55 protein-coding genes and 3 pseudogenes (1 of these 58 cut by a window edge) are annotated in these 55330 nt (G+C 71.1%); 36 read left to right on the top strand and 22 right to left on the bottom strand.

Annotated elements, in window-relative coordinates:
• Position 1, bottom strand: a 1-nt sliver of a protein-coding gene (locus ACFWBY_RS12415) for an ADP-ribosyltransferase domain-containing protein (protein WP_385342049.1). Its footprint begins 2372 nt before the window's first position; only 1 of the gene's 2373 nt is visible here; only part of the start codon is in view: it crosses the left edge, with 1 base visible at position 1; its stop codon lies off the left edge, out of view.
• A gap of 264 nt (positions 2–265) precedes the next feature.
• On the opposite strand from ACFWBY_RS12415, the gene ACFWBY_RS12410 reads away from it, so the two are divergent.
• Complete coding sequence (locus ACFWBY_RS12410; protein ID WP_385342051.1) at positions 266–1399, top strand: serine hydrolase domain-containing protein; 1134 nt, start codon at positions 266–268, stop codon at positions 1397–1399.
• Positions 1400–1442: 43 nt separating this feature from the next.
• Here ACFWBY_RS12410 and ACFWBY_RS12405 read toward each other — a convergent pair whose 3' ends face one another.
• Complete coding sequence (locus ACFWBY_RS12405) at positions 1443–3044, bottom strand: alpha/beta hydrolase (protein WP_385342053.1); 1602 nt, start codon at positions 3042–3044, stop codon at positions 1443–1445.
• A gap of 224 nt (positions 3045–3268) precedes the next feature.
• On the opposite strand from ACFWBY_RS12405, the gene ACFWBY_RS12400 reads away from it, so the two are divergent.
• The 4 genes from ACFWBY_RS12400 to ACFWBY_RS12385 all read left to right on the top strand — a co-directional run bounded on the left by ACFWBY_RS12400 (position 3269) and on the right by ACFWBY_RS12385 (position 6053).
• Positions 3269–4006, top strand: a complete 738-nt coding sequence (locus ACFWBY_RS12400) for a hypothetical protein (protein WP_385342055.1) — start codon at positions 3269–3271, stop codon at positions 4004–4006.
• A gap of 56 nt (positions 4007–4062) precedes the next feature.
• On the top strand, positions 4063–4344 hold the full coding sequence (locus tag ACFWBY_RS12395) for a hypothetical protein (RefSeq protein ID WP_385342057.1): 282 nt from the start codon (positions 4063–4065) through the stop codon (positions 4342–4344).
• Positions 4345–4749: 405 nt separating this feature from the next.
• On the top strand, positions 4750–5433 hold the full coding sequence (locus tag ACFWBY_RS12390) for a DUF4232 domain-containing protein (RefSeq protein ID WP_385342059.1): 684 nt from the start codon (positions 4750–4752) through the stop codon (positions 5431–5433).
• Between the two features lie 71 nt (positions 5434–5504).
• Positions 5505–6053, top strand: coding sequence for a GNAT family N-acetyltransferase (locus ACFWBY_RS12385; protein ID WP_385342061.1), 549 nt, complete (start codon positions 5505–5507; stop codon positions 6051–6053).
• 21 nt (positions 6054–6074) lie between these two features.
• Here the strand turns inward: ACFWBY_RS12385 and ACFWBY_RS12380 are convergent, their stop codons facing one another.
• Positions 6075–6218, bottom strand: a complete 144-nt coding sequence (locus ACFWBY_RS12380; protein ID WP_385342089.1) for a hypothetical protein — start codon at positions 6216–6218, stop codon at positions 6075–6077.
• A gap of 273 nt (positions 6219–6491) precedes the next feature.
• On the opposite strand from ACFWBY_RS12380, the gene ACFWBY_RS12375 reads away from it, so the two are divergent.
• From ACFWBY_RS12375 to ACFWBY_RS12355, 5 genes are all read left to right on the top strand, one after another.
• The gene (locus tag ACFWBY_RS12375; RefSeq protein WP_385342063.1) at positions 6492–7055 is read left to right on the top strand and encodes a DUF5133 domain-containing protein; all 564 of its coding nucleotides are present in this window, start codon (positions 6492–6494) and stop codon (positions 7053–7055) included.
• Positions 7056–7248: 193 nt separating this feature from the next.
• Positions 7249–7482 (top strand): hypothetical protein, encoded by a 234-nt coding sequence (locus ACFWBY_RS12370; RefSeq protein WP_385342065.1) that lies wholly within the window; start codon positions 7249–7251, stop codon positions 7480–7482.
• Entirely contained in the window at positions 7472–7729 is a 258-nt protein-coding gene (locus ACFWBY_RS12365) for a hypothetical protein (RefSeq protein ID WP_385342067.1), read from the top strand. Before ACFWBY_RS12370 ends, ACFWBY_RS12365 begins: the two co-directional genes overlap by 11 nt.
• A gap of 168 nt (positions 7730–7897) precedes the next feature.
• A complete protein-coding gene (locus ACFWBY_RS12360) occupies positions 7898–8545 on the top strand; it encodes an Hsp20/alpha crystallin family protein (protein WP_385342069.1) in 648 nt (215 codons plus the stop codon).
• Between the two features lie 224 nt (positions 8546–8769).
• The gene (locus ACFWBY_RS12355) at positions 8770–9555 is read left to right on the top strand and encodes an AMP-binding protein (RefSeq protein WP_385342071.1); all 786 of its coding nucleotides are present in this window, start codon (positions 8770–8772) and stop codon (positions 9553–9555) included.
• Positions 9556–9658: 103 nt separating this feature from the next.
• On the opposite strand, the gene ACFWBY_RS12350 is transcribed toward ACFWBY_RS12355, so the two are convergent.
• The 4 genes and pseudogenes from ACFWBY_RS12350 to ACFWBY_RS12335 all read right to left on the bottom strand — a co-directional run.
• Positions 9659–10099 carry a pyridoxamine 5'-phosphate oxidase family protein gene (locus ACFWBY_RS12350; protein ID WP_385342073.1) on the bottom strand — a complete coding sequence of 147 codons (441 nt, stop codon included), beginning with the start codon at positions 10097–10099 and terminating at the stop codon, positions 9659–9661.
• A 47-nt stretch (positions 10100–10146) separates the two neighbouring features.
• Entirely contained in the window at positions 10147–11643 is a 1497-nt protein-coding gene (locus tag ACFWBY_RS12345) for an MFS transporter (protein ID WP_385342075.1), read from the bottom strand.
• Between the two features lie 131 nt (positions 11644–11774).
• Positions 11775–12260: a MarR family winged helix-turn-helix transcriptional regulator gene (locus tag ACFWBY_RS12340; protein WP_385342077.1), complete on the bottom strand. Its 486-nt coding sequence runs from the start codon at positions 12258–12260 to the stop codon at positions 11775–11777.
• A gap of 480 nt (positions 12261–12740) precedes the next feature.
• A pseudogene (locus ACFWBY_RS12335) lies at positions 12741–12951 on the bottom strand (transposase); the annotation flags it as partial.
• A gap of 411 nt (positions 12952–13362) precedes the next feature.
• Here ACFWBY_RS12335 and ACFWBY_RS12330 point away from each other — a divergent pair.
• Together ACFWBY_RS12330 and ACFWBY_RS12325 are read left to right on the top strand one after the other, a co-directional pair.
• A complete protein-coding gene (locus ACFWBY_RS12330) occupies positions 13363–14307 on the top strand; it encodes a C40 family peptidase (protein ID WP_385342079.1) in 945 nt (314 codons plus the stop codon).
• A gap of 131 nt (positions 14308–14438) precedes the next feature.
• A complete protein-coding gene (locus tag ACFWBY_RS12325) occupies positions 14439–14822 on the top strand; it encodes a hypothetical protein (protein WP_385342081.1) in 384 nt (127 codons plus the stop codon).
• A 775-nt stretch (positions 14823–15597) separates the two neighbouring features.
• Here ACFWBY_RS12325 and ACFWBY_RS12320 read toward each other — a convergent pair.
• Together ACFWBY_RS12320 and ACFWBY_RS12315 are read right to left on the bottom strand one after the other, a co-directional pair.
• Complete coding sequence (locus ACFWBY_RS12320; protein WP_385342083.1) at positions 15598–16218, bottom strand: hypothetical protein; 621 nt, start codon at positions 16216–16218, stop codon at positions 15598–15600.
• 323 nt (positions 16219–16541) lie between these two features.
• Positions 16542–17339, bottom strand: coding sequence for an alpha/beta fold hydrolase (locus ACFWBY_RS12315; protein ID WP_385342087.1), 798 nt, complete (start codon positions 17337–17339; stop codon positions 16542–16544).
• A 98-nt stretch (positions 17340–17437) separates the two neighbouring features.
• Between ACFWBY_RS12315 and ACFWBY_RS12310 the strand changes: the two genes are divergently transcribed.
• The 3 genes from ACFWBY_RS12310 to ACFWBY_RS12300 all read left to right on the top strand — a co-directional run bounded on the left by ACFWBY_RS12310 (position 17438) and on the right by ACFWBY_RS12300 (position 19821).
• On the top strand, positions 17438–17884 hold the full coding sequence (locus tag ACFWBY_RS12310; protein WP_385342085.1) for a MarR family winged helix-turn-helix transcriptional regulator: 447 nt from the start codon (positions 17438–17440) through the stop codon (positions 17882–17884).
• Positions 17885–18334: 450 nt separating this feature from the next.
• The gene (locus ACFWBY_RS12305) at positions 18335–18808 is read left to right on the top strand and encodes a lamin tail domain-containing protein (protein ID WP_385334894.1); all 474 of its coding nucleotides are present in this window, start codon (positions 18335–18337) and stop codon (positions 18806–18808) included.
• Between the two features lie 356 nt (positions 18809–19164).
• Positions 19165–19821, top strand: coding sequence for a DUF5701 family protein (locus ACFWBY_RS12300; protein ID WP_385334892.1), 657 nt, complete (start codon positions 19165–19167; stop codon positions 19819–19821).
• Between the two features lie 209 nt (positions 19822–20030).
• Here ACFWBY_RS12300 and ACFWBY_RS12295 read toward each other — a convergent pair whose 3' ends face one another.
• Together ACFWBY_RS12295 and ACFWBY_RS12290 are read right to left on the bottom strand one after the other, a co-directional pair.
• Positions 20031–20747 carry a DUF4232 domain-containing protein gene (locus ACFWBY_RS12295; RefSeq protein WP_385334890.1) on the bottom strand — a complete coding sequence of 239 codons (717 nt, stop codon included), beginning with the start codon at positions 20745–20747 and terminating at the stop codon, positions 20031–20033.
• 129 nt (positions 20748–20876) lie between these two features.
• Positions 20877–21890: an alcohol dehydrogenase catalytic domain-containing protein gene (locus ACFWBY_RS12290; RefSeq protein ID WP_385334888.1), complete on the bottom strand. Its 1014-nt coding sequence runs from the start codon at positions 21888–21890 to the stop codon at positions 20877–20879.
• Between the two features lie 26 nt (positions 21891–21916).
• Between ACFWBY_RS12290 and ACFWBY_RS12285 the strand changes: the two genes are divergently transcribed.
• The 10 genes from ACFWBY_RS12285 (at position 21917) to ACFWBY_RS12240 (ending at position 29814) form a co-directional block, all read left to right on the top strand.
• Entirely contained in the window at positions 21917–22504 is a 588-nt protein-coding gene (locus tag ACFWBY_RS12285) for a DUF2975 domain-containing protein (protein ID WP_385334886.1), read from the top strand.
• Positions 22504–22737, top strand: coding sequence for a helix-turn-helix domain-containing protein (locus tag ACFWBY_RS12280; RefSeq protein ID WP_385334884.1), 234 nt, complete (start codon positions 22504–22506; stop codon positions 22735–22737). Before ACFWBY_RS12285 ends, ACFWBY_RS12280 begins: the two co-directional genes overlap by 1 nt.
• 204 nt (positions 22738–22941) lie before the next feature.
• Positions 22942–23757 (top strand): CAP domain-containing protein, encoded by an 816-nt coding sequence (locus ACFWBY_RS12275; RefSeq protein ID WP_385334882.1) that lies wholly within the window; start codon positions 22942–22944, stop codon positions 23755–23757.
• A 177-nt stretch (positions 23758–23934) separates the two neighbouring features.
• On the top strand, positions 23935–24498 hold the full coding sequence (locus ACFWBY_RS12270; RefSeq protein ID WP_385334880.1) for a hypothetical protein: 564 nt from the start codon (positions 23935–23937) through the stop codon (positions 24496–24498).
• A 378-nt stretch (positions 24499–24876) separates the two neighbouring features.
• On the top strand, positions 24877–25635 hold the full coding sequence (locus ACFWBY_RS12265) for a thioredoxin family protein (RefSeq protein WP_385334878.1): 759 nt from the start codon (positions 24877–24879) through the stop codon (positions 25633–25635).
• Positions 25632–26252: a TlpA disulfide reductase family protein gene (locus tag ACFWBY_RS12260; protein ID WP_385334876.1), complete on the top strand. Its 621-nt coding sequence runs from the start codon at positions 25632–25634 to the stop codon at positions 26250–26252. The genes ACFWBY_RS12265 and ACFWBY_RS12260 overlap by 4 nt, the downstream gene beginning before the upstream one ends.
• Positions 26249–27049 (top strand): cytochrome c biogenesis CcdA family protein, encoded by an 801-nt coding sequence (locus tag ACFWBY_RS12255; RefSeq protein ID WP_385334874.1) that lies wholly within the window; start codon positions 26249–26251, stop codon positions 27047–27049. The genes ACFWBY_RS12260 and ACFWBY_RS12255 overlap by 4 nt, the downstream gene beginning before the upstream one ends.
• 46 nt (positions 27050–27095) lie before the next feature.
• Positions 27096–27656, top strand: coding sequence for a hypothetical protein (locus ACFWBY_RS12250; RefSeq protein WP_385334872.1), 561 nt, complete (start codon positions 27096–27098; stop codon positions 27654–27656).
• 26 nt (positions 27657–27682) lie between these two features.
• Positions 27683–28414, top strand: coding sequence for a response regulator transcription factor (locus ACFWBY_RS12245; RefSeq protein WP_385334870.1), 732 nt, complete (start codon positions 27683–27685; stop codon positions 28412–28414).
• On the top strand, positions 28411–29814 hold the full coding sequence (locus ACFWBY_RS12240) for an ATP-binding protein (RefSeq protein ID WP_385334868.1): 1404 nt from the start codon (positions 28411–28413) through the stop codon (positions 29812–29814). The genes ACFWBY_RS12245 and ACFWBY_RS12240 overlap by 4 nt, the downstream gene beginning before the upstream one ends.
• Positions 29815–29850: 36 nt before the next feature.
• Here the strand turns inward: ACFWBY_RS12240 and rph are convergent, their stop codons facing one another.
• The 8 genes from rph to ACFWBY_RS12200 form a co-directional block, all read right to left on the bottom strand.
• Entirely contained in the window at positions 29851–32454 is a 2604-nt protein-coding gene (gene rph / locus ACFWBY_RS12235; RefSeq protein WP_385334866.1) for a rifamycin-inactivating phosphotransferase, read from the bottom strand.
• A gap of 304 nt (positions 32455–32758) precedes the next feature.
• A complete protein-coding gene (locus ACFWBY_RS12230) occupies positions 32759–33334 on the bottom strand; it encodes a hypothetical protein (protein ID WP_385334864.1) in 576 nt (191 codons plus the stop codon).
• Positions 33335–33466: 132 nt separating this feature from the next.
• On the bottom strand, positions 33467–34270 hold the full coding sequence (locus tag ACFWBY_RS12225; RefSeq protein WP_385334862.1) for an SGNH/GDSL hydrolase family protein: 804 nt from the start codon (positions 34268–34270) through the stop codon (positions 33467–33469).
• A gap of 477 nt (positions 34271–34747) precedes the next feature.
• A complete protein-coding gene (locus ACFWBY_RS12220) occupies positions 34748–35437 on the bottom strand; it encodes a hypothetical protein (protein ID WP_385334860.1) in 690 nt (229 codons plus the stop codon).
• Positions 35438–35527: 90 nt separating this feature from the next.
• Positions 35528–36490, bottom strand: a complete 963-nt coding sequence (locus ACFWBY_RS12215; RefSeq protein ID WP_385334858.1) for a 2-hydroxyacid dehydrogenase — start codon at positions 36488–36490, stop codon at positions 35528–35530.
• A 102-nt stretch (positions 36491–36592) separates the two neighbouring features.
• Positions 36593–38995 (bottom strand): SpoIIE family protein phosphatase, encoded by a 2403-nt coding sequence (locus ACFWBY_RS12210; RefSeq protein WP_385334856.1) that lies wholly within the window; start codon positions 38993–38995, stop codon positions 36593–36595.
• Positions 38996–39197: 202 nt separating this feature from the next.
• The gene (locus ACFWBY_RS12205) at positions 39198–39467 is read right to left on the bottom strand and encodes a hypothetical protein (protein ID WP_385334854.1); all 270 of its coding nucleotides are present in this window, start codon (positions 39465–39467) and stop codon (positions 39198–39200) included.
• Between the two features lie 283 nt (positions 39468–39750).
• Positions 39751–40683, bottom strand: a complete 933-nt coding sequence (locus tag ACFWBY_RS12200) for a LysR family transcriptional regulator (protein WP_385334852.1) — start codon at positions 40681–40683, stop codon at positions 39751–39753.
• A 98-nt stretch (positions 40684–40781) separates the two neighbouring features.
• Here ACFWBY_RS12200 and ACFWBY_RS12195 point away from each other — a divergent pair, with 98 nt between their 5' ends.
• From ACFWBY_RS12195 to ACFWBY_RS12155, 9 genes and pseudogenes are all read left to right on the top strand, one after another.
• On the top strand, positions 40782–42059 hold the full coding sequence (locus ACFWBY_RS12195) for an MFS transporter (RefSeq protein WP_385334850.1): 1278 nt from the start codon (positions 40782–40784) through the stop codon (positions 42057–42059).
• 237 nt (positions 42060–42296) lie between these two features.
• A complete protein-coding gene (locus ACFWBY_RS12190) occupies positions 42297–43907 on the top strand; it encodes a phospholipase D-like domain-containing protein (protein WP_385334848.1) in 1611 nt (536 codons plus the stop codon).
• A 234-nt stretch (positions 43908–44141) separates the two neighbouring features.
• Complete coding sequence (locus tag ACFWBY_RS12185) at positions 44142–44597, top strand: hypothetical protein (protein ID WP_385334846.1); 456 nt, start codon at positions 44142–44144, stop codon at positions 44595–44597.
• 144 nt (positions 44598–44741) lie between these two features.
• Positions 44742–45533: a DUF2785 domain-containing protein gene (locus ACFWBY_RS12180; protein ID WP_385334844.1), complete on the top strand. Its 792-nt coding sequence runs from the start codon at positions 44742–44744 to the stop codon at positions 45531–45533.
• Positions 45530–45948: pseudogene (locus ACFWBY_RS12175) on the top strand (hypothetical protein). Before ACFWBY_RS12180 ends, ACFWBY_RS12175 begins: the two are co-directional and overlap by 4 nt.
• Positions 45945–46214 (top strand): annotated as a pseudogene (locus ACFWBY_RS12170) (MarR family winged helix-turn-helix transcriptional regulator); the annotation flags it as partial. The pseudogenes ACFWBY_RS12175 and ACFWBY_RS12170, both read left to right, overlap by 4 nt.
• A 132-nt stretch (positions 46215–46346) precedes the next feature.
• Entirely contained in the window at positions 46347–47153 is an 807-nt protein-coding gene (locus ACFWBY_RS12165) for an MBL fold metallo-hydrolase (protein ID WP_385335006.1), read from the top strand.
• Complete coding sequence (locus tag ACFWBY_RS12160) at positions 47153–47584, top strand: nuclear transport factor 2 family protein (protein ID WP_385334842.1); 432 nt, start codon at positions 47153–47155, stop codon at positions 47582–47584. Before ACFWBY_RS12165 ends, ACFWBY_RS12160 begins: the two co-directional genes overlap by 1 nt.
• A gap of 196 nt (positions 47585–47780) precedes the next feature.
• On the top strand, positions 47781–49250 hold the full coding sequence (locus ACFWBY_RS12155; RefSeq protein WP_385334840.1) for an MFS transporter: 1470 nt from the start codon (positions 47781–47783) through the stop codon (positions 49248–49250).
• A gap of 99 nt (positions 49251–49349) precedes the next feature.
• Here the strand turns inward: ACFWBY_RS12155 and ACFWBY_RS12150 are convergent, their stop codons facing one another.
• Together ACFWBY_RS12150 and ACFWBY_RS12145 are read right to left on the bottom strand one after the other, a co-directional pair.
• The gene (locus ACFWBY_RS12150; RefSeq protein WP_385345070.1) at positions 49350–50486 is read right to left on the bottom strand and encodes an amidohydrolase family protein; all 1137 of its coding nucleotides are present in this window, start codon (positions 50484–50486) and stop codon (positions 49350–49352) included.
• Positions 50487–50512: 26 nt separating this feature from the next.
• Entirely contained in the window at positions 50513–51817 is a 1305-nt protein-coding gene (locus ACFWBY_RS12145) for a cytochrome P450 (protein ID WP_385345073.1), read from the bottom strand.
• 184 nt (positions 51818–52001) lie between these two features.
• On the opposite strand from ACFWBY_RS12145, the gene ACFWBY_RS12140 reads away from it, so the two are divergent.
• Positions 52002–52586, top strand: a complete 585-nt coding sequence (locus ACFWBY_RS12140) for a hypothetical protein (RefSeq protein ID WP_385345076.1) — start codon at positions 52002–52004, stop codon at positions 52584–52586.
• A gap of 45 nt (positions 52587–52631) precedes the next feature.
• Here the strand turns inward: ACFWBY_RS12140 and ACFWBY_RS12135 are convergent, their stop codons facing one another.
• A complete protein-coding gene (locus ACFWBY_RS12135; RefSeq protein ID WP_385345079.1) occupies positions 52632–53597 on the bottom strand; it encodes an endonuclease/exonuclease/phosphatase family protein in 966 nt (321 codons plus the stop codon).
• 791 nt (positions 53598–54388) lie between these two features.
• Between ACFWBY_RS12135 and ACFWBY_RS12130 the strand changes: the two genes are divergently transcribed.
• A complete protein-coding gene (locus ACFWBY_RS12130; RefSeq protein ID WP_385345082.1) occupies positions 54389–55219 on the top strand; it encodes a 2OG-Fe dioxygenase family protein in 831 nt (276 codons plus the stop codon).
• The last annotated feature ends 111 nt before the right edge of the window (positions 55220–55330 follow it).

Raw genomic sequence — 55330 nt, 5'->3', positions numbered from 1 at the left:
TCGTCCTCCTGTCGGGAAGCGGCCCTTGCAACACCCCCGAACCTAGCCGCCACCACTGACAACGCCGCTCCGCGAAGCGGGCGATGACCAGCCGTCATGGCTCCGAGGACGCGTGCGGCCACCGCCGGCCACCCGGCCGGCGCCTCGCCGCAGTCGTTGATCTACGGTGTCGCTCGGGCACATCCTGAGGACGCTCGTGCCCTTGCCGGGACGGGCGCGCAGATCTTTGACGGCCTGTGCCGTCCTCACAGACGAAGGACACACCATGCCCGCAGCCGTGCGCGTCGAACACTCCAGCCGGGACTGGGAGGCGGTCATCGCGCGCTTCCAGGAACTCATCGACACGCGCCGCGAGCCCGGCGGCTCACTGGCGCTCTGGCGCCACGGGACGCCCTCCCTCGTCGTGCACGGCGGCAGCGCCGATCCCGGACAACTGGTTCCCTGGAGCGCGGACACCCTCGTCCAGGTCTTCTCCACCGGAAAGCCGCTGGTCGCGCTTGCCGCCCTCCGGGCCGTAGCCGACGGCTACATCGGGCTCGACGACCCCGTCACCGCACGCTGGCCCGCCTACCGCGACGTACCTGACCATCCCACGACCCTGCGCATGATCCTCAGCCACCGTTCCGGCAAGCACACCTTCTCACCCGCCGCGGCCGGACTCGACCCCCGCGACCACGCCGCACTCGTGCACGACCTCGAAACCATGGAACCGCTGACCGTGCCGGGCCAGGACATCGCGGAGCACGCCTCCACCTACGGCCACCTCGTCGACGGAGTCCTCGCCGCGGCCGGCGCCCCCTCGGTCCGCGAACGCACGGAAGCCCTGTCCCGCGTACTCGGCGCACGCCTCAGATTCGGCGTCCACCCGCACGAACTCCCCCTGGTCGCCGTGCCCGAACCCATGGGCACCGTATGGACCGACCCCTACCTCGCACACGAAGTGGGCCGCGCCGCTCTGCTGCGCCCCGCCGGCCTCCTCGATACCGAGACCCTGCACAGCCCGTCATGGCACGTGACTCCGTTCGGCGCGGTCGGCCTCATCACCGACGCCACCTCACTCGCGAGCCTCTACGACGACCTCAGCCGACCCGACGGTCACATCGCACGGCTCCTGGGCGCGGAACTGCGGTCCGAACTCTTCAACACCGCCGCCTCCGGCACCGACGGCTTCCTGCGCGATCACGTCCGCTGGTCCCTCGGATTCCAGATCGACGAAAGCGGCGACATCGGCATGGGAGGCATCGGGGGCAGCTGCGCCTGGCATTCGCCCGCCCACGACTACTCGCTCGCCTACGTCACCCGCGGCCTGCACGATCACGACCGCGTCACCTACCTGGCCGACGCGGTCGAGAGCACACTCCGCGCGGAGCGCCGGCCAGACGCGAAGGAGACGCCCTGAGCCACGAGGTCCATCCGCTTCCGGACGTTCGGCGGCTTCTCCCTCAGCCGGCCTGCTTGGAGCAGGTCTGGTCGGTGGCGGGCAGCTTGCCGGTGGCCAGGTACCGGTTGACCTTGTTGTCGACGCAGGCGTTCTCGTAGAGGCCGTAGACCGCGTGCCGGTTGGCGCCCTCGAGGGTGAGCAGCTTGGAGCTCGGCAGCAGGCCGTGCAGGGCAACGGCCCCCGTGTGCGTGGTGCGCGGGTCTCCGGTGGCGGACACGATCAGCACCTTGGCGTCGCGCTTCACCTCGGTGGGCTCCTCGCGGGGCCGGTCCCAGAAGGCGCACGGGCCGATGTTGTTCACCAGCGGGCCGAGGCGGGGGTACGCGGCACGGCTTCGCTGGATGTCGCGCCAGTAGACCTCGGGGTCGCGCGGGGCGGCTGCGTCCCCGCAGATGACCGCGGACTGCACGCTGCCGTGGTGCGACTGCTCGCCGGTCGTCGCGAGGCGCAGGATCCCGGAGAACTGCGGCGACAGCCGGGTCGGCTGTCCCGCCGCCGCCCGGTTCAGTACGGACACCTGCTCACCGAGGGCCGCCCGGGACGAGTCGGTGTCGCTGTCGAGTCCGGCAACGAGGACGAACGGGATCAGGCTGTCGTCGAGGTGGAAGGTGTCCGGGCCGGTGCCGACGGTGAGCGGGCGGCGCGCGGATTCCTCGATGAGGCGGTCGATCGTGGCGACGACCTGGTCGCGGGTACGGCCGAGGCCGTAGGTGTCGTCGCGGACGGCGGCCCACGCGGCCCAGTCGGCGAGCGCCTGCTCGTTCTCCCCGACGGCCTCCTGGAGCATCCGGGGGCCGAACTTGCGCGGATCGATGGCGCCGTCCAGGACCATGCGGTCGGTGCGGCCCGGGAACATCTGGGTGTAGACGGTGCCCAGGTAAGTGCCGTACGAGTAGCCGAAGTAGGAGATCTTCCGCTCGCCGAGCGCGCCGCGGATGACGTCCATGTCGCGGGCCGTGTTGCGGGTGCTGACGTGCGGGAGCACGGCGGCGTCGGTGGCACGGCACTTGGCGGCAAGGTCCTTCTGGAGGACGACCTGGCGCTCGAAGGCCGCCCGGTCGAGACCGGCCGAGGAGAGACTGGTGCCGACGGGCCAGCCGCAGTCCAGCGGGGTGCTGCGGCCGACGAAGCGCGGGTCGAAACCGACGATGTCGTACCGCGGTCCCGTCTCCTTCATCCAGGCGTGGAACTCCGGCGGGGATTCGAGGGCGGTGCCGCCGGGACCTCCGTTGTTGAGCAGGATCGAACCGATGCGGTGGCGGGTGTCGGTGGCTTTGAGCCGGGAAATCGCGACGGTGATCGTACGTCCCCGGGGGGCGGTGTAGTCGAGCGGCACGGTGACGTCCGCGCACTGCACGCCGCCCGCGTCCAGACCACGGCCCATGGTGTCGTCCGGGCCTTTGACGCAGCTGCCCCAGCCCAGTCGCTGGTCGTAGTAACGGTCGAGTCCGGAGGCGGACTTCGGCGCGCCGGGGACCGCAGTGGCCGTGGCGGGGGCGACCCCGAGGCAGACGGCGAGGGCGAGGCCCACGGCGGAGGCGCGGCGCACGGCCGAGGCGCGGCGCACGGCGGAGGCGCGGCGCACAGCCGAGGCGGCGGTCATCACGATGCCTCCTCGGGGCGGTGGGTGCGGGGCGTTGCGGTCGCGGGTGCCAGTCGTATGTGTCTCACCCGTCAGACGCTAGGTGCAACGGCCGACCCGCTCACTACAGTTGACCCCCCAGCCCCGAGGGGGTCACCCCCACCCACGTCCGCCGCTGCCTGGTCAGAGCGACCAACTCGCGAACACGCCCCCCGTCGTCCTGGCGCGCCGGTACCCTGGGACGCATGTCGGCGTGGGAGCAGTGGGACGAGGTCGTAGCCGCGGAGCTCGTGCGCCGCGCTGCTTCCCCTGTGGTCGCCGAAGCGGCGCTGCTCGGCGGTTCGTACTCCGACGACCGGTTCGTCCAGGCCTTTGACCATGCGCTCCACCAAGGTGAGCGGGTCGAGGTCGTCGAAGCGAAGACGCGCGTAGGAGTGGTGTGGTCCCACCACTCCTTCCTTAACCACATCATGGATGTGGCTCGCAAGTTCGGCGGTGTGGAGCCGCGCTGCGACCGCTCCTCTGTGGCCCGGCTCTTGGGCGAGGCCTTGGGAGTGGTCCCCTCCGTGGACAGGGTCCGCGAACTGCGCCGACGGTACGGGAACACCCCGCTGGTGAGGGAGCCCGACCCTCCGCAGGTCTTCGGTGCGTACGTCTGCGCGGCGGGGTTGCGGAGTCCGGTGGTGGATGCCCCTTCGTTCGCCGCCCTCTGCCAGTCGCTCGGGGGAGCTGCGGTCATCGCCCGCTCCTACGCCGACCGGCTGGCGGTTCTCGCAGGCATGTTGGAGGTGTGGCGGGCCGACCTCCTCGTCGTCATCCAGCGGTGGTTGTCGCCAGTGGCGTACGCGTACGTCGACCACGCGCCGCCGCTGGCGTGTTCGCCCTGCGGTGTGATCCGGATGGCCTCACCCGAGGTCCCCCGAGGACCTGAACTGGCTCTCCAGCTCGATGCCCCTCACCCTTCCTGGGCGCCGGCTGCCTGATCTCCGGATCGGGCGCGCGGCGCCCGTCCATCGACACGGAGATCAAGTTGAAGAGCATGATCGAGACGGCCCTGTCCCTGGCCGTCGAGAACCCGACCCCTACGGCTGTGCTGATCGGTGTCGTCCTGGTGGTCGTCGGCCCGCCGGTCGCCCAGCGGCTGGGCGGACTGGTCCGGGACTACTGGTCCCCGAAGATCGCCGGCTGGCGCCGGTGGGCCGGCCACGTGTGCCAGCGGATGGGCAACCGCCTGTCCGGTACGGGCGATCCGGCGTCCACCGCTCCGGCGTCCACGGAGCCGCCTGCGTCCGAGGAGGTCCGGCGCTTCGAGCGGGTCTAGGCAGGCTGACTACCCGGGCGTCCGGGCGGGGCTCCCGGTCCTACCGGGCCCCGCCCGGACAGCGGCAGTAGCCCGGGCGAGCGGACGAGTACGTCCTCTCGGGTCGCTCGCGGCACTGGTGTAGAACCGACTCGGTGATCCCCTGAGCAGCCAGGACGCCGTCGTCTGACGGAAGCGTGGCCTCCCTGCACTCAATCGGCAACAGGCTTGTGAGGGAGGCCGGATGAAGGCGACCGGTATCGCAGACTGGCTATGGCGCCCATATCCGGGACCACGGTACCGATCTGATCCATTCGCGCCGATTGCTCGCAGGCGCGACGCGGTCAACGTCCTGACATCCGACATCCGACATCCGACATCCGAGAGCCGATAGCGGCCGTATATGGCCGATGACGGGGGAACACCATGAAAGCTGCTGTCCGTAAGAGCCGTAGAGGCTGGGAGGCCTGCGCCTTCGGGGTCGTGACGGTCGCCGCGCTGCTCGCGTCCACGGCGTGCTCGCCGAACCCGGGCGACGGTACGAACGACAACGCGACCTCGGACCAGTCGGGCACCACCAGCCCGACGAGTCCGGCGCCTCCCGGGAGCGGAACGCCTCCGGCGAAGCCGGCCCCCGGTACGAGCAGGACCGACGGCAACGGCAGCGCCGCCGCCTGCACCCAGGCCGACGTTTCGCTCGCCGCCACGAGCCAGGACGAGAAGGGCAGGAGCGTCAGACACATCCTCCTCACCGTCACCAACACCAGCGACAAGGAGTGCAGCGTCTACCGCTACCCCCTGGTACAACTCGATGACGCCAATGCCTCGGTCACCGAGATCAAGGACAGCGCCAACCCCGATGAACCCCTGACCACCCTTGCGCCGGGCCGGCAGGCATACGCCGCAATGATCCTCAACGGCCCGATGGACGAGGCCCAGGCGAAGGCGATGACCGTCGCACTCCAGGGCCCCGAGGCCGGCCGCAACGCGACCATGCCGATCAACGTCGCTTTGCCCGGGGTCGACACGCTGTACTACAACGACTTCGCCCGCGTCACCCACTGGACGACCGCTTCCGGCTACGCCCTGCGCTTCGTCATGTCGTCCTGACCGACCCCGATCGCGAGAACGTCTCTCCGGCCGACAGTGTGGCCCTTCGGTAGGGGTTCTAGCATGAAGCCATGACAAATACGCCGTCACGGGTCGAACTGTGTCCGCTCACGCTCGCCGACCAGGATGAGTTCTGCTCGCTCGTGCGGGCCAGTGCCGAGCTCCATTCGCCGTGGATGCAACTGCCCACGACCGCGGAGGAGTTCCAGGACTGGATGCGCCGCTTTGACGACGGCACCAACCGGGGCTACTTGATCCGCGTCCGGGGGACCGGTGCGGCTGCCGGCACGGTCAACATCAACTCGATGATCCGGGGCCGTTACCAGGGCGCGTCCCTGGGCTACGCGGCGTTCGCCCCGTCCGCGGGGCGGGGTTACATGACGGAGGGGCTCACCGCCATCCTGAAGCACGCCTTCGACGACCTTCGGCTCCACCGTCTGGAGGCGAACGTCCAGTCGGCGAACAAGGGGTCCTTGGCTTTGGTCCAGCGCCTGGGCTTCCGCTACGAAGGCCTCTCGCCGGCCTATCTCTTCATCGACGGGGCCTGGCGCGACCACGAACGTTGGGCGATCACCGCACCATCTCCCTGGACGCCCGATCCGTCCCTTCCCGAGGTTTAGCCGTGACCGGAACGGCAGTGGTCACAGGCTCGTCAGGATCTGCGGAGAGAGGTTTTTGATCAGGGTGTTGGTCCACCGCATCTGGCGGAGGGTCCGCGGGTGACAGGAGGAGGTCACCTCCAGGAGCCGGGTGTCCTTGGTCGCCCGTGCGGCTTGGGCGAGCATCTCCCGTGGAGTTCCGCTCCTCCGCCCTGACGGCATCGCCCGCCGAGCGCGGGTAAGAGCCGACCGGCCCGGCCCCACCCGCTCAGGGCAGGCCCGGCCCCCCCCGCTCGGGCCGGGCGGGCGCCACCGGTAAGGACAGGGGCGGCACCAGGACGTCAAGGAGGCGCATCCAGAACCGCCGGATCGGAGGATTCACAATCCCTGTTTCGGTGGAGGCGCCTTTGGAGGTGCTAGACAGCGGCTCCAGCGACAGCGAGCAAAAGGAGCGCACGCGTGAACGAGACGCCCGCGCCGGGCCACCGCGCCGAGCGGACGGCGACCGGAACGGCCCCGGCCGGGCTGGACGACCTGGCTGCCCGTTCCGCCTTCTCGCGGGCGACCGGCGTGGTGATGGCGCTGGTGCCCTGCACGGCCGACACCGCCCGCCGGATCCTCACGAACGCGGCCCACGCCGCGGCGGCCACCACCCGGGACCTCGCCGAGAACCTGATCGCCACCCACGCCCACGCCCCGGCCGACCCGCGGCTCGAAGCCCTCCTGCGCACCGAGATCAACCGAGCCCAGAACCCGTCCGCCACCACCCCCCTGGGGCTGCGCCCGCCACCCCAGGTCCTGCGCAAGCACCTCAATCACCTCCGTGCCGCCCGACGCCGCACACTCGCAGCACCGCACGACGCGGCCCAACGCGCGGAACTCGACGACGCCGCCTACACCCTGTGCGTACTCATGGGACAGCGCAACGCACCCGCCGCGCTCCTAGCCGCCGAGGAACAACTCACAGCACACCGCCTACCACCGGTCGGCCCCACCGGCCCGCCGCAGCTGCCGACCCGCTGACCAGGCCGTTGACGTCGTTGGCCTGAACCGTCCCGCTCCGCCGCCGCACCCGACGGATCACCGACCTCCGGCGGGGCGCCGTCCGCGTCCGCGGCTGATTGCCTGGACGCGGGTCTTCGTCCGTATCGGCCTCCATCGACCCCGCGCGGCGATACCGTGGATGCACACGCCAGAGACAGCCCAGGAGCCCCGGATGAGCCAGCCGGTCACCGCGCCCGTGCCCGATCGACAGCCCCTCGACGAGCACGCCGCCGCGTCCGCCCTCGCCTATGCGGCAGAGCAGCGCGCGAAGGTCGACGTCCTCGCCTCGGTGCTCGAGGACATCGCCGCGAACGGTTATCCAGTGCCGGAGACCGGTGTGCCGTGGGAGACCGCCCGCGACACCCACCTCGCCCGCCTCGCGGACGAGCAGCCCCGTGTCGCCTGACCACGCCGCACGCCGCTCGCGCGCCGTCATGGTGGAGCCCGCGCTCACCCAGCTGACCAAGCTCACAGCGAGCGAAACCCACCGCCTGGACCGCGCGATCGTCGCCATCAGCGTCAACCCCGAGCTCGGCACCGAAGTCCCCGGCACCCTGCTGCGCGACTACGCGGACGAGATCGACGGGGTACGGGTCATCTACTACGTGACCGCCCTGCGGACGATCACGATCGTGGCCTACGTCGAAGCCTGAGCTCAGCACCAGCTCCCCGAACCTGGACCGATCTCCCGAACCGTCTGCGCCTCCCCGTTGCTGGTTTAGCCGGCGTCGGTCCGGAAAGGCGACGGACACCGGGAGGGGAAAGCAGTCCTGCCGACTGGATCTCGGCCTTCTCCCGGTCGCGGCATGGAGGTGTTGACGATGGTGCTGCCAATGCGGCGCGGAAGCGGTCTGCCCGAGCGTGTGCGGCCGTCGTGGGACCCGTTCCGGGACTTCGAGAACATGTGGGGTGCGATGGGCCGGCTCCGGGAGCAGACGACGGTTCCTGCCACCGGCGGCGGACAGTGGCTGCCGATGGCCGAGGAAGAGGAGACCGAAGACGCGTACGTGGTCCGGATGGAGCTGCCGGGCGTCCCCGGCGAGAACGTGAACATCGAGCTCGATGACAAAGCCCTGAGCATCAGCGGCGAGATCACCGAGGAGCACCGCGGCAAGGTTCTCTCCCGCAGGACAGGTACGTTCTCCTACCGCACGAGCCTGCCCGGCGCGGTGAACGCGGAGCAGTGCGAGGCGGACCTGAGCGAGGGCCTGCTCACGGTGCGCGTTCCCAAGATGTCCGGAGGCGGGCGCCACAAGATCGAGCTCAAGAGCAAGGGCGGCTCCGTGAGCATCGAGGGAACTCAGGGGGCCGAGGGAGTCGAGCGCGGTCAGGGCGCGCCGACAGCGCCGACCGAGGGAACTGAGGGCAGGCAGTCGACCGGAGGGTCGCCGGGCTCTGGCGCCATGGAGGAAACCGGCGAGACGGAAGGGGGCCAGGGCCCGGCGGGTCTCACGGGGGACGTGGCGTAGAGGTCACACGGCGGCCGGGCCGCGGCCACGCTGTTGGCCGCGCCGCTGCTCTTCCGGCTGATCCGGGAGCAGGAGACGCCCGACGCCCGCTTCGTGGACGCCCTGGGTGATCTCGTCGCTCGCGCTGTCGGCGGCTGACGGCTTCCGGCGGCGGATTCGGGCTTCACCCTTGTACACGTCCGCCCTGGCCCTGATGCAACGCCATGCCGTCACGTTCTTCGCCGGTGTTCCCACGATGTACTGGGCCCTTCGAAGAGGATGCGCCCGATGTCGACCTGTCGCTGAGCGCCAAGAACCTGCGGACGGCCGGGTCGGGAGCCTCGGCGCTGCCGGTCGAGATCCACCGCCGGTTCGGAGAGCGTTTCGGAGTCACCATCATGGAGGGGTACGGCCTCTCGGAGGCCAGCCCGGCGGCCACCTTCGTGCCGCCCGGCGAGGAGGTGCGTCCGGGCTCCATCGGGCGCCCCGTCTGGGGCGTCGAGGTGGACCTGGTCGACAAGGACCGGGCACCGGTCCAGGGCGCCGACGCGATCGGCGAGATCGTCGTCCGCGGCCACAACGTCATGAAGGGCTACTACAACCGACCCGAGGCGACGGCCGAGGTGATGCACAACGGCTGGGTCCGCACCGGTGACCTGGCCCGCCGGGACGCCGACGGCTGGTTCTGCATCGTGGACCGGGCGAAGGACATGATCATCCGTGGTGGCTTCAACGTGTACCCGCGGGAGGTCGAGGAGGTGCTGCTCACCCATCCCGCCGTGCGCACGGCGGCCGTCACCGGCGTGCCGCACGACCGCCACGGCGAGGAGATCAAGGCGTGCATGGTCCGCACCTCAGGCTCGACGCTCACCGAGGAAGAGCTGATCGCCTGGTGCAAGGACGAGATGGCGGGCTACAAGTACCCCCGCCTCGTGGAATTCCGCAACGTCCTGCCCACCAACGCCACCGGCAAGATCCTCAAGCGCGAGCTGAGGGACGCGGAGGACCCAACGATCGCCCTGGCTCGATAGGCACGCCGGCCGCCACCTGGTGGTGGGGCGGGCGCGCCGCCCACGCCTCACCACGCCCTGCGCTACATCGACCCCTCCGCGATCGGGCGTAGGCACCGGGTCCTCAGTCCTGGGCGGGGATCTCCAAAGCGGTTCCGTACAGGCGGGAGACCCGGATCAGGATCACCACGCGCCGGTCGGGCAGCGGCTGCTCGCCGGGGGCCGCCCCGTCGGCCGGGTCGACGATCTCCGCCTCGCCCTCCGCCACGGCGAACGACCAGACGTCCGGACCGCTGACGTGCAGTGAGGTGTGCGGGTCTCGGCGCAGCCGGCGGACCTTGAGGCGGTCGGCGGTGGAGGAGACGCGCAGGACGCGCTCCTCGGCGTTCCAGTCGTAGAGGACGGTCGACAGGTGCGGGTGGCCGGTGCTCCTGACGCTCGCGAGTACGCCGAACCGCTGCCGGCGCAGCAGCTGGGAGAGCTCCTGGTCTGTGAGCACGTGGGGGGCCGGACCGTCGTTCCTGGTGATGTCGGTAGTGGTCTGGGTGGCGGTGTTCTCGGTCATGGGGATCAGCCTTTCGGCGGTCGAGGTGGGGTGGGTGAGAGAGCGGCTCAGACGGCTGTGGCGCGGGCGGGAGCCGGCGCGTCGGTGACCGGCTCCTGAGCGGCCTGGCGCTCGGGGCGGCGCAGCATCGTAAAGGCGACGGCGAAGGCGATCGCCAGGAGCCCCGCGCCGACCGTGAAGGCGAGCCGGTAGCCACCGGTCAACGCTTCGGCCGTCGTGCGGCCGCCCGCCGCGAGGCTCTCGGTGCGCGAGGCGGCCAGGGTGGACAGGACCGCGACGCCCAGGGCCATGCCTATCTGCTGGGTGGTGTTGAAGAGGCCGGACGCGAGACCGGCGTCCTCCTCGCTCGCGCCGGACATACCGAGTGTGGTCAGCGCCGGCAGCGCGAGGCCGAAGCCCGCGGCGAGCAGCATGACGGGGAGGAGGTCGACGGCGTAACTGGCTTGCACGGGGACGCGGGTGAGGAGGGTGAGGGCACCGATGAGGAGCACGATGCCCGCCAGCAGGACGTTGCGCTCACCGAAGCGGGCGTTGAGAGGTGCGGAGGCTCCCAGGGAGACGGCGCCGATGACGGCGGCTGCCGGGAGCATCGCGAGGCCGGTCTCGGCTGCGCCGTATCCGAGCACCTTCTGGAGGTACAGGGCGACGAGGATCTGGAAGGAGAAGAGCGCGGCGACCATCAGGATCTGGACCAGGTTGGCGGCCGAGACGCTGCGCGACTGGAAGATCCGCAGTGGCATCAACGGGTTCTTCGCGGTGGCCTGGCGGACGAGGAACGCGGCGAGCAGTACGGCGGCGAGGGCGCCGGAGCCGAGGGTGCGGCCCGAGGTCCAGCCGTACGCCTCGACCTTGACGACGGTGTAGATGCCGAGCATCAGGCCGGCGGTGACCAGGACCGCGCCGACGGCGTCCGCGCCCGCTTTGAGGCCCAAACCGACATCACCGGGCAGGACGCGGACGGCGATCACGAGGGCGGCGACGCCGATCGGCAGATTGATAAAGAAGATCCAGTGCCAGTTGAGCGCGTCGGTGAGTACGCCGCCGAGGACCTGTCCGATCGATGCGCCCGCCGCGCCGGTGAAGCTGAAGACGGCAATGGCCCGGGCCCGCTCCCCGGGCTCGGTGAACAGCGTGACGAGGATGCCCAGGCTGACGGCGGAAGCCATCGCGCTGCCGATGCCCTGGAGGAAGCGGGCGGCGATCAGTACGGCGGGGGAGGTGGCCACGCCGGCCAGCAGCGAGGCGGCGGTGAAGACGGCGGTGCCGGCCAGGAACATGCGCCTGCGACCGATCAGGTCGCCGAGCCGGCCGGCCAGCAGGAGCAGGCTGCCGAACGCGATGAGGTAGGCGTTGACGACCCAGCTGAGGCCGGCCGGGGTGAACCCCAGGTCGTTCTGGATGGCCGGCATCGCCACGGTCACGATGGAGCCGTCGAGGATGATCATCAGCATCCCGGTGGCGATGACTCCGAGGGCGAGTCGGCGTGATCGCGGGGCGGCGGGAGAAGCGGGTGACGGCGGCGCGGAGGCGGATGCGGCAAACATGCGGTCTCTCCTGTCGGTTGGGGTGACAGGAGAGACCGTAACAGATGGTTTTGTTGCAGACTATATTTTGCGGTCTCACTTGCGGTCCCACTTGCGGTCCCGCATGCGCACTTGCGGGCCCGACTCCCCGCTCATCTGGACTGGCGGGCCCGGCGGGCGGTGCGCGGGGCCTCGACGGGGGTCGCCAAGCCGTCGCCGACCAGGCTCTTCAGGGCCCGGAGAAGGCCTTCCCTGTCCCCCTCGGGGAGCGCGGCCAGGGCGTCGTGATGCACGCGGTCGACGATCTTCTGACTCTGCCCGGCGACGCGGGCACCCTCATCGGTGACGGCGATGATCCGGGCACGCCGGTCCTTGCTGGAGGGGCGGCGCTCGGCCAGACCCGCCTCCTCCAGGGCGTCCACCGTCACCACCATCGTGGTCTTGTCCATGTCGCCGATCTCGGCGAGCTGGATCTGGGTGCGCTCCTCCTCCAGGGCGTGGACGAGCACGCAGTGCATGCGGGCGGTCAGGCCGATCTCGGCGAGGGCGGCGGACATCATGCTCCGCAGGACGTGACTGGTGTGGTCCAGGAGGAACGACAGATCCGGTTCGGTGCGCGCGGGCGTCATGGCGGTCATATCTGCCAGCGTAGAACAAATCGATCCGAGATGGATTATCCAGAAGAGACCAAAGGGGAGGCTCTAGCCGTGGACCGAGCCGGCGGCATAGCGCAGGCGCGTGCGGAGGTGCTGCTCGGGTCGCCCAGTTTTCCGGCCCGCGTGAAGTTGCAGCCGAGGAGCCGTGCGAGGGCGAGGGCGATCAGCCCCGCGGCGAGTTCGATCAGACTGGTGTCGCGGGGCGGGCGTGCCTGCCGGGCTCGTTCAGTCGGATGGTCACGGCTGGTGCGGAGATGGGCCGACCTGCGGTGTGGCTCAGGACCAGCCCGGACCGGCCGCCGGTCCGGATGACCGGTCGCGGCGGAGTCGGGCGGTGCGGCTGACGGGCTGGGCGTAGAGCAGAAGCGCCGGGCCGACCACCTGGGGTGGCGGGGGCGAGCGCGGTTGCAGGCACAAGGACTCGACCGCGAATCGCGCCGATGGCCGCGGGCGATCTACAGAGGTGACGGGTAGTCGGAGGGCCGGAGGAGACGCGCTGAACGCGTCCTTCGCGTCCGTTTCGGCCTCGCCGGGACAGAGGTCGGCGCTCCGCCGCGTCGTCAGGCCGGGCAGGTGGGCGACTGGGGAGCCCGTGTCCCTCGCGGCCGCCAGTGGCAGGACCCCGATCGAGACCGGCTGGGTCGACCACGACGAGCACTGTTCCGTGCTTGGCCTTCGGTTGGCGAAGAGTTCGCGGAGTGCTCAAGCCCTTCATCGGGGGTCCCCTCCGATGCCTCCGGGCCAGGCCCGGTGACGCCATCCTCCGGAATATCAACCGCAATAGGAGGGGGAGGTCATGCCGGACCGGAAGGTCGGAGGCCCCATCGCGGAGCCACGAAAAGGGCGACCGGACTGCGAGGGGCTGGGCCCCATCCGGGCCGTGCAGTACGGCACCGCGCAGGCAGACGTCGTAAAGCACCGGTGCCACGGCTACCGAGTGGCTTATTGACGGTTACTCAAACGGCCTGGTGGGAGGGGGTTTCCCGGGAGTTTCCCGTTTCCCGTTGCGTTGGGCGACCCGTGCTTCCTCGACACGGAGGGGTGGCGGGGCACAGTCTCGGAGTGCCCGGCGGACAACCGGCCCGTGCTCCAGACGACGGGCACCGCCGACGTACACCACGACGAGCGCGACGACCCGCGGGACACCGCGACGGGGACGGGGACGGACATGGCGATGAGGAGAACGGTGGGGGCGGCGGTGGCGGCGGTGACCTTCCTGGCCGTGTGGGGAGGTACTTGCGGCACCCCGGCGGCCGCGGCACCGGCACCGGCACCGAAGGCGGGGGGATCGTGCGACGTGCTCGCCCCCGGGGCCTCCGCGGTGGCGCAGGGAGCCGTACGGGCCGCATGCGAACAGATCGGCGTCTGGTACACCTGGGGCGGCGGTCACGGGCCGCAGCCGGGGCCGACGTACGGTCAGGTCGACCCGAGCGACCCGGACAGCGCACATGACCCGGAGCGGCTGGGCTTCGACTGCTCGGGACTGGTCCGGTACGCCTACGCCCGCGCCGCCGGCGGCGACCCGCTGCCCGGCAACGCGTACCACCAGTTCCACGCGCCGCAGGTGGAGCAGCGTTTCACTGCCGCCCAGGGGACCACGCCGCTGCTGCCGGGGGACTTGCTCGCTTGGGGGTCGGGGGGCTCGGTCCACCACATCGCGGTCTATCTGGGCGCGGGGAAGATGGTCGAAGCCCGGGAATCGGGCACCCGGATCACCGTCAGCGACGTACGGCTGGGCGGGGACTACGCGGGAGCGGTACGCATCGCCGCGGCGGCGGCTCCCGGCACGTTCAGCACCTGGGGCACCGATGTGTGGACCCACAAGGAGCCGTCCACGACGAGCCCGCGGGTGCACCGGTTCCCCGGCCCGACCACGGTGCGCGTCGAATGCCAGAAGCACGCCGAACCGGTGACGGCGGAGGGCTACACCAACGACGCCTGGTCCTACTTGCCCGAGTACGGGGCGTGGATCACCAACATCTACATCAAGGGCGCCGCTTGGCTGGACGGCGTACGCACCTGCCCCTGAGCATCCACCCGCGCCCCTGACCACCCGCACCACTGACCACTACCACCCGCACCCCTGACCACGACCACCCGCACCACTGACCACGCGCACCCATCACCCGGCTCCCGAGGGAGCCCTTTCGAGGAGGAAGCATGTCCGCACGCAAGAAGATCATCCTGGGTCTCGCCGCCGCCGCACTGGCGGGCGGCATGGCCACCGTGACCGGGCCCGCCGCGGCGACGCCCGTCGCCGGGAAGAGCGCGGCCGCCGAATGCGGCGTCCGGGCCGACGGCAAGCTGTGGTGCGGCAACCGGGTCGGCGCCAAGGGCTACGAGCACCGCCGGTACAACTCCGCGGTGCGGGGGCCGCTGAACACGAGCCCCAGCTGGTTCCAGTGCTGGGGCCGCGGTGACCAGCACGCCGGCGGCAACAACGTCTGGTACTGGACCCAGCTGGACAACGGCCAGTGGGGCAACGTCGCGGCCGTGGACGTCCACACGTCGGTCGACCCCGCGCCGGGCCTGCGCGAGTGCTGACGCTCTGAATGCCGCCACCTCCCCGCCGGGAGGTGGCGGCATTCGCGCATTGCCTGCGGCCGGCGGCGCGCTCGATGAGGGCGGGGACGGTTGCCTGCCGGTATCAGGCAAGGTCGGTGCATTCCGGGGCCGCGGGAACGCGCCGACGGTCAAGGCTGGGAACGAAAGAGGCGCCCGTGCGACCTGTGGGAAACGTGAGCATGCCGCCTGCCTTCGCCTCCGAGTGGTAGATGCCGATGGCCACGGAGTACGCAGGTTCGCGTCGCGTCCCGCACCCCAGCGTCTCGTCGCTGACGCACGCGGACGTCTCACGCGAGAGGCTGCGGCGTCCGCTGTTGGAACCTGGCCCGCGGCGGTCGCAGTCGCGGTCGCGGTCTCCGGCGTGCCGGGCCTCCATCGTGCCGATCACCCGCTCCCGGGTCGGCATCCGAGCCTGCCGCTCCCAGGCCAAGGCCTTCTCCGGGACCGTGGAGTCGAGCCCGTCCGGCGGGCCGGGCACGGGCACTCGCCGACGCACCGAGCGTCGCCGCGCCCACCAGGACAGTTCGTCCCCTTCAAGCGTGTCGTCTACAACCCGGCGTTGGGCCCACCGCTCAGCTGCATCCGGCTCACACGTCCCTCGACCACGCAGCAGAGCATGCCTCGATCTCGTCCAGGTCCGGCCGGCCACCACCACTCATGGACCTACCGTATGCAGGACAGGGCGAACATTGCCCGGTGCGGCACTGGCCTGCTGGCAGGGCATGGGTAGACGGTTGGGTCGCGAGGTGTCCTACTAGACCGTCTTCGAAGGCTCGGGGTGAGGGCCTGCCGCGGTTGAGCTGGTCGAGTTGTAGTAGACGGAGCGTCCCTGCTTGGAGCGCTCGAGGAGCCCGCGCGCGACGCCCTGTTCGAGGGTGTTGCGGATGACTGCTGCCTGCACCTTGCGCGCGGGGTGGGCCGCGCTCAGCATGTCTGTGACCTCGGCTGCGGACTTCGGTTCTGTCTGCTGGGTGATGACATCGGTGACCAGCTCAAGCCAGGAAGGACCTTCGGTCTTCTTCGGAGTCCGGGCCTTCGCAGCGGCCTCCCGCGTCTGGGAGACCGTACCGGCTTCCGACTTGAGTGCTGCGGTCTTCTCGCTCTTCGGGGAAGCACTGCGCGCGGCAGGTACCGATGTACGCCTCGCAACGCGCTTCGCGACCTGAGGAGTCACAGACTCAGCCGCGATACCCAGAGCCTCCTGCATCTTCAGGAGAACCTGCTCGTTCTCTTCCATCTGGATCAGTTCCTCCTGCAGTCGCTGCAGTTCGACCCGCGCCTGCTCCTGCGCAGTCCGGTTCGCTGAGAGATCGCCGGAGATCTGCTGCGCGTAATCGGCCTTGATGCGCGCCGCGTTGTTGCTTGCTGTAGTCATAGGTCCTCGCCATCTCGGGGTGAACAGTGTGATGCGATGGTACGCAGTGCGGGTGCCTGAAACACCGAACCGTGTACCCAGCGCATGAAAAGCCCCTGTGGCTCCCGCGGCCCGCCACCTCATCGGGTGGCTGTTCGCACTGCTGCGCTCATGCCCGGCCGGGGTCGGTGCTCCAGAGGTCGGTCCGTCGCCGCGCCACTCGATGTGCAGGGGATCGTCCAGGCGGCCTCGCGGTCCGGGCCGGTACGCCTGACTGTGTGCCCCAAGTCGACGTGGCTGCCGCCGCACCGCGATCCTCACCGCCAACCTTCCCGGGCACTGCACTAGACGGTCAGGCGGCGCGCGATCTCTTGGGCGGCTGTCAGCGGCAGGGCGTGGTGTGTGCCGGGAATGATGTCCACTCGCGCGCCCGGCAGTGCCACCCGTGCGGCTCGGGCCGCGCGGGTGGCGTCGTGGCAGCGGGCGTGCGCGGCGAAGAGCACGTCGATCCGGTCATGCGGCAGCTCCGCCGGCTCGGCAAGGTCCGGGCGCGGGCCGGTGACCGGCCGGGCCGCCGGAAAGTCGGCGCCTTCCTCCTGGAGCCGCAGCCACAGCGGGTCGGGTACCGGGCCGCCGTTCTCCCAGGTGAGGAAGGACCGCATCCGCTGCGGGGTGGGCCGGACCAGCACGGGCAATGCCCGCAGGACGTAGGGGAGCCGGAGCCCGGTGAAGACGCGGGTGGGGTCGAGCAGGACCAGGCGCTGCAGCCGTTCGGCCCGCGCGGGGGCCCAGTGGGCGGCGATCCACGCCCCGTAGGAGTGTCCGACCAGGGTCACCGGGCCGCAACCGAGCCCGTCGAGGACGGCGTCGACCCAGCTCGTGAGGTCCGCGACCGCCCGTAGCGGCCGCGCGGGCTCCGGCACGCTGAAGCCGGAATCTCCCATCAGGTCCACCGCGTGCACCCGCCGGCTCCCGGCGAGCCCGGCGGCCGCGCAGGCCCCCCACACGGTCGAGGTGGCTCCTCCGCCGGGCAGGAGTACCACCGGCGGCGAGCCGGCCGGACCGCAGCTGTTGACCCGGGTGGCTCCGTAGGGGGTGGGCACCTCGACGGCTTCTGCGGTGCCGGGCCAGCGGCCGAGCATCGCGTCGTAGGCGGCGCGGAAGGACGTCCGGGACACGGGGTCTCCAATGCCTCGCTAGGCGATAATCTCGCTCAGCGAGAGACTAGTCGGAGGTAACTGTGGACGACAACCTTGAACTCGTACACCTGCTGCGCACCGTGACCGTCGAATTCGGGTTGCGCCAGGCGGAGTTCGCCGCCGCCCATGGCATGCACCCCACCGATGTGAGGGCCCTGATCTGCCTGCTGGACGCGGCCCGCGCCGGCGAACCGGCCACGGCCGGGCTCCTCGGCGTCAGGCTCGGCCTGAACTCCGCCGGAACCACGGCCGCGATCGACCGGCTCGAACGCCTCGGTCATGTGGAGCGGGTCCGCGACGCCCACGACCGCCGCCGCGTCCTACTGCGGGTGCGTCCCGGGGCGATCCGCCTCGGTAGGGAGTTCTTCGGCCCGGCGATCGACACCCTGGCCTCGACTCTTGGTGCTCTCACCCCGGCCGAACACGACACCATCCGCCACTTCCTGACCACCGCCCACAAGGCGTTCACGCCGCAGGACACCCTCTAGCCCTCTAGACGGGCCTGCTTGTAGCGGTTACGTCGTCGGCTACGGAGCCCGTAACGCCGCGTGAGACGTCGTGGGGTACGTCAGATCCCGTTGCCCCTAGGTGTTCGAAACAAGGGCAGGAGCGGCTGTTACGGAGCCTTGAACCCGTTCGGCGCAGGGGCTGTGGGTGGCAGAGGAGTTGGGCGCCCGCGAAGAAGAGTGCTGCGGTCCATGAGCCTTATGGGTATGCGGCGGAACTGACGTGTCCGAGGGTCAATGCGACCTTGACGCATGCCCTCTACAAGGGAGAGTTACCGAGATGTCCAGGTTGGGCAACACGGAGCGATTTCGTTGCTTTCGGGTGTGGTTCGGGTCCAGAGTGTGGCTCCTCGGCAGGACGCCGGGAACTGTTCGAAGTCCGCCCGGCTTGCACGAGGCCGGGCCGGACCGCCTGTTGAAGGAGCCTTCCGTATGTCTGCTTCTCTCGCCACCCGCCGCACCCTCGCCGGCCTCCTGGCCGTCGGAGCCCTGATCGGCGCCGCGGCGGTGCCGGCCGCCGCCGACGACCACCGGCGCGACCACCGCGGCACGCACTCCTCCATCGTCATCGGTGACGTCGAGAACGCCGGCCGCGGGCGCGACAACCGCGCCCTGAACAGCGAATGGGTCGAGGTGAAGAACACCGGCCGCCACAGCGTGGACCTGCGCGGCTTCACCCTCACCGACAAGCAGGGCAACCGCTACCGCTTCAACGGCTTCCGCCTCGAGGGACGCTCCAGCGTCAAGGTCCACACCGGCAAGGGCCGCGACACCCGCCGTGACGTCTACCAGGACCGCCGCCACCAGATCTGGGACGAGCGCGACACCGCCACCCTCCGCGACAACCGCGGCAACATCCTCGACACCGAGTCCTGGGGCCGCCGCGGCCGCCACCACGGCCACTGACCCCCACTAGGCAGCCACACCCACAAGGAATGTGACCCTGCCACCCACCACCCCACCGAACGGCGTGCCACGGCAAACCAGCCGCGGCACGCCACACCCATGTAGACCGGCACTCCGACTCCCCGCATGACTCCGAATAGGGCGCCCACGTCGCGAGCGCGGGGCGAGCGCCCGGCAGTCTCACGGACTCGGATTTTTGACCAGCCGTGAGTCGGATGTGCACAAGGGCGGGTGCCGGCCGTTAGCCCGTCGCGGGGACTCGGTCTGCCGTGGGCGTCGCGGTGCCGGGAACATTCCGGCAGGCCGCCTCGTTGGCCCGAGGTCTACTGGCCCAAAACCGCGAAACGAGGAGTACCTTGCCCGAGACTTCGTCGACCGCCACCGTGCCCCCTCTGCCACCGCTTGCCACCCAGGCAGATCACCTGATCCGGCTTGGGGTGCACGAGATCGCTGGGATACCCGCCGATGAGCTGCGCGCCTTCGCCGAGGACGCCGGCCGCCAAGACGGCGACGCACTGCTTGCCGTCCACCCGGACCGCGCACCCGCCTCCGCCCTCGCACCGCTGCTCCGCCACGACGGCAAGTCCGGCTTCGTCGTCACCGACATGCCTGATGTCGACCGCTTCGCGCCCTGCACCGTTGAGGTGCCCGATGTCCCGCTCTACCTCGTTACCGGCCTCGACCGCGGCGACCGGATGGCCAACTGGAGCCCCGACGAGGCATTGCCCGCCCTCACTAAGGAAGACCGCACCCCGTTGCTGCTCACCGAAGGTATCCACTGGGTGCTGCAGCAGCCGGCGGTCCTCGAGCGCAACCGCTGTTTCATGACCATCGGCTCTCGGCTGCGCAAGCCCAACGGTGCCCTGGACGCCCGCACCCCGGCGATCTGGATCAGCAACGGCACGGGGCGGGACGGCCGCGAGCGGCGCAACGCCCCGAAAGTGGGCTGGTGCTGGTGGGGTAACCGCCACACCTGGCTGGGCTTCGCCTCGGCCACGGGCCGCGGGCGCTAGCACTGCAACGGCGGCGGTGGGCGAGGCGGCGTATCAGGCGTTCGGAGTTCGGCGGTCGGCGGTCGGCGTTCGGACAGGTCGGTGTTCGGACAGGTCGGCGGACACTGTGGCGGGCGATCACCCAGTGCCGCCGGCCTTTACGGTGCCACGGGCGGACCTCCAACCGTCACGGCAGAGACCGTTGCGGGTACGAGGGCCTGTCTTGTGCCCTAAGACGGCTTGACGGAGGACCAGGCGGTGACGGTCACCCGGTCGTCGCAGAAGGCGAACACCCCGTCGTCCATGGCGATCTGGTGCTTCCCGGCGCCGAGTACGCCAATGACCAGCGTCGGGTAGGTGGCCGGGGTCGCGCCGGACTCGCAGTAGCCGTCCGCCTCGCCCTGGACCTGGACGAACGTGAGCTTCGTCCACGCGCGGGCGCCCGGGGCCAGCAGCACGTTGGCCGCGGCGGGGCCGGCGTGGGTGGTGGCCAGCGGATGATTCTTCTCCGGTGAGCCGTTGCCCGCCGCCGCGACCGTCGGATGCCCGTACACCTTGCAGGAGGACGCGGAGGTGTTGGTGACGGAGACGACGGCGGCTCCGGTTCCTGTGCCCGGCGGACGGACGTCGGCCTGGTGCGCCTCGGAGACCTTGATGTCGTCGACCGCGCAGGGCTTCTTCGTCACGCCGCCGGTGCCGCCGGAGGAGGAGCCGCCCGTGGACGACGCGCCGCCCGTGGAGCCTCCGCTCCCGCCGCCGCTGGTCGTTCCGCCCTTGTCGCCGCCGGTGGGCGTCGGCTCGGTCGGCCGCGAGGCCGCAGGCGGCGTCGACGGGTCGGCCGCCCCGCCGTCGTAGCTGGTCGGCGTACAGCCTGTCATCAGAGCCGCGGCCGCCAGTGCCGTCGCCAGAGCCGCCGCGGTCCGGCCGATGCCTGCTGTGCACTGCATTGGTGCTCCTCGAGGTTCACGACCGGTCCCACACCGGCACACGCGTGCCGGAACACGGCTTCCTGGCCCGAGCAGGTTCCCGCCGTACGCCGCTGTGGTGGTTCCGTGACGCGCCCATGACGAACGGGATCACCCAGGCGCCGTACGCCGGGCACACCCCCACGGCGCAGACAGGGCGCTACGGTGCGCGGCCTCGTGGGGCAGCCGCGACGTCCTGAGCACCGTCTCTTGGCACGCCCACTGCCCCGCCGGCCGGTCCAGCGCGGTGCGCGGATCGGGGCGCGCACGGCGTCCAGGGCTCCTCGAAGTACGGCTTGGCGGCCTCCGGGTACTCCTGGGCCCAGGTCTGTAACCCAGTGTTCCGCAGGCTTGGACGTTCTCCCGCGTCTTGTGCTCTACAGGGTGAAAACTGTTGGAACGGCGAGTCCGGGAGGGCTGGCTGATGGGGCAGGCGGCGACCTTGTGGGCGTACCTCGCTTTCGCGGCCATGGGGCTGGCTGCTGCGGTAGTCGGGGGGCTGGTGTTCGGAATCCGGGAACTGGCGCGCACTGTGCCGCCGGTCGAGGCGCTGAAGCTGATGACACGTGGGGGTGCGACGACTGCGACCGTCTTGCCGGGGCCGGCCTCGGCGGCGACGGCGCCGTACCAGCCGGTGCCGAGGGCGTCCGAGGCGGCCAGTAGCGACGGGAGCAGCTCGGGGGCCGGCTGCTCCGGCGTGGCCACCAGGGTGCCGTCCGCGTGGGGGATGCGGGCCTTCTCGGCTCGGGTGCCGACCGTCTGTGCGACGAATTCCCTGTGCACGCAGTCGGACTGGGAGCCCGAGCGGCAGATCTCGCAGGTGTTGTCGGAGATGACGAAGGATCCGACGATGAAGTCGCCCACCTCGACGTTCTTCACGTCGGAGCCGATTTCCTCGACCCGCCCATGTACTCGTGACCCATGGCCGTGTGGTCGGCGGGCTCGATCCCTCGGTAGGGCCACAGGTCCGACCCGCAGATACAAGTCGCTGTCAGCCGGACGATCGCGTCGGTGGGCTCGACGATCTTCGGGTTCTCCCGCTCCTCCACCCGGACGTCGCCGGCCGAGGCAACCGCGGGGCCATGGACTTGTCGAATATCGATATGCTCCTCTAGTCTCCGACATATCGATAATCGATGGGAAGGCATGTGGTGACGACGCGACTCACGAAGACCCTGGCCTCTTTGACCCTCGTACTGGCGGTGCTCTGCGGGCTCGCCTTCATCGGCACGGGGATCACGCACATGTTCGACGACGGGGCGGTCTGCGTGCAGACGGACTTCTGGCGCAACGCCTCACTGGCGCCGGACAGCCTGCCGATCGGCGCGGGCGTGGAAGCGTCCAGCAGCGCCACGCGCCTCTGCCAGGACGGTCCCTCCGTGGGCCAGCGCGCTGCCGACCTCGGGGGCGAACTGCCCTGGCTGCTGTTCGGTTCCCTCGCCCTGCTGCTCTTCTCCCGACTGCTCAAGGCCGTACTGTTCCAGGGGCCGTTCACCGACGCGGTGTCGCGACGGCTCTCCGTTCTCGGCTGGTTCGTCGCCGTGGGCACGCCGCTGGCCGGTCTCGTCGTCGGCTGGTCGCAGTCCTGGCTCGTGGGGAGCATGGCGCCCGTCGTCGGCTCTGGGCCGACGGTCTCCGGGCCGCAGGTGCTCGTGTTCGCCGGCCTCGCCGGGGTGATCATGGGGCACATCATGCGCGAAGGCGTGCGCATGCGAGAGGACCTCGAAGGGACCATCTGATGCCCGCAGAGGAGCTCCACACGATCCGGATCCACCTCGACCGGCTCCTCGCCGAGCGCGGCATGACGCTCACCGAACTGTCCGCGCAGGTAGGCATCACGGTCGTCAACCTGTCCGTGCTCAAGAACGGGCGGGCCAAGGCCATCCGCTTCTCGACCCTGTCGAGGATCTGCGATGTCCTCCAGTGCCAGCCGGGAGACCTGATCACCCACGATCCCGCCAACCCGGCCTAGTGCCGTGCCGGGCGCCGCGACCCGGTGGACCTTCCCGGTCACAGCACCAGGCACGGGCCGCCGCGACCGCGGCTCGATCCTGTGCCGACCCTGCGGGCTTCCTTAAGGGACTCTGAAGAACGCCTCCGGGCAGTCGTTTTCGCTGGTCACGACCCTAGGCTCGGGGGAGCGTCCTTCCCCTTCTCGCTGAGAGGTGCCACAGGCATGAGCCGCAGCCGAACTCCCGGAACCCCGCCCCGCGTCGAGGCGCGCCGGAAGAAGACGGTGCGCACGCGCATCGTGCTGTCCCTCACCGCGGCGGCCGCGGTGGTGGCGGTCGGGGTCGCGGTGGCCGACTCCGACGACGGCGTGCGCGCGAGCGAACCGAGGTCCGGCGCGGCGGGCTCCGGTGGCGAGGAGGCGACGGCGTCTACGTCTCCCCCCGCCCCCACGCTCTCCGCCGACGCAGCGTCCGCGACCGGGGTGATGCCGTCCGCGACGCCCGCCGCCGACGCCACGGCGTCCGCCGCGCCCGCGAAGCCGGCGGCGGAGAGCCGCCCGGCCGCACCGGCTTCGACCCAGGCACCCAGGCCCGCCCGTACGCCCGCCGCGACCGCCGGCGGCGGTTCCGGTGGTTCGGGCGGCTCCTCCGGTGAGACCGGGGCGGAGTCCGCGGTCCTCGCCCTGGTCAACAAGGAGCGGGCCGCGGCCGGGTGCGGCCCGCTGACCGCGAACGCCAAGCTGAGCGCCGCGGCACGCGCGTACAGCGACACCATGGCCCGCAGCGGCGTCATGTCCCACACCGGACCCGACGGGTCCACCATGACCACCCGCGTGGAAGCCGCCGGGTACGGCTGGTCCCGCCTGGGCGAGAACATAGCCCGCGGTCAGGCGGACGCCGCCGCGGTCATGAACGCGTGGATGAACAGCCCCGGCCACAAGGCCAACATCCTCAACTGCGGGTTCCGGGAGATCGGCATAGGCTTCCACAAGGGCGACGGCGGCCCCTGGTGGACGCAGGACTTCGGAACGCCGAAGTAGGGAGACACCCCCCGCCCCGCCCAGCGCCCCCCAGCGCGGCACACGTCCTCCGGCCCGTATGCGGGCCAGGAGGACGTCGGCGTTCGCCCACGGATCCGGGCCCAGGTGCCAGGCCGGCCGTGTCCGTTACGGGGGAGGCGGTGACGGGCCGCCCCGCGCGTCGGCCACTATGGGGCCGTGCCCCGAATTCCGCGCTACCTGCTCATATGGCTGTCGTGCACGGCCACCAGCGTGACCGCCGTGCTCGTCACCGTCCAGTTCGTGGTGGGCTCGACCAGGCATACGCCTCCCGTCGCACGGTCCGCCCCCATGGTCTTCGACACGCCGCCGGCCTGGCAGGCGGCGCAGGGCCAGTCACCGAGCCCGCAGTCCCCGAGCGCCACCCCCGACGGCTCGCCCTCGGCGACCGGGCGACCGTCGCCCCCGGCTTCTACGCCCACCCCCGTGAAGGCCCCGACCGGAACCCCCCGGGCCACAGCACCCAAACCACCCGTCGACTGCGACGAGGGCGGACCGGGCCTGCACACCGTCCCCTCGCAGGGCGGCAAGGTCACCGTGCGCTACGGCAGCCGCGGCGTGTGCCTGATCTCCGCGGTACCCAGCCGCGGATACAAGGCCAGCACCTCACAGACCGCGGACGACACCCTGACCGTCACGTTCACCACCGCGGACCACCGCTCGGTCATCACGGCGACGATCACCCCCGCGGCGAAGGCCAGCGTCCGCGAGACGTCCTTCTGACGACCCGGCCGCCCGCCGCGACCGTCCCGGCCGACTGCTCAACCCCTGATCCCTAGTGCTGTGACGCGGGTAGTCCACCGGGTCGTCAAGCCTTCCCGGCCGCAGCACCAGTGCGGGTTTCGCTCCTCCCCCCGCACGCGCTCGTCGCCCGAGGTCCGGTGAAGCGGAAGGTGAGCTGTTCCTTAGGGGAACCTCAAGATCTCCTCCGCACGGTTCCGGCGGCCCCCAGCGGTCCTATGCTCACGTCAGCCGAGCGGCCTTCGGCGCCCGGGCACGACTGCCCCGGCGTCCCATCGAGCCGTCGCGCCATCGGCTTCACCGATCCGGAAGGCGCTTCGCCTTCCCGTACTCCGAACCGTGCCTTGGGGTGTCTTCGCCATGACTTCTCGCATACACCGCTCCGCCCGTGCCGCCCGACTCGCGGCGCGCCCCCGCCCCGTCACGCCCCTGGGCGTACGGCTGCCCCTGGTGGCCGCGGCCGTCGTCGCCGCCGGGCTGACCGCCGCGTGCGGCCCGTCCTCCCAGCCCGCGGGCGCCGCCTCGCCGTCCGCGGCGGAGCAGTCGACGGGGGCCCTGGCGGCCGGGGCGGAGTCCGCGTCCGCGGAGGCGTCCCCGACCGCTTCGGCCACGCCCTCGGCGTCCGCCGGCACCCCGGCCGCTGCCTCGCCGACCCCCTCGCGCGCCCAGACCGCCAAGCCCGCCCCCAAGCCCTCCCGTACGTCCGCCGCGCCCGCCCCGGCCCGGATACCCGGGCCCGGCTACGACAGTTCGGCCGACGCGCAGAAGCAGATCGACGCGGCGCTGCGCGCGGCCAACGCCGACGGGCGGATGGTGCTGCTCGACTTCGGCGCCAACTGGTGCGGCAACTGCAAGGCGGCCGACAAGGTGTTCGCCCAGCCGCAGACGGCGTCGATCCTCGGAGCCTCGTACCACCTGGTCAAGGTGGACATCGGCGGCGACAGCTCCGCCAACTCCGCGCTCCTGCGCAAGTACAGCCCGTCGGGCGGCACTTACAAGATGCCCGTCCTGGTCGTCGTCTCGCCGTCGGGCACCGTGCGCACCGACACCCACGCCACCGGCAATCCAGCCCTGACCTCGGACGGCATCAACACCTTCCTCCGCCAGTGGGCGTCATGAGACGACCCGTTCCGCGATCCACCGCCCTGGCCGGAGCCGGCCTCGCGGTGGCGGTCGCCGGCTGTCTCTACGCCGCCGCGGGCTCCGCCTCGGACGACGGCGGACGCGGGGCGCCGCCCGGCCCGGCGGGTGCCGCCGTCCGGGCGGGGTCCGCGGCCACGGTCATGGACTCCGGCTCCCGGCCGGCCGCGCCTGCGCTGGCGGGCGCGGACCTGGACGGAGCGCCGGTCAGCCTGAGCGGGTTCCGGGGCCAGGTCGTCGTCCTCAACGTCTGGGGATCGTGGTGCGGGCCCTGCCGGGCGGAGGCGGACGACCTCGAGAGGCTCAGCGGGCAGACCCGGGCCCAGGGCGTCCGGTTCCTCGGGATCAACACCCGTGACCGGGACCGCGCGGCGGCGCAGTCCTTCGTCCGCGCGCACGGCCTGGGATTCCCCAGCCTCCACGACCCCACCGGGGAGCTCCTGCTCCGCTTCCCTCCCGCGCTCCTCAACCCGCAGACCATCCCCTCGACCCTGGTGATCGACCGCCGCGGCCGGATCGCCGTCAGCATCGGGGGCGCCGTCACCGACGAGGAGCTGGCCCCCCTGCTCACGCGGGTGGCGGAGGAAGACTCATGACGACGTTCACCGGCGTGACGCTCGCCGGCGTGACGTTCGCCGCCGCGGACGCCGCGCCCTCCCTCCTCCACGGAACGCTGGCCGTCGCCGCCCCCGTGGCGTTCTGCGCGGGCCTCGTCTCCTTCCTCTCGCCGTGCGTACTGCCGCTCGTGCCGGGCTACCTCAGCTACGTGACCAGCCTGTCGGTCTCCGACCTGGCGGACGCCCGTGGCGGGCAGCGCAGCCGCATGGCGGTCGGCGCGGTGCTGTTCGTCCTGGGCTTCACGGCCGTCCTCGTCTCCGGAGGCGCCCTGTTCGGCTACTTCGGCCGCACCCTGCTGGCCCACCAGACGGTGGTCACGCAGGTGCTCGGCGTCTTCACCGTGCTGATGGGGCTGTCCTTCATGGGCTTCCTGCCGGGCTTCACACAGCGGGAGTTCCGCAGCCACCGGCGGCCCGTGCTCGGGCCGGCGGGCGCCCCCTTGCTGGGGGCGGTGTTCGCGGTCGGGTGGACCCCGTGCATCGGCCCGACGCTGGCCGCCGTACAGGCGCTCGCCTGGAGCGAGGCGAGCGCGGCCCGTGGGGCCCTGCTGATGGCGTCCTACTGCCTCGGGCTGGGCCTGCCGTTCGTCCTCGCCGCCCTGGCCTTCCGCCGGGCGCTGGGCGCCTTCGGCCTGGTCAAACGCCACTACCAGTGGGTCCTGCGGATCGGCGGCGGGATGCTCGTCCTCGTCGGCGTCCTGCTGGCCACCGGCGTGTGGAACGACATGGTGTACCGGCTCCAGTTGTGGAGCGCGGACTTCACCACAACCGTCTAGTGCTGTGACCCGAGTTCTCCTCATTTCCCCTGATGCAGAGGCACAGATGAACGTTTCCGAGCATGTGAGGCACTCCCGCAAGACCCGCCTCGCGGCCGCCCTCCTTTCCCTGGCCGCGCTCGCGGCATGCGGCGAGCCGCCCGCCAAGACCGGTTCCGCGCCCACGACGAGCTTCACCGAGAACGGGGTCACCGTCACCCTGTCGGTCTCCGACTGGCATCCGCCGCGGGGCACCCTGACCGCGGTCTTCACCCCCGAGGAGAAGGGGTTCCACCTCTACAGCACCGATCTGCCGCCCAGCGGAATCGAGGGCGTCGGCCGGCCGACCGCCATGGACGTCACCGGGGTCCTGCGGGCGGACGGGAAGCTGACGGCCGCCGCGGACGTACGGACGATCAGCGTGCCGGGCGTCGACGCCCCGGTGCCCGTCTACCCGGACGGCCCCGTCACCACCACCCTGCCCGTCCGCGTGGACGGCAACGGGGACGCGACGGTTCTCCTCGGGTACGCGAGCTGCAGCTCGGAGGAAGGCTGCACCATCCCGGTCTCCGACCGCCCCGTCCACCTGCGCCTCACCGACAAGGGTCCGGCCTTCGGCAACCACTAGAACGAGCGTTCACCTAAGGTGTGCCCATGCCCAGCGTCCTGGTCGTGGAAGACGACCCCAGCATCCGCCAGTCACTGATCGAAGTCCTGGCGGAGCACGGGTACGCCGTACGCAGCGTGGGCGACGGATTCGGCGCCCTGCGCGAGGTCACGCAGACGCCCGTCGACGCGGTCGTCCTCGACCTGGGGCTGCCCGATCTGGACGGGGGAGACGCACTGCGCATGATCCGGGGCATTTCCTCCGTTCCCGTCCTGGTGGCCACCGCCCGCGACGACGAAACGGAAATCATCAAGCTCCTCAACGCGGGCGCCGACGACTACCTGGTCAAGCCCTTCTCCGGGGGACAGCTCATCGCACGCCTCTCCGCCGTCCTGAGGCGCACCAGCCACCTTCCGCCCGCCCGAGCCGCGCACGCCGGCGAGGGGCCGCGGAGGGCAGGAGCGGCCGAACCGTTGCGCCCCACCACCGTGGGCGAGCTCGCGGTGGACCCCGGCGCGCGCACCGCGTACCTGTCCGGCCGCGAGCTCCGGCTCACCCGCCGCGAGTTCGACCTCCTGGCGTTCCTCGCCCACCACACCGGCCAGGTCGTCTCCAAACGGCGGCTGCTGACCGAGGTCTGGCGCGAGCCGTACGTGGACGACCAGACCGTCGACGTGCACCTGTCGTCCCTGCGCCGCAAGCTCGGCGAACGCGCGGCGGCCCCGCGCTACCTGCTGACCGTCCGCGGTGTCGGCATCAAGCTGGTGGCGCCGCGATGAGACGCTCCCTGGCCGGAGTGGCGCTCGCCGTCACCTCCATGGTCGCCCTCTCGTTCCTCATACCGCTGGCCGCGCTGGTGATGTCGCTGGTCAAGGACCAGAGCGTCACCGCCGCCGAGCAGCGGGCCGCCGCACTGGCCCCCGTACTGACTCTGACCACGGATCCGTCCGCCCTGCGGGAATCCGCCGCCAGCCTGGACGCGGCCGAGTACGTGGTCGTCCACCTGCCGGACGCCCCCGCCCTCGGCAGCTCCCGGGCCCCCGCGGCGCTGCTCGAACGGGCCGAGCAGGGCCGCGAGTCCATCTCGCAGGAGATCCCCGGCGGCTGGATATGCCTGCAGCCGGTGGTACTGCCCGGCGACCGGGTCGCCGTCATCGAGAACTTCGTCCCCGAACAGGAGCTGACCCGCGGGGTCAAAGCCTCCTGGGCGGTCATGCTCCTCCTCGCCGTGGGACTGGTCGGCGGTTCCGTACTGGTCGCCGACCGCCTCGGAGGGAAGGTCGTCAGGTCCTCCAGGAGGCTCGCCCACGCCTCCCAGGCCCTGGGTCGGGGCAATCTGGACGCCCGCGTGGACCCCATGGGGCCCAGGGAACTGCGCGAAGCGGGCATCGCCTTCAACACCATGGCCCACCGGATGACCGAGCTGCTCGCCGTCGAACGCGAACTGGTCGCCGACCTGTCCCACCGGCTGCGTACGCCACTGACCGCCCTGCACCTGGCTTCGGAACGCATGGCCGGCTCACCGGAGTCGGCCAGGGTCGAGGCCGCCGTGTGCGCTCTGGAAACGGAACTCCAGGCCATCATCACCGCGGCCCGCACCCCGCTCGCCGTGAGCCCGATGGGCCAGGGCATGCTCGGCCCGGAGGCGGGCGCGGGCCACCACGCCACGAGTGCCGGACCGGCCGGACCCCGCTGCGAGGCGGCGGACGTCGTGCGCCGCCGGACCGCCTTCTGGGCGGTCCTGGCGGAGCAGCAGAATCGCCCCTGCTCCCTCGACCTCACGCAGGAGCCCGCCGCCGTCGGCCTGTCCGACGACGACGTCGCCGCCGTGGTGGACGCCCTCATCGGCAACGTCTTCCGGCACACCCCGCCCGGCACCCCGTTCGGCGTCCGCGTCGCCCGCACCGCCCAGGCCGTGGAGCTGGTCGTGGAGGACGCCGGTCCCGGCATCCCCGAACCGGACCGGGCCCTTTCCCGGGGGAGCAGCACCGGCTCCTCGGGGCTCGGCCTCGACATCGCCCGCAGGGCCGGGTCCGTCACCGGCGGCTCGGTGCGCGTCGCCCGCGGGCCCCGTGGCGGCGCGCAGATCACCGTGGTGTTCGGACTCGCCGCGCCCTCGCCGTCCCGGCGTGGGCCGCGTGCCTCCCGACGTCGTACGGGATGGCCGCGCGCCCGGTGACCGCCCCGGGGCGCGGCGGCGCCGCCGTCCGGTCGGTCACGACAGGATCTCGACGTACCCGTCGGTTCCGTGCACACGGATCCGCTGCCCGTCCCGGATCCGCCGGGTGGCCTGCTCCACGCCCACGACGGCCGGCAGACCGTACTCCCGGGCGATCACCGCGCCATGGGTCATCAGACCGCCCACCTCGGTCACCAGGCCCGCGATCGCCACGAACAGCGGCGACCAGCTGGGATCCGTGAAGGTCGTGACCAGGATGTCGCCCTCTTCGAGGTCGGCCTGCGCCAGGTCGTGGATGACGCGGGCCCTTCCCTCGATGGTCCCGGCGGAGACCGGCAGGCCGATCAGGGCGCCGGCCGGCACGTCGTCGCGCCGGTACGCCCCGGTGACGGCCTCACCATCCGAGGTGAGCACCCGGGGCGGCGTGAGCGCGTGGTACGACCGGAACGCGTCCTTGCGCTGCTCGATGAGCCGGCCGTCCACCCGGCGCGAGCGCACGACATCGTGCAGTTCCTGGAACGTGAGGTAGAAGACGTCCTCCTTCTCGGGGAGCACGTCGGCCTGCACGAGGCGCCCGGCCTCCTCCAGCAAGGCCTGCTTGTAGACGAAGTAGCGGCTGACGATGCCGTACTTCGGGTACTCCCGGTACCCGATGAAGGTTCGGACCCGGTCGATCATCCGCGCGGCCTCCTCGGCCTTCCGGTCCCCGTCCGGCAGGGCCCGCAAGCGGGACAGCACCTCCCCTTCCTTCTCCCGCGCCTTCCGCCGTCCTTGCTCGAAGCGCCGCTCGGCGGCCCCCGGTTCGAAGTTCCTGACGTTGTCGAGGATCACGGGCAGGAGCGTGCTGGGACGCTCGCGCCAACGCGGCCTCGTGATGTCGATCTCGCCTACGCAACGCATGCCGTACCGGTCGAGGTAGGCCTCCACGGCATCGCGCGCTTCGGCCCCGCCCTCGAGCTTCGCCAGCTCGTCCAGGAAGCCCTCGTCCTCGACGCCCTGGAGGAACGCCACCACCTCTGGCCACGGGCGGATCACGTCCGCGACGTCGAGCAGAGCCAGTCCCATCTCCGAGGTGACGTTGCCGGGGGCGGACAGCGTGAGCGTGTCAGCCGCGTTCTTCTCGCCCAGCCACTCCAGCAGCTTGTCGTTGAGCCACCACGTCGCCTCCATCCCCGCCGAGATCACCTGATGGCTCAGCGGATCACCGAGGACTCGCTTGTGCTCCTCGAAGGCCTCCAGTAGGAAGTCGAACAGCGCCGGTCCGCTCTTCGTCCGGATGTCGCGCTCCAAGGCGGCGATGGACACCCGGCTGCGCTCGACCAGCTCGGTGACGATGGCCGGATCGGTCTCCACCGGGGCGGGCGCACCCCCGGCCGGCGGCCCGCCGGGACCCGTGTCCGGGAGCGACGGGACGAAATCGCCGCGGTCGAGGACGGTCTCCAGAGCGTCCCTGATCAGCGGATCGCCTCTCCCCAGCAGGTCCAGGAGGCCGTCGCGGCTCGCGGGCGAGGCCAGGCGCCGGGTCACGTCGACGAACAGCCTCCCGCCCGCCTCGTGCATCGGCACCATGGCCGTCAGCTGCCACATGGAGAACCCCAGGGGCCTCATGGGGTCGGTCATCATCTGCCCGTGGCCAACGGAGACGTAGACGTGGTTGTCCTGGTCGCCGTTTTCGGAGACGGGGACGGGGAACAGCGTCGTGATCGGCCGGCTCTGAACGATCCGGAAGTCGTCATCGACCAGGCACCATTCGATGTCCTGCGGGCAACCGAAGTGCGCTTCGATCCGCCGTCCGAGCCGCACGAGCCGCACGACCTGCGCATCCGTCAGCGCAGGCTGCTCCTGCTGCCGCGGGTCGATCGCCACTTCGTGCGTACCGCCGGCCGGCAGGGCGTGGACGGCACGCTCTTTGGCGGCGATCGTCTTGGCGACGACTTCGCCGTGCCGCACCGTGAAGACGTCCGGGTTCACCAGGCCGGAGACCAGGGCCTCGCCGAGGCCGAAGCCGGCGTCCACGGTGGCGACCTTGCGGTTGCCCGTGACGGGGTCGGCCGTGAACAGGACGCCTGCCGCGTGCGGGAAGACCATCTGCTGCACGACCACCGCCATCTGGACCGTACGGTGGTCGATGCCGTTGTGCCGGCGGTAGGTCACGGCCCGCTCGGTGAAGAGCGAGGCCCAGCACCGGCTGACGTGCTGGAGGATCGCCGCCGGTCCCACGACGTTCAGGTACGTGTCCTGCTGGCCGGCGAAGGAGGCCGTCGGCAGGTCCTCCGCCGTCGCGCTGGACCGGACGGCGTAGGCGGCTCGCTCGCCGGACCGGGCGAGCGCGCGGGTGATCGCCGCCGCGAGGTCGCCCGGGACGGCGATCCCTTCGATGGTCCGACGAACCTGCGCGCTGAGCGTGCGGACCGCCTCCCGGTCGTCCGGGCTCACGCGCGACAGCTGATCGAGCAGATCGTCGATCGACGGCTCTTGCGCCATGACCCGCCGGAAGGCGTCCGTCGTCACGCAGAAACCATCCGGCACGCGGATGCCTTCGATCCGCGACAGCCGGCCCAGGTGCGCACCCTTCCCGCCGACGACCGCGACCTGCGTCTCGTCCACCTCGTGGAGATCCCGCACGTACTGCTCCGTCATGGCGCTACCTCCGAGGCTGCCGTGCTCTGTTGCGCTGCGGTGACCGGTCGAATCCCCGGCGTCTCCCACCCTGTCCAACTCTTTGTCGAGCACGTCCTCATCCTTGTTCGCCCTGCATGAGTTGATCATTCTGCGCCGTGCCCGGGGTCTTGCGGCAAGCCCCCCAGCGCGCTATAAATTGAGAGAGGCAAGGAGAGATCTCTCCTTGCCTTTGTGTTTTCCCGATGCACGGGAACGTCCGGAACGGTCTGCCCGGACCGGAGGTCCGGACAGACCGCTCAATTTTCACGCGGAGGGCTCCGGCTCAGCAGCCGCCGCAGTTGTAGAACGTCACGTCCCAGTGGTTGCCCTCGTCGGCGTAGACGTTGCCGGCGCCGGACTTCCACTGCGGGGCGCCGTCACCGCGTACCCCGATGTAAGTGAACGTGTTCTTGATGTAGTTCCCGACGCACGTGTACTTGCTGAAGTCGAGCTTGTAGCCGTTCCAGTGCGAGTAGGTGCCGCCGGCGTGACCGGTCTCGGTGCCGCCGGTGATGTTCAGTGCGCAGCCACTGGCGCTCTTGAGGGTCTGGGCGCCCTGCGCCGTGGCGAGGTTGAGCTGGTCGAAGGACGTACAGGTCGCATTGTTGCGGTTCGAGCAGCCGCCGGACGATGACCAGGTGATCCCGGAGCCGCGGAACATCGAGGTCGCGGTGGCGTGGCTGATCTTGGTGGCCGCGTGGGCGGCGGTGGCACCGCCGACGACACCGACGCCGGGGGCGAAGAGCGCGCCGAGGACGAGGGCGAGAGCGGTGAGGACGGAGCGGAGTGCGTTTCCTCGTGGGCGGTTGGTGGCCGCGTGGCCGGCCCGGGGAGTGGGGGATGCCTCGGGGAACGTCATGGGCTTTCCTCCTGGTGCGGATTTCTGCGGGGGACGGGTGCGCTGGTGTGCGAGGTGCCGAGCGGTGGACCCCTCGGTCTACCCGCGTCGACTCATGGGCGCGGAAGGCCCTGGGATGCGGCGCTCGGAAGGTCACACGGCGGAGCGGAAGGCCGGGAGGTATCCGCCGGAGTGGCCCGCGGCCGTGGGGTGGTAGCTGTTGGAGACGGGCACGGAGACGCTGTGCAGCCAGGCGTTGCCCGAGCAGATCTCGTGGCCCGTGAACTCGTCCACGACGCTGGAGTACGAGAATCCGGCGTTGGCGGCCTGCTTGGCGAGCATGCCGTTGAGGGCGTCGCTGCCCCGGTTGATCGCCGCGCGCTCGGTCTCGCTCAGGCCGGCGACGCAACCGCCGTTCAGTTGGTAGAAGCGCGGGTAGCCGAGGACGACGACGTGAGCCTGCGGCGCCTTGCTGCGGATGGTGCCGTAGAGGGACGAGAGGCTTCCCGGCAGGGTGTTGTTGATCTGCGCGATGGCGTTGTTCACCGCGTTGACACAGGTGGCCTCGCTCTGCAGGACGCAGGTCTGCATGACGTTCGCGAACCCGACGTCGTTGCCGCCGGCGGTGACGCTGACGAGCGTGGTGGAACTGTTGAGCGGGGTCAGCTGGCCGCTCTTGACCGTACCGGTCGTCGCCCCCGAACAGGCGGTGAAGGAGAACGAGGCCGGGGCGTTGGCCGCCGCCCACAGGGACGGGTAGGCCTTGCTGCTGCGCTGGCAGTTGCCGCTGTCGGACAGGTAGCTTCCGGCGCCGACCCCTGAGGAGTAGGAGTCACCGAGAGCGACGTAGCGCTCTCCGGCCGCCGTGGCGGCGGAGGCCTGCTGGGTGAGTCCCAGGGTGGCGGCCGCGAGGGCCAGCAGGACGGGCAGAACTCTTCTCGTGATTGTCGTGCGCATGACAGGTAACTCCTTGGAGTGTTGTGGGGAACAGGAGTTGTTGAAGCGTCACTCTTCTAGCAGTGAGCGACGCCTTCGCGATAGGCGTGCGAAGCGGATTGTTGCTGTGCGCTCGGCTGGGACGCCGAGCCCTTGCACCGCCGGGTCCTGGCGGACGGTCGGCGCCGTGGCTGCCTCCACGGCACGCTCTGGCCGATCGCGATGCGACCGTTGACGGGCGTGCCGGCGGTGGCCGGGACTTGTGAGTTGGTTGGGCCCGACACTTCTAGCAGCATCGGAGTACCCGTGAGTAGCCCCCGCGTGAACAGTGGTCCGCTATGCGGGCATATTTTCTCCGCGCGTAGATCTCTGTCGACCGGCTCGGATGCCGAGGGGGTGAACAGGGGGGGCGAACAGGGGGGAACAGACCTGCGCGCCGCCCGCGTTCGGGGCTGCGCACGCACACTCCGGCCCGAACGAGCCGAACCCGCCCGGCCGTTACGCGAGGACGTTGACGGCGCGGGCGACCACCAGTCCGAGGATGAGCAGGGAGAGGAGGGCCTGGACGCTCATGGCGATCTTGGCCCAGGGGGCCAGCGGCATGACGTCGGTGGGGCTGAAAGCGGTGGCGTTGGTGAGTCCGAGGTAGAGGTAGTCGATGAAGCGGGGCCGCCAGTCGGCGCTGCTCAGGCCGGGGTTGAGCTGCAGGGGGAAGGCGAGGGCGGGGCTGGGGGGCATGTGGTGGGCCCGGGCCGCGGACCCACCGCTGTCGAGCTCGAAGTACAGCAGGGAGAAGGCCAGGACGGTGCAGGCCCACACCGTGCCGCCGGTCTGCAGCAGGCTCGCGGCGGAGTCGGTTTCCTTCCCGCCGTGGACGATGTCGTCGACCAGGCGGGCGGTCGACCAGACGGCGCTGAGTGACAGGGCGCCGACCAGGGTGATCGAAATGGTGCGCATGACGTTGGAGCGCCTGTCGATCCGGCCCGGGTCCCCGGCGATCAGCGCCAACAGGAGCAGCCCTTCGATGGCGGGGAACACCCAGCGGGGTGCCAGCCGCAGGTCGTCGGGGAGCAGCAGGGTCAGCACCATCGCGGCTACGACGGCCGCGGCCATCGGCCACCGGGGCTCGCCGCGGCTCTCCTCCTGCCGGGCGCTCTCGGTCGGCTCCTGAGTGTGATGTGCGGTCATGGGCGAGCCCTTGGGGTCAGGGTGCGGTGTGGATCGCACCGATGAGTCCGGGGGACGGCGGACGGTCTTGGCGGGTGACCGGTGCGGGTGTCAGGGCTTGCGGTGTCGTACGACGTTCTCCAGGGGCTCCCCTGCGAGGTGGTGGAGGACCTGGGTGCGGATCAGCCGTAGTGCCCGCGGCAGGAAGGCGGAGCTGTTGCCTCCGACGTGGGGGCTGATCAGCGTGTTCGGGGCCCGCCACAGTGGATGACCGGCCGGCAGGGGCTCCGGGTGGGTGACGTCGAGGGCCGCGTTCAGCCTGCCGGCGGTGAGTTCGGCGAGCAGTGCCCCGGTGTCCACCACGGGGCCCCTGGAGACGTTCACCAGCAGGCTGTGGTCCTGCATGAGGGCGAGGAAGCGTGCGTCGACGAGGCCGCGCGTCTCCTCGGTGAGCGGGACGGTGAGGATCACCACGTCGGACCGGGGCAGGAGTGCCGGCAGTTCGTCCAGTCCGTGGACGAGGCCGCGCGGAGCAGAGCGGGCCCTCCGGGCGACTCGTAGGACATCGCACTCGAACGGGAGGATCCGATCCTCGATCGCTGAGGCGATGGAGCCGTACCCGACGAGCATGACGGTACGGTCGGCCAGCGCGGGGCGGCGGTCGCTTCGCCACTCCTGCGCGTCCTGGGCGCGGACGAAACCGGGGAGGCCTCGAAGCGACGCGAGAGTCAGTGTGACAGCCAGTTCGGCGGTGCCGGCGTCGTGAACGCCCCTGGCGTTGCACAGAACGACACCGCCGGGAACCTGCTCTACGAGGTCCTCCACCCCCGCTGACAGGGACTGGACCACTCGAAGTCGCGGCATGCTCGCGCACACCGGTACCGCGGCATCCGCGTAGCCGTAGGGGATGACGAAGAACTCCACCCCGGCGAGGCTCTCGGCGCCCGGCGGGCTGCCGGCGCCGTCCCACACCGCGACGGGCAGGCCATCGGGGAGGCCGCCCACCTCTGACGCCGGATACGGCAGCAGGAGGCGGGCGGCGCTCTGGTCGGAGGGACGGTCCAAGGAGCTCACGGCCCGAACCTAGACCACGGTCGGCGGGTGCCGGGCGAGACTCGACTTACACCAGCCGCAGGCTTCCCTTTCGGGTGAAGGCTCCGGCCGCACGATCGAGGCTCATGCGTCGCCCAGGCCCCGTGGGGGGAGTGCTTGTTCCGTCCAGATGGTCTTGCTGTTCTCTCCGAAGCGGACGCCCCAGGCCTGGGTGAGTTCGGCACAGATGAACAGGCCGCGGCCGCCCTCGTCACTGGTCTGCGCATGGCGCAGGTGGGGCGAGACGGGGCTGGAGTCGCTGACCTCGAAGGCGAGCGTGCGGTCGCCGTTGATCAGGCGGAGCGTGAGCGGAGGGGTTCCGTAACGCACGGCGTTGGTGGCCAGCTCACTGACGATGAGCTCGGTGGTGAGCGAGAGCTCGTCGAGACCCCATGCGGCAAGCTGGCGCCGCGTGCGTGCTCGGGCGGTCGCGATGGCAGCGGGATCCGGCGGTAGCTCCCAGGTGCAGACCCGGCCGGGAGCAAGTGCCTGGGTCCGCACCAGGAGCAGGATCGCGTCGACTGCCGGGGGAGAGCCGGGGACCGTGCGTACGGCCTCGTCGCACAGGTCGTCCAGCGATCGCCCGCTGTCGGCGAGGACCTCTCTGAGACGGCCCTGGCCGGTCGGGCCGTCGTCACCGCCCGCGCGGAGGAACGCGTCGGTGTGGAGAGCGATGACGCTCCGCTCGGGCAGGTGCAATCGCGCACAAGCGAACGGGGATTCCTCGCCGCTGCCCAGGGGCGGGGCGACGGGGACGTCGAGTGACTCGGTGGTCCCGCCGGGATGGGCGATGACCGGTCGCGGGTTGCCGGCGACGGCGAAGGCGCAGCTCAGGTCGAGGGGATCGTAGACCCCGTAGAGGCAGTGGACGAGCAGCCGCCGGTTCCGCAGGGGGTCACCGGACGGCAGGCCGGCGCGTTCGGACGCGAGCCGGCCGACCGTGTCGTCGAGACGGGCGAGGAGTTCGTCCGGTTCCAGATCGAGGGAGGCCAAGGTGTGGATGGCGGTCCGCAGCTGGCCCATGGCCATCGCTGCGTGGATGCCGGTGCCGACGACGCGGCCGACGGTCAGCGCGATCCGTGCGCCGGAGAGCGGGAACATGTCGAACCAGCCGCCGCCGGCCTCGACCGACTGGTGGAAATGGGCGCTCTCCGCAGCGGACTGCGGTTCCGGGTGCGAGGGCAGGAGGCGGCGTTGCAGGGTCAGGGCGATGGTGTGTTCTCGTGTGTAGCGACGGGCGTTGTCGATGTGCAGCGCGGTGCGCGCGGACATCTCCAGGGCGAGCCCGAGGTCCTCGTCCACGAACGGTTGGCGGGGAGGAGAACGGTAGAGGCTGAGCGTCCCGCAGACGCCGTTGCGAAGGGTCAGCGGCGTGACGATGGCGGAATGCGCGCCCGATCGGCGTGTGGTCCGCGACGCCTGCGGGTCGGCGTCGGCGACGTCCGGGTGGTAGGTGACCAGATGGGGCCGCAGATCGGTGAGGGACTGCAGCCACGCGGCCGGAAAGCGGAACGAACCGGTGTCCACGCTCAGGGAGTTCCGTTGACCGTCCGCCGCGGCGAAGGCCATGCGCCGCAGGGGTACGCCGGGTCCGACCGGCGCCGGGGGGAAGTCCTGGCCGTGGACCACGGGGTCCAGCAGGTCCACCTCCGCGGCGTCGGCGAAGGCGGGTACGAGGACATCGACGAGTGCGGCGCACGTGGCGTCCAGGTCGAGGGACTGCCCGACGCGCTCCCGCGCGGTGTTGAGGACCCGTTCGCGGGCCAGGGACCGCTCGCGGGAGGTGACGTCGACCACCGCCGTGGAGGCGCCCAGCACCCGGCCGTCGGCGTCCTCGAGCCGGAACACGGAGACGGAGTAGACGTGTTCGCGCTCCGGGTCGCTGGGCGGACACGCGCGCACGAGCCGGTTCAGCGCGGGCTCGCCCGTGGCGAGCACGTCCCGCACCATCGCCTCCGTCTCGTCGGGGTCGGACAGGCGGAACATCTGGTTGAGGCGGAGCCCGAGCAGACGCGCGGAGTTGAGACCGTTCATTCCTGAGGCCGCGGTGTTCACGCGCAGGACGCGCAGCTGCGGGTCCAGCACCTGCATGCCGATCGGTGACTGGGTGAACAACGCGTGCAGCAGTGCCTCCCCCTGCCCGTCCGCGTCGTCCGCGTCGTCCGCGTCGTCCGCGCCGGCCTCCTCGTCGTCCGGCAGGAGCCGGTCCACGCTCCAGCCCGAGTCGCCGTCCTCCAGCGTCATGGGCCGCACCACGAGTCCCGAAGCCGCGGAGGTCCGGTCAAAACGACCGCCGACATGGGCGTCGGCAGTGGCAGCGGTATCCGTATCGGCGTCGGCCAGTGGCCATGACTCTGCCAACAGCTCCGCGACGGGACGGCCGAGGGCTTGGAACGCTTCGTGGCCGAACAGGGACTCGGCCTCCTGGCTCCACGCGACGACGACACCCGCTGTGTCGACTACGAGCAGCGCGTCGCGGGATGCCATGGGCCGCTCGCCTCCACTGTTCGTCCGCCGAGGATGGGCAGGTCGGCCGGGCAGCTCGGTCCGCCCGGCGGGGTGCCCGCGTCCGGACACGTCCCTTCAGAGTGCCTCCCTCCGGGGGAGGCCGCACCTCGGTGAAGGAGCCGGCACGTTCGTCCGTACTCCTGCCGGGACACACCCGCCGGTGCCGGGGGTCTCGCGGCTGCTACTTCGGAGCCATCCGGCATGCCTGGGCAGCGACGTCCTTGGAGATGCCGGCCGCGTCGAGGCTGCCGGTGCAGCTGGTCTGGTTGCCGATCTGACCCTGGTAGCACGCCTGCCGGACGGCGTCGGTGACCTGCGCGTTCTTTTGCGTTACGTGTTGCTCGCAGGCCTGGCTGTCCGCTTGGGCGGCCGGGGCGGCGAGGACGAGGCCGCCGACGGCGAGGGCCAGGCCGGCAAGGAGGCTGGGGATACGACGAGCTGACGAGCGCATGCGGACACACCTGCTCTCTCGGTCGGTCACGCGATCCGCGATGCGCCGGACCACGGGCGGGGGCGGCGCGGAGCAGGCACTCCAAGGGGCGACCGGCTCGGCGCATCGGTCACCCTCGCCCTTCCGACGCTAGAGCACGGCATTGGCGCACGCACTCCAGGCCGCCCGAGCGATCCGGATCCGCCGGAGCGGGTGCGGGAGGCGGGGGGCCGGGCCGGGCCCGCGAGGTGTTGAGGCGGCCGACGCCGAGCACGGCTACGTCTTCGACCGGCACTGACGCACCTCATCGAACGACCCAGTCCGGCGCCCAGGTCCCGAGGGCGTCGTGGCCGCCCGCTGTGGTCGCGAGGTGGGCGCGGAGGGTGGCCAGCGCCGGGTGGGGATTGTCGCGGTGCCAGAGGAGCGAGTGGGGGTAGACGGGCGTCGGGTCGGTCACCGGGATGCGGCGCAGGCCGTGGCCGGCGGGCCATACGAGGCGGGAGTCCGCGCCCATGAAGGTGGCCAGGGCAGGGGTGTCGGCGACGGTGTCGAGGAGCGCGTCGGAGCCGAAGTTGGGGCCGGTCGCCTCGATGGTGAGGCCGAATGCGGCGACGAGGTCGTGGTAGTAGGCGGCCCACTCGGTGCCGGGGGCGAGGCCGGGCATCCAGATCCGGTGCCCCACGAGTTGTGCGACCGTCACCGACCGGGCGCCCGCCAGCGCGTGAGCGGGGCCGGTGAGGAGCTGGAGCTTCTCGTCGAGTACCCGGACGGACGTGATGTCCTCGGCCAGGGGATGTCCGGGCGCGGCCACGGCGCGGAAGGACGCGTCGATCGCACCGGACCGGATGGCGGCGACGGCGCTGTCGATGTCGAAGAGCATCACCACGTCGAGGTCGATCTCGGGGTGTGCGCGGTGGAAGCCGCGCATCAGCGCCGACTGCGCGCTGCGCGAAGCGATCACGTCGACGCGCAGGGGCCGGCGCCCGGCGTGCACGGACTCGGCCGCGCGCTCGGCCACGCGCAGCAGCTCGCGCGCGTGCGGGAGGAAGGCCTGCCCGTCGATGGTGAGCTCGGCGCCGCGCGCGGTACGGGTGAACAGCCGCACGCCGAGGTCGCGCTCGAGCGCGGCGACGCGTTTGGAGACGGCCTGCTGGGTGACGCCCAGCTCGGCTGCGGCTACCTGGAACTGCCCCGCGTCGGCGGCGGCGACGAAGGTGCGGACGGCGTTGAGGTCCATGCCGAGACCGTACCCGCACAACCGATGGTTGTGCAGGAAGGACCTCACGGTTGTTTGACCATCGACGATGCCGCGCGATTCGATGACGCCTGTAGCGGATGGGTTGTGGGGTGGGGGAGGGGGCGGACGTGCGGAGCGGACACCGGCTGGGGCGACGGTTCGGATGGCTCTGGGCGGCGTACGGGACCAGCGCGCTGGGCACGTGGCTCGCCTTCGGCGCGTTCCCGCTGATCGCCATCGAGGTGCTGGACGCCGGACCGGCCCATGTCGCCGCCCTCGCCTCCGTGGGGGCCGCCGTGGGCGCCGCCGTGGCGGTGCCGCTCGGACCGTGGGTGGAATTCCGACACAAGCGGCCGGTGCTGATCACGATGGACCTGGTGCGGTGCGCCGCCCTGTTGACGATCCCCGCCGCGTTCGCCCTCGGCGCGCTCACCTTCCTCCAGCTCCTGCTGGTCACGGTCGTCGTCGCGGCGGCCGACATCACCTTCCGTGCCGCGTCCGGGGCCTACGTGAAGACGCTGCTGCCGGCCGAGGACCTGCTCGTCGCCAACGCCCGGTTCGAGTCGACGGCCTGGATGACCACGATCGTCGGGCCGCCGCTGGGCGGCGCCGCGATCGCGTTGCTCGGCCCGGTGGCGACGGTGGTGGCCGACGCGGTCAGCTACCTGCTCTCGGCCCTCGGCATCCGGGCGACCGGCAGCGGCCACGAGCCGCCACCCGGGCGCCGGGAGGCGGCGCGCATGAAGGCAGGGGATCTGCTCGACGGCTGGCGCTTCGTCTTGGCCGACGCCACCCTGCGTCCACTGTTCTTCAACACCACCGTGTTCAACGGTCTGGTGATGGCCACCCAGCCGCTCCTGGCCGTCCTGATGCTCGGACCGCTCGGGTTCCCGCCGTGGCAGTACGGCCTGGCCTTCGCGGTCCCCTCGATCGGCGGGCTGCTCGGTTCGCGGCTGGCCCGGCCGCTCGTCACCCGGTTCGGGCGGCACCACGTCCTCGTCGTGTCCGGGGTGCTGCGCGCGCTCTGGCCGGTCGGCCTCGCCTTCGTGGGGGCGGGCGCCGGCGGGCTGCTGCTGGTCATGGGTGTCGAACTCGGGCTCATCTTCTGTTGCGGGGTGTTCAATCCCGTCTCGGCCACCTACCGCCTCGAGCGCACCGCGACCGACCGCGTCGCCCGCACGCTGTCCGCCTGGGCGGTGACGGCCAGGGCCTCGACCGCGCTCCTGACGGCCCTCTGGGGCGTACTGGGCGCCCTGCTCGGTCCGCGTACGGCCATCGGCCTGGCCGGCGTGCTCCTGCTGGCCACCCCGCTGCTGATCCCCCGCCACGCGCCGACGCCCCTCTTCGAGCCGGAACCGGAGCGGAGCCCCGCCTGACGGGCATCACCGTCGGCCCGGTGTCCGGTCAGGAACGACCGGCGCGTGCGCCCCTTCCCCAGCCTCCCGCACCGGCGCCGGTATGTGCCGACGGGCGTCCCGGCGCGTGTGGCCGGAACTCGCCCGAGGTGGGTGAACAGGCGCCTACGCGCTGGTAACTTGCACGAGTTGATCATGGTCGGAGCGTTGGTCGACCACGCTCCGGCCAGAGCCACCCCCCTCAGTCAAGGAACCACATTGGCACGCAGCATCCGTACGACGGCCGCCCTCGTCTCCACATCGGCCCTCGCCCTCGGCTTCTCCCTCCTCGGCGCCACCACCCCCGCCTCCGCCGCGGACGCGCCGACTCCGCACCTCGACTCGATCGAGCAGACCCTGCGTCAGGTCTCGCCGGGCCTGGAGGGATCGGTCTGGGAACGCACCTCCGGCAACCGGCTCGGCTCGTCCAGCCCCGGGGCCTCCGACTGGCTGCTCCAGACGCCCGGCTGCTGGGGCGATCCCGCGTGCGCCGACCGGCCCGGATCGCGCCGGCTCCTGGACAAGATGCGCCAGGACATCGCCGACGCCCGGCAGACGGTGGACATCTCCACGCTGGCACCCTTCCCCAACGGCGGCTACCAGGACGCGATCGTCGCGGGCCTCAGGGAGTCGGCACAGAAGGGCAACCGGCTGAAGGTGCGCATCATGGTGGGCGCCGCGCCCCTCTACCACTCCACGGTGATCCCGGCGTCCTACCGGGATGAACTGCTCGCGAGGCTGGGCCCGGCCGCCGCGGGCAACATCACCCTCAACGTGGCCTCGATGACCACCTCGAAGACCGCGTTCTCCTGGAACCACTCCAAACTCGTCGTGGTGGACGGCAGTTCGGTCATCACCGGCGGCATCAACAGCTGGAAGGACGACTACCTCGAGACCTCCCACCCGGTGAGCGACGTCGACCTCGCACTGTCCGGGCCCGCCGCGGGCTCCGCGGGCCGCTACCTCGACTCCCTGTGGGACTGGACCTGCCGCAACAAGAACAAGTGGAGCGCGGTCTGGTTCGCCGCCTCACCCGGCGCGGACTGCATGCCCTCCCTGCCCCGGCCCGCCGCTCCCCCGGGCGGGGGGAACGTGCCCGCGATCGCCGTCGGCGGGCTGGGCGTGGGCATCCTCCAGAACGACGCCGCCTCCTCCTTCCGCCCGGTCCTGCCCACGGCCGACGACACCAAGTGCGGGATCGGAGTGCACGACAACACCAACGCCGACCGGGACTACGACACCGTCAACCCGGAGGAGAGCGCCCTGCGCGCCCTCGTCTCCAGCGCGACCTCGCACATAGAGATCTCCCAGCAGGACGTGCACTCCACGTGCCCGCCGTTGCCCCGCTACGACGTACGCCTCTACGACGCACTCGCCGCGAAGCTCGCCTCCGGCGTGAAGGTCCGCATCGTCGTGAGTGACCCGGCGAACCGCGGCACGATCGGCAGCGGCGGCTACTCGCAGATCAAGTCGCTCTCCGAGGTGAGCGACGCCCTGCGCGGCCGGGTGACCGCCTTGACCGGGGACGGCGCCCAAGCGCGCGCGGCCATGTGCCAGAACCTCCAGCTGGCCACGTTCCGCGCTTCCGACCAGCCGACCTGGGCGGACGGCAAACCGTACGCCCAGCACCACAAGCTCGTCTCTGTCGACGGATCGGCCTTCTACATCGGCTCCAAGAACCTGTACCCGTCCTGGCTGCAGGACTTCGGGTACGTCGTCGAGAGCCCGGCCGCGGCCGGACAGCTGAAGAGCGACCTCCTGGACCCGCAGTGGCGGTACTCGCAGGCCACCGCGACGTACGACTACGCCCGCGGCCTCTGCCAGGGCTGAGGCGTTCCCGCAGTGGACGGCGCTGACCGCGGGTCCTGGTCGGTCAGCGCCGGTGCGGTCGCGAGGCGATCCGCGTTCACGTGTGGTCCGGCGCCACCAAGCCGGCATGACGCGGCCATGGTGGATTCAGATCGGGAACACCCTGCGTTCTGATGGCATGTGAAATATCACATGCCATAAGCACCGGGCAGTAGCCCGTACATGGTGCTCCGTCACGAAAAGGGATGACCCACGATGAAGCGCTTAGCCCTGCTCGCGGCCAGTGCCGCAAGCCTTGCCGCCTACGCGATCACCCCGGCCCACGCGGCCGCCCTGCAGGCCGACACGATCGGGACCGTCACCTCCTGCGGGGACTCGCGCCTCCAGGCGGGCCTGGCCACACGGGTGTGCGCCGAGATCACCGGTACCACCGTCGAGATCTACGGAACGGTCGGACTTGCCGGCCCGCCCTCCCCGGGCAGCCCGCTGCCCGCCGCGCAGGAGCTGTTCACCACCTTGTCCGCGGAGGTCGTCGGCGCCGCCGCGCCCCAGACGCAGGTCAAACCGGTCGTCTTCACCTCCGCGAACCTCGAGGTACGCGGTCTCGTCGGCACGGCCACGTGCGGCTCGACCGTCCGCGGCACCTTCGGCGTGACCACGTTCCCCTGGGCGGCCAATCCGGTGGTCCACGAACTCGCGATCACCTGCTGAGGCCTCGCGCTCCTGCTTCCGGCCGGGCGGTTCCCACCCTTGCGCCCGCGGTGAGCACGACGATGCCGGCCGCGACGGCCACCGTGCCGGCAGCGGTACCGAAATGCGCGGCGGAGCGCGGCGGTGGGGGCTAGTCTGCCCGTCATGATCGACTGGAACGGCATCGAAGCCGCAGACTGCGCCGTGCCCGCCGACCGCCCCTTGGAAGAACTGGTGCAAGGGCTCTCCCTCGCATTGGCGGATCCCGATCCCCTGATCCGGGACGGAGCGGCCTACGGCGTCCTGTCGACCTGGATAGCCGGGGGAGTGATCGACACACCCCGGCGGCTGGCGCTGGGAGACGAGATGGCCGCCCGCTTCTTCGACGGGGAGGTCCAGGCACGCACGTTCGCCCCCCTCGTGCTCGACATGCTATTGGACAAGGGGGATCTCAGGGCGGACTGGGTGGCCGCGTTCGAGCGCTGGTACCCGAACGAGAAGGACCTCCGCGGCCACGACGAGAAGCTCGGCTGGCTCCACGCGGTTGCGCACGGCGCGGACCTGCTGGGCCGGTTCGGGTGCCACCCCGAGGTGGCACCGGTACGGATGCTGGACCTCGCCGCCGCCCGGCTGACCGCGCACACCGATCACGTATTCGACCAACTGGAGGACGACCGTCTGGCAAAGGCGGTCGCCCGCATCCTCGTCCGGCCCGACATGAGCGAGCGCGACGCGACGGCGTGGCTGGACCCGATCGGCACCTGCTTCGGAGCCGATCGCATCGTGACCCCGGTTCCCGCGCACCTCACCAACTGCCTGCGCACGCTGCGCATGCTCTACGTCCTCGCGGACCGGGGCGTGCGACCGACCGCCGAGTCGGAGCCACAAGCCCTTCACCACCGTGAGGCAGTCAAAGCCCGCCTGGCCACGGTCCTCGACCTGATCGTCAAGCGGTGACGGGCAGGGATCCCCGCATACCCCGCCTGCGCCGCAAGCCGGCCGCGATCCCGTTCCAACCGCTGCGCAGTCACTCCTTCGGGAAGAGCGACACGAGTCGCGTCCGTGCGGCCCGGGGCCCGCACCACTGAAGCCGCGGGGCGTTCCCGGTTCCCGCCTCTTCCTCCACGTCGTCGAAATGGGCTGCACCGACGTGTGCGTCATCGCGGTGACCGGTCCCCTCACCGGCCGCGTCCTCGTGGGGAACAGCGACGGGCACTGGGGCCCCAACGCCCCCTCCGCCACCGACTTCCTCGACTGGTACGAACGCCGGCTCGACCACATGAGTGCCGGACGCGACAACAGGGCCCTGGAACTCACCTCGCCCCGACTCCGCGCCCATCCGAACCGCCATCGCATGGCCCCGATGATCTGACCTTCCGCAACGTGCAGGGGGTCGCGGGACGTCTGGAGCATCTGCTGGGCGGTGCGATCGGGGCGGAGTTCGCAATCAGTCATCCGATGTACGAGGTACTGCTGATCGTGGGCCGGGCGGGTGGCAAGGGGCCGCCGTTGGGGGCGATCGCGCACGAGCGGGTACTGACCACGGGTGGGATGACGCGGCTCGTGGACCGGATGGAGACGGCCGGCCTGGTGGAGCGGGCCGACGATCCCGCGGACCGCCGGGGCAAGCCGGTGCGGCACGTGGCGACGATCCCCCCGCGACGATCCCCCCGCGACGGTCCTCGCCGTCGCTCACGCAGCCGCCGCCGGCACTCCGGTCCGGCCGCCCTCGACCCGGTGCGGAACCGACCTCATACGAAGGGCCTGATCATGAGCACTCTCGACTTCAAGGTCATCGACCTCGACTTCCCCGTCGGCTCGAAGAACAAGACCGCCACCCTCATCACGGGTGAGACCGACGCGTTCCTGATCGACACCGGCTTCACCCGCGCCGACGGACACCGCTTGGCCGCCGCGATCCTCGACTCCGGCAAGAAGCTCACCACCGTCTTCATCAGCCACGCGGACCCCGACTACTACTGGGGCGCCGAGGTCATCGCGGACGCCTTTCCCGACGCGCAGATCGTGGCGACCCCGGTCGTCATCGAGCACATCACTGCCGCTTACCAGGGCAAGCTCGCCGCCTGGGAGCCCGTCGGCGTCAACCGGCCGACCCGCCTGGTGGAGATGAAGCCCCTGACCGGCGACATCCATTTCGAAGGCTTCCGCTTCGAGCTCAAGGCCGCCTCTCCCGCGCTCCCCGACCGGCACTATCTGTGGCAGGCGGAGCACCGGGCCGTCGTCGCCGGTGTCCTGACGTTCCAGCAAGAGCACGTGTGGGTCGCCGACACCGCCACCCCGGAGCTCCGCGCGGCCTGGGTGAAGGCCCTGGACGAGATGGCCGCACTCGACCCGGTCCTGGTCGTCCCCGGCCACCGGCTGCCCGACACCGCCACCGACGCCACCCCCATCACGTACACCCGCGACTACCTCACCGCCTTCGAGACCGAGCTGGGCAGGGCCGCCGACGGCCAGGCACTGACCGACGCCATGACCGCCCTCTACCCGGAGGCGGGCATGCTGATCGCCGCCCAGCTCGGCGCGAAGGTCGCCAAGGGCGAAATGACCTGGGGCTGATGTCGATGAACCAGAACACCGGTACCGACCCCGCCGTCTCCACGGCTCCCGCCGATGTGGTGCGCCGCCAGTACCTCGCCTCCGCGGCCGGAGACCTCCAAGCCCTGCGCGCCACCCTCGCCGACGATGTCGAGTGGACGGAGATGGCCGGCTTCCCGCTGGCCGGCACCTACCGCACTCCCACCGGCGTCACGACAGCGGTCATGGAGCGTCTGGGCGCGCAGTGGGACGACTGGACCGCCCACGACGACACCTACGTCACGGAAGGCGAGAACGTCGTCGTCCTGGCCCGCTACACCGCGACCAACAAGGCCACGGGCAAGCCGGTCGACGTACGCGTCGCCCACCACTTCATCGTCCGCGCGGGACGCATCGTGCGGTTCGAGCAGTTCGTGGACACCGCGAAGGTCCGCGACGCCATGACCGCCTGAGCGGTCCTCCGTACCAACCGGTGAACGCCGCCGGCTTCCGGGGCGGTGGCGCGGGCGTCCCTGATGGCGGCCGCCGCCTGGCCCGGGCGGGCGGTCACCCGGTTGCCGCACGCCTGTGACGGCGGTCCTGTGCGGGGGCAGACATCCGGTTGGGGTTGTTTCCGACCCGAGCCCGTCCCTGCCCCTGAGGAACCACATGTCAAGTGCTCCGCCCGCCCTCAGTACCGACCCAGGACCGTCGACGCGCCGCGGCGGCCGGACGGCGATGATCCTGGTGATCGCCTGCGCGGCCCAGTTCGTGGTCGTGCTGGACGTCTCGATCGTGAACGTCGCCCTCCCGGACATGAAGGCCTCCCTCGGCCTGAGCCCGGCCGGGCAGCAGTGGATCGTCAACGCCTACACCCTCGGGTTCGCCGGTCTGCTGCTCCTGGGCGGCCGGGCCGCCGACCTGGTCGGCGCCCGCCGCACCTTCCTGGCAGGGCTCGCCACCTTCACCGCCGCGTCGCTCGTCTGCGGACTCGCCGCCGACGGTGCGACGCTGATCGCGGCCCGAGCGGTCCAGGGCATCGGGGGCGCGGTCCTCGCCCCCGCGACCCTGACGCTGATCATGACGACCTTCACCGAGCCCCGCGCCCGCACCCGTGCGATGGGCGCCTGGAGCTCGGTCAACGGCGTCGGCGGCGCGGCCGGTGCGGTGGTCGGCGGGCTCCTCACCGAGTACACCGGTTGGCGCTGGGTGTTCTTCGTCAACGTTCCCATCGGGATCGCGATCCTCGCCGCCGCGCTCCTCTACGCGCCCGCCGCGCGCGGCAGCCACGGCGGCCTGAGCCGCCTGGACCTGCCCGGCGCACTGTCGGTCACCGTCGGCCTGACCGCCCTGGTCTACGGGATCATCTCCACGATGAGCTCGTCCTGGGCCTCCCCCCACGTCTGGGCGGCCCTCGCTCTCGGCATCCTGCTCCTGGCCGTCTTCGTCGTCATCGAATCGAAGGTCGCGTCCCCGCTGGTCCCCCTCGCCGTCCTGCGCCGCCGGACGTTGGCCATCGCCAACCTGGTCATGATCGGTTTGGGCTCCGCGATGTTCGCGATGTGGTTCCTGCTCTCGCTCTACATGCAGCAGGTCCTCGGCTTCAGCGCACTGAAGACCGGCCTGTGGTTCCTGCCCGGCTGCCTCGCGGTCATCGTCGGCGCCCGGACCTCCACCCGCCTCGTGCGCCGCACCGGCCCGCGCCCCCTGCTGGTCACCGGCATGGCCATCAGCACCTTCGGGTTCCTGTGGCTCTCGCGCATCGCCGCGGGCGGCTCCTTCACCACCGACGTGGCCGCGCCCTTCGTGCTCTGCGCCCTCGGTCTGGGACTGTCCATGCTGCCCGTCACCGCCGCGGCCACCACCGGCATCGACCGGCGCGAAGCAGGACTGGCTTCCGGGCTGGTCAACACCTCCCGCCAGATCGGCGGCGCACTCGGCCTCGCGATCCTCGCCGCCATCGCCTCCCACGCCGCCGGCCGCCACTCCGGCCCCGGCGTGCAGGCCCTCACCGCCGGCTACGCCCAAGCCTTCCTCTTCGCCGCCCTCTTCACCGCTTGCGCGGCCTTCGGCTCCCTCTTCCTCCCCGGCCGCCCCGCTCCCGCGAGCTCCGGCCCCACGCCTGGCGGGACGCGATGACCGGTTCGTAGGCCCCGCGCCCGTACACGCCGAACCCCGCTCCGCGGCCGCGGAGCGGGGTTCGGCGTGTACGGGGGGCCGGTCGGGGCCGCGTCGAGGTCAGACCGTCGCCAACTGCGGAATCAGACGCAGGGCGTTCTCGCGGTAGATCCCACTCAGTTGCTCGGGGGTGAAGGCCGGGTCGGCCTCGAGAGCGGGGAGCGCCAGGTCCATGACCGTGTCCGCGGGCGCGGCCGGCCAGTCGGTGCCGAAGAGGATGCGGTCGGCGGGCACGTGGGCGAGGAGCGTCGCGGCCGGCGCCATGGGCCCTGCCGTGTCGTAGAAGAAGCGCCGCAGGTGGTGGCCGACGGCGGCGGGATCGACCGGCGGGTCACAGAACCGTCCGAGGGCCTGTAGTCGAGGGGCGATGTACGGCAGGAACCCGCCGGCGTGGGGCAGGATGACGGAGATGTCGGGGAAGCGGTCCAGCGTCCTCTTGCTGATCATGTTGACGGCGGCCCGCGTGGTGTCCAGCAGGAAGTCGCACATGAAGTTGGGGATGCCCGGAACCGTCATCGCCCCGGGCCGGCCACCCGGCAGATGGTGCGGATGGGTGTCCACCACGGCCGAGAAGTCGTTCAGCTCGGCGAAGATGCGGTCGTAGGCGGGGTCTCCGAGGTACACACCCCCGTAGTTGGCCGTCACGTTCACGCCGACGGCACCGAGTTGCCCGAGTCCGCGGCGCACCGCCCACGAGGACGCTTCGAGGTCGTCCAGGAACAGCGGGACGTAGAACGAGAACCTGGCCGGATGCGCCTGCGCCACGTGCATCATCGAGCGCAAGGTGATGTTGATGGCTTCGCGCAACTGCGCCGAAGAATGGTAGCGCGCCGGCAGCATGGGCTTGAGCACGGCCGTCTCGATCCCCGCGCGGTCCATGAAGTCGACCGAGTCCTCGGCGCCGAGGTGCGCCCATCGGGGCAACTGTGCCGGATCGATCAAGCCGTGCTGCGCAGCCCACTCGCGCCATTCCGGCGCGCAATAGTGGTGATGCATGTCGATCTTCGGCTGGGCTCCGTGGACGTGGACCGAGCCCGGGGGCGCGTCACCCTCTGCCACGCGTAGGTGTTCACCGGCGGGGGGCGCGTCGCCCCCGGCCGTGCGTACGTGTTCACCGGCGCCCACGGCGGAGACCGCCAACTCCTCCGCGGACAGGTCCTCGAAGTTCAGGCCGGAGGTGTTCCCGGAATTCAGCATGCCAATCCACCGCCCGTCGGGTTCGTTCACTTCACGGAGACCGTCGGCGGCAGGGCGAGATCCCCGGCCGGCCGAGACGGCTCCAGGACGAGGTGGAGCCGCTCCAGCCCCCGGAACGCCGCGACGGGGCCCTTGAGCCACGCGCCCCCGCTCTCCTCCTCGTCGGCCAGCTCCATCTCGGGGAACTCCCGGAGCAAGCAGGCGAGCGCGATCTCGAGTTCGAGCCGCGCCAGCGGGGCTCCCAGGCAGTAGTGCGTTCCGTGCCCGAAACCCAGGTGCGTCCCCTGGAGCCCCTCGCGCGTGACGTCCAGGACATCGGCGGACTCGAACTTCTCGTGGTCGCGGTTCGCCGAGGAAATCGCGATCTGGACGAGAGCGCCCTTGGGGATCACGGTTCCCCGGATGTCGGCTTCCTCGGCCGCGTACCGGAACGTCGAGGTCTCCACCGAGCCGTCGAACCGTACGAGTTCCTCGACCGCGCCGGGGATCAGGGACGGATTCCTGCGGAGCTCCTCCAACTGGTCGGGATGGAGGAGGAGGTCGAGGACGGAGTTTCCGATCTGGAACGCCGTGGTTTTGTGGCCGGCGAAGAACAGGACCCACATCGACGCGACCAGATCGGCGTCGTCGAGGGCTTCCTCCGCCGTGATGAGGTCACTGAGGAAGCAGTCGGACGGGTTGGCCCGCCTGTGGGAGACGATCTCTCCCAGGCGCTTCTGCAGCCACTGCTCGGCCGCCTTCAGTTCCGCCTTCAACTCGGGGTTGAACCTGGACCGCGTCACCACCCCGAGCTGCCCGAGGATGTCCGGCCGGTCGGCCTCCTCGATCCCCATCAGTTCGCACAGGACCGCGATGGGGAGCGGGAACGCCAGGGCCGACATCAGGTCGACCGTGTTGCTCTTGCGGCATTCCCTCAGGAGGGCCTCGGCGATCTCCGTGATCCTGGGTCGCAGGGCTTCCACCCGCCGGGGGGTGAAGGCACTCCTGAGGACGCGGCGCAGCCGCGTGTGGCGCGGCGGGTCCGAGAACAGGACGTTGTCGTCCAGCGCGTCGAAGAAGCTGCCGAACACCGCGTGGTACGTGTCGATGGCTCCGCGCATGTTCTTGCTGAAGCGCCGGTCCGACAGGGCGTCCCGGGCGTCCTCGTAGCGGGTGATGAGGTAGGTCTCGACCCCGTGAGGGGGCGTCAGCCGGCACACCGGAGCCTGCTCGCGCAGGGTGGCGTACGCCGGATACGGGCATGCGCGGAACTCCGGCGCACCCCTGGACACGGCCGACACGAGATCCTGCGGCGCTTGGCCGCCGGTCGGTGCCGCATTCTGCTGCGTCATGTTCCGCGTCCTCCGTGGCATCGGTGTTCTGTGGACTGGACACCGGTTCCCCGTGCGGACCGCTCGCGAAACGGTCCTTGGTTCGTTCGAGGCAGGGGGTCAGCCGTCCGGTCCGGCCGTGTGGCGGGGCGGGCGGCCGCGGGACATCCTGCTCGCTACGAGCCCGCCACCGAGGAGTCCGCCCATGGTCCGCAATCCCGTCCCGGCCCTCGCAGCCGCCGCCACTCTCGTTCTGGCGGTCGCCGCCGTCCCGGCCTCGGCGTCCCCCGCCGGCATCGACGCCGGCAGGGCCGCCGCAGACCGGGCGACCGCCTACCGCGCGACCGCCCCGTTCCATCGGCACGCCGCCGCCGTGAAGGCGGGCTACGTCCCGGACAAGTACTGCATCGTGGACCGGGCGGGGGCGGGCGCTCTCGGCTACCCGCACTTCAACCACGCGTACGACAACTCCGTCGACCCGGCGAAGCCTGCCGCGCTCTACTACGAGGACGACGGGCGCGGGGGCAAGCGCCTCGCCGGCGTCCAGTGGCTCGTCTACGACCGCGATCAGAACACGGGGACGGACGACGACCGCCCGAAGCTGTTCGGTCGGGCCTTCACCGGCCCGCATCTCGGCCACTTCCCCGGCCAGCCCGTCCACTACGCCCTGCACCTGTGGCTCTGGAAGCAGAACCCCTCGGGACGGTACGCCGCGTACAACCCGGCGGTCGTCTGCCTTCCCGGCACCACCCGGCCGACGCCCCCGCCGGGCGTCCGCCTCCCCGGGTAGGAACAGCACGAGGGCATCGGGTCTGCCGGTAGGAAAAGGCGCCCGTCACACCGCGTGTCTCACCCCGGTGAGGACGGGTCGGTGGTCACTGCCCAGGTCGGGCAGGACGCTGGTGGTGGTGGCCTCCAGGCCGCGCAGGAGCACGTGGTCGATCCGGACCACGGGGAAGGCGGCCGGCCAGGTGAAGCCGAAGCCTCGGCCCGCGAGTTCCTGTGCGGGCTCGAGGTGCTCGGTGAGGGAGGCCAGACCCCGGTCGTACAGGCTGCCGTTGAGGTCGCCGAGCAGCATCATGCGGGGGGCCGGATCCTTGGCCACGCGGTCGGCCAGTTCGGCCGCGGCGGCGTCGCGGGCCCCGATGGCGAAGCCCTCGGTCGCCCAGACCCGCACGGAGGGCAGGCGCACCGTGTAGATGGCGGTGTCGCCGCCGGGGGTGCCGGCGACGGCCCGTATCGCGTGTGGCCAGGGGCCGCCCAGGTCCAACGCCTCGACCTCGCACAGCGGATAGCGCGACCACAGGCCGAGGGTGTTGTGGGTGGCGTGGTGGGGGTACGCCCGGGCAAGTGCCTTCTCGTACGCGGGGACGGCCGGCAGGGGGACCTTCTCCAGGGCGACGACATCGGCGCCGGTGGCGATCACTTCCCGGGCGACGGCATCGGGAGTCGTGCGGGCTCCGCCGACGTTGAAGGTCAGGGCCTTGAAGTCGCTGACCCCCGCGCGGGGCGGCGGCGCCGTCAGGGTGGGTACGAAGACGTAGCCCCAGGCCAGCAGGGGCACCAGGGCCGCGGCCCTGCCCAGACGTGTGCCTCGTGCCGCCGCCCACAGGAGGAGGACGGCGATCGCGATGCCGAACCACGGCAGGACGGTCTCGGTGAGGCTGCCGAGATTGCCCGGTCTGTTGGGCAGGAGCTGAGGGAAGAGCAGGGCTACGGCGAGCAGGAGTGCGGGGACGGCGATGCGTGCGGTGTGACGGGGTCGGCCCCCCGAGCCGTCCCGCCGTGTACTGCGGGTCATGAACTCTCGCTTTCGCTTTCTTCCACAGGCCGGTGACGTCGCCGCTGAAGAAGGGCGGGTCCGCCACTGGCATCTGCCATCACCAGGGGGGCGGGTCAGGCCGCGTGCGCGTCGTTGCCGAAGGGATCGGCGCAACGGCCCCGGGTGATCGGGTACTTGAGCCGGCGGTGCGCTGGGTCCGGGGAGGCGGTTCGACTCGATCGCTCAACCGCTCAACCGCCGCTCAACCGCTCAACCGCTCGATCGCGTAGGACTCGCACGGTGCAGCCCGCCGTTGCCGCAGACCACGAGGAGGCTCCGGATGGTGGCGAGGAGGGGATGCTGTCGGCGGGTCCGCTGCGCAGAAGTACTCAAGGCCGGCGTGCGTCGACTCGAAGGCGAGGGCGTCGGCACGGTATTTCGGGCCGAGCCCGACCAAGCTGGAGCGGGCACCACAGCGATCGCCGTCCAGGCGCTCACTTTGCGGGTCGCCGCGATGACTTCGGCCGCTCTCCGGTGATATCCCGATTTCTTCCTGTTGGATTCAGATAAGAAGGCGCAACCATCGGAAGGGGAATGCTGCCCCTAGGTACACTGATTACCTCCCGCGAATACGGACGCGGTTTGTCCCGCGCCCCAGCCACGGTAAACGACGGGCAATGCGATTACAAAGTCGGAGAAATGGTGCATCGGTGAGTGACCCGTGCTCCGGCGGCGGCCCCGGTCGTGCCGGTGGTGGGCGTCCGTAAGGTCTCCGTAGGTCGACGGCACGGTGCTGGAGGCGAACCGGATCTGATCTGTTGGAGGAATACGTGGAGAAGACCCAGCCCCACCGGCGACCGCTCTCCGGCGCGGGAGGGCAGGCCGACGGCGTGAACGGCCTGCGGGAGCGCGGGTTCGCCCGCTACGGCCCGGAGGAGCTCGGCATCGACCCGGCCGGCTCAGCCGCGGGGGACTTGGCGGGGATCCGGGACGTCTTCGCGGATCTGCCGCCTGACCCGCACGCCCCCGGAACGAACCGGTTCCGCCGGTACTCCCATGCCGTGTACCTGCCGTGGAAGGACGAGCTGTCCTGGATTCCCGGAGTCCCCGACCCGGTGCACGGTACGGTCACCGAGTACTTCCAGGACGAGCACGGCTCTGAGTACCCGCGGAGGCGTCGGGCTCTTCCCGACATTCCCGAGGCGGTGCGCGACAACCCTCTGCTGCTGCGACTCCTGCGCTGGGACATCGAACAGATCCTGCGGCTGAGGGACCTGGAAAGGCGGCCGCTGTGGGCCGGCGTCCACCTGATCAAGCTCGGCGTCGACCATCCCGGCCGGGTCGCCATCTCCTCCCCGGACTGCCTCCACCAGGACGGGGGCTCGGCGAGCACGTTCACCTTCGCCCACCTGATCAGCCGTACCAACGTCACCGGCGGGCAGAACGTCATCGCCGGACCGGACAGCGCGGGACTCCAGCCCGAAGACCCGGCGGCTGACATCCACGCCCGCTTCACCCTCACCGGCCCCCTGGAGGGCTACGCCGTCCACGACCACAGGGTCAGCCACTACGTCGGCCCGGTGCGTGCGGGTACGGAGTCGGGCCCGGGCGAGCGCTGCATCCTCATCGTCGGCCTCGCGCCGTACGTCCCCCAGCTCTGACACCGGTCGCCTGAACACGAACGGCGGTCCTCGCCATCCGTGATCGGATGGCGCGGGCCGCCGGAGGTGGGAGAGCCCGGGGGCCCGGCGCACGTGGCCTTGGGGGGGACG

The organism is Streptomyces sp. NPDC060049, from assembly GCF_042736715.1.
Classification (GTDB): domain Bacteria; phylum Actinomycetota; class Actinomycetes; order Streptomycetales; family Streptomycetaceae; genus Streptomyces.
This window is presented reverse-complemented; position numbering and strand designations above follow the sequence as displayed.

Coding starts and splice junctions, on each gene's coding strand:
- ACFWBY_RS12320 (WP_385342083.1), bottom strand. CDS start 16,218: ATGACTACAGCAAGCAACAACGCGGCGCGCATCAAGGCCGATTACGCG.
- ACFWBY_RS12185 (WP_385334846.1), top strand. CDS start 44,142: ATGAAGCGCTTAGCCCTGCTCGCGGCCAGTGCCGCAAGCCTTGCCGCC.
- ACFWBY_RS12220 (WP_385334860.1), bottom strand. CDS start 35,437: ATGACCGCACATCACACTCAGGAGCCGACCGAGAGCGCCCGGCAGGAG.
- ACFWBY_RS12160 (WP_385334842.1), top strand. CDS start 47,153: ATGTCGATGAACCAGAACACCGGTACCGACCCCGCCGTCTCCACGGCT.
- ACFWBY_RS12295 (WP_385334890.1), bottom strand. CDS start 20,747: ATGCAGTGCACAGCAGGCATCGGCCGGACCGCGGCGGCTCTGGCGACG.
- ACFWBY_RS12240 (WP_385334868.1), top strand. CDS start 28,411: ATGAGACGCTCCCTGGCCGGAGTGGCGCTCGCCGTCACCTCCATGGTC.
- ACFWBY_RS12195 (WP_385334850.1), top strand. CDS start 40,782: ATGGGTTGTGGGGTGGGGGAGGGGGCGGACGTGCGGAGCGGACACCGG.
- ACFWBY_RS12350 (WP_385342073.1), bottom strand. CDS start 10,099: ATGACCGAGAACACCGCCACCCAGACCACTACCGACATCACCAGGAAC.
- ACFWBY_RS12345 (WP_385342075.1), bottom strand. CDS start 11,643: ATGTTTGCCGCATCCGCCTCCGCGCCGCCGTCACCCGCTTCTCCCGCC.
- ACFWBY_RS12385 (WP_385342061.1), top strand. CDS start 5,505: ATGACAAATACGCCGTCACGGGTCGAACTGTGTCCGCTCACGCTCGCC.
- rph (WP_385334866.1), bottom strand. CDS start 32,454: ATGACGGAGCAGTACGTGCGGGATCTCCACGAGGTGGACGAGACGCAG.
- ACFWBY_RS12140 (WP_385345076.1), top strand. CDS start 52,002: ATGGTCCGCAATCCCGTCCCGGCCCTCGCAGCCGCCGCCACTCTCGTT.
- ACFWBY_RS12225 (WP_385334862.1), bottom strand. CDS start 34,270: ATGCGCACGACAATCACGAGAAGAGTTCTGCCCGTCCTGCTGGCCCTC.
- ACFWBY_RS12380 (WP_385342089.1), bottom strand. CDS start 6,218: ATGCTCGCCCAAGCCGCACGGGCGACCAAGGACACCCGGCTCCTGGAG.
- ACFWBY_RS12145 (WP_385345073.1), bottom strand. CDS start 51,817: ATGACGCAGCAGAATGCGGCACCGACCGGCGGCCAAGCGCCGCAGGAT.
- ACFWBY_RS12150 (WP_385345070.1), bottom strand. CDS start 50,486: ATGCTGAATTCCGGGAACACCTCCGGCCTGAACTTCGAGGACCTGTCC.
- ACFWBY_RS12205 (WP_385334854.1), bottom strand. CDS start 39,467: ATGCGCTCGTCAGCTCGTCGTATCCCCAGCCTCCTTGCCGGCCTGGCC.
- ACFWBY_RS12200 (WP_385334852.1), bottom strand. CDS start 40,683: ATGGACCTCAACGCCGTCCGCACCTTCGTCGCCGCCGCCGACGCGGGG.
- ACFWBY_RS12400 (WP_385342055.1), top strand. CDS start 3,269: ATGTCGGCGTGGGAGCAGTGGGACGAGGTCGTAGCCGCGGAGCTCGTG.
- ACFWBY_RS12305 (WP_385334894.1), top strand. CDS start 18,335: ATGTCTGCTTCTCTCGCCACCCGCCGCACCCTCGCCGGCCTCCTGGCC.
- ACFWBY_RS12165 (WP_385335006.1), top strand. CDS start 46,347: ATGAGCACTCTCGACTTCAAGGTCATCGACCTCGACTTCCCCGTCGGC.
- ACFWBY_RS12410 (WP_385342051.1), top strand. CDS start 266: ATGCCCGCAGCCGTGCGCGTCGAACACTCCAGCCGGGACTGGGAGGCG.
- ACFWBY_RS12250 (WP_385334872.1), top strand. CDS start 27,096: ATGAACGTTTCCGAGCATGTGAGGCACTCCCGCAAGACCCGCCTCGCG.
- ACFWBY_RS12315 (WP_385342087.1), bottom strand. CDS start 17,339: ATGCTCGGCCGCTGGCCCGGCACCGCAGAAGCCGTCGAGGTGCCCACC.
- ACFWBY_RS12135 (WP_385345079.1), bottom strand. CDS start 53,597: ATGACCCGCAGTACACGGCGGGACGGCTCGGGGGGCCGACCCCGTCAC.
- ACFWBY_RS12275 (WP_385334882.1), top strand. CDS start 22,942: ATGAGCCGCAGCCGAACTCCCGGAACCCCGCCCCGCGTCGAGGCGCGC.
- ACFWBY_RS12360 (WP_385342069.1), top strand. CDS start 7,898: ATGGTGCTGCCAATGCGGCGCGGAAGCGGTCTGCCCGAGCGTGTGCGG.
- ACFWBY_RS12340 (WP_385342077.1), bottom strand. CDS start 12,260: ATGACCGCCATGACGCCCGCGCGCACCGAACCGGATCTGTCGTTCCTC.
- ACFWBY_RS12245 (WP_385334870.1), top strand. CDS start 27,683: ATGCCCAGCGTCCTGGTCGTGGAAGACGACCCCAGCATCCGCCAGTCA.
- ACFWBY_RS12325 (WP_385342081.1), top strand. CDS start 14,439: ATGTCCGCACGCAAGAAGATCATCCTGGGTCTCGCCGCCGCCGCACTG.
- ACFWBY_RS12255 (WP_385334874.1), top strand. CDS start 26,249: ATGACGACGTTCACCGGCGTGACGCTCGCCGGCGTGACGTTCGCCGCC.
- ACFWBY_RS12405 (WP_385342053.1), bottom strand. CDS start 3,044: ATGACCGCCGCCTCGGCTGTGCGCCGCGCCTCCGCCGTGCGCCGCGCC.
- ACFWBY_RS12265 (WP_385334878.1), top strand. CDS start 24,877: ATGACTTCTCGCATACACCGCTCCGCCCGTGCCGCCCGACTCGCGGCG.
- ACFWBY_RS12260 (WP_385334876.1), top strand. CDS start 25,632: ATGAGACGACCCGTTCCGCGATCCACCGCCCTGGCCGGAGCCGGCCTC.
- ACFWBY_RS12395 (WP_385342057.1), top strand. CDS start 4,063: ATGATCGAGACGGCCCTGTCCCTGGCCGTCGAGAACCCGACCCCTACG.
- ACFWBY_RS12210 (WP_385334856.1), bottom strand. CDS start 38,995: ATGGCATCCCGCGACGCGCTGCTCGTAGTCGACACAGCGGGTGTCGTC.
- ACFWBY_RS12370 (WP_385342065.1), top strand. CDS start 7,249: ATGAGCCAGCCGGTCACCGCGCCCGTGCCCGATCGACAGCCCCTCGAC.
- ACFWBY_RS12390 (WP_385342059.1), top strand. CDS start 4,750: ATGAAAGCTGCTGTCCGTAAGAGCCGTAGAGGCTGGGAGGCCTGCGCC.
- ACFWBY_RS12280 (WP_385334884.1), top strand. CDS start 22,504: ATGCCCGCAGAGGAGCTCCACACGATCCGGATCCACCTCGACCGGCTC.
- ACFWBY_RS12290 (WP_385334888.1), bottom strand. CDS start 21,890: ATGTCGGAGACTAGAGGAGCATATCGATATTCGACAAGTCCATGGCCC.
- ACFWBY_RS12180 (WP_385334844.1), top strand. CDS start 44,742: ATGATCGACTGGAACGGCATCGAAGCCGCAGACTGCGCCGTGCCCGCC.
- ACFWBY_RS12155 (WP_385334840.1), top strand. CDS start 47,781: ATGTCAAGTGCTCCGCCCGCCCTCAGTACCGACCCAGGACCGTCGACG.
- ACFWBY_RS12230 (WP_385334864.1), bottom strand. CDS start 33,334: ATGACGTTCCCCGAGGCATCCCCCACTCCCCGGGCCGGCCACGCGGCC.